The organism is Streptosporangium fragile (assembly GCF_039534445.1).
GTDB lineage: Bacteria > Actinomycetota > Actinomycetes > Streptosporangiales > Streptosporangiaceae > Streptosporangium > Streptosporangium fragile.
Window position 1 is genome coordinate 1 of the sequence record NZ_BAAAVI010000041.1, and the last position, 57671, is coordinate 57671.

Below are 57671 nucleotides of genomic sequence, written 5' to 3' on the forward strand. Positions count from 1 at the left end.
AGCTCTTCCTGCCCGGCGAGCCTGCGGCCGGTGCCCGGCGCCCCGCGGTGGGGGATCCCGGGGGCGTTCCGGGCGTCGGTCCGCTCCCCCGGGTCGCAGCCGGAGTCCACGCGCGAGGTGGTGTCGCCGATCCGCAGCAGGGGGCCTTCGACGGTGGTTCCCTCGAAGGCCACGAACGCGGACGCGCCGTCGCGCTTCTGCGGCGGGCCGGCCGCGGTCAGCGCAGGAAGGCGGCGGCCACGCCGGCGTCGACCGGGATGTGCAGCCCCGTGGTCTGGGTCAGCTGGGTCAGCTGGAAGACCGCGCCGGCGATGTGCTCGGGCAGCACCTCCCGCTTCAGCAGCGTGCGCTGCGCGTAGTACTCGCCCAGCTTCTCCTCCTCGACCCCGTACACCGCCGCCCGGTTGGCTCCCCACCCGGAGGCGAAGATCCCCGAGCCGCGCACCACCCCGTCGGGGTTGATGCCGTTGACCCGGATCCCGTACTGGCCCAGTTCCGCGGCGAGCAGGCGCACCTGGTGCGCCTGGTCGGCCTTGGCGGCGCCGTAGGCGACGTTGTTCGGCCCGGCGAACACCGCGTTCTTGGAGGCGATGTAGACGATCTCCCCGCCCATGCTCTGGTCGATCATGACCCGGGCGCTCTCCCGGGAGACCAGGAAGGAGCCGCGGGCCATCACGTCGTGCTGCAGGTCCCAGTCGGCGACGGAGGTCTCCAGCAGCGAGCGCGACAGCGAGAGCCCGGCGTTGTTGACCACCAGGTCCACGCCGCCGAAGGCCAGCACCGCCGCCCTGACGGCCGCGATCACCTGGGCCTCGTCGGTGACGTCCACCGCCACCGCGACCGCGACGTCCTCGACCCGGTAGGCCTTGGCTCCGATCTCGGCGGCGACCTTCTCCGCGGCGGCGAGGTCACGGTCGGCGACCACCACGCACGCCCCTTCCGCGGCGAGCTTGCGGGCGGTGGCCGCGCCGATGCCCGAGCCGCCGCCGGTGATCAGGGCGACGCGGGTGGCCAGCGGCTTGGGCGCCGGCATCCGGCGCAGCTTGGCCTCCTCCAGCTCCCAGTACTCGATGCGGAACTTCTCGGACTCCTCGATCGGCGCGTACGTCGACAGCGCCTCGGCCCCGCGCATCACGTTGATGGCGTTGACGTAGAACTCCCCGGCCACCCGGGCGGTCTGCTTGTCCTTGCCGAAGGAGAACATGCCCACGCCGGGGACGAGCACGATCGCCGGGTCCGCGCCGCGCATCGCGGGCGACTCGGGCGTGGCGTGCCGGTTGTAGTAGGCCGCGTACTCCTCGCGGTAGGCGGCGTGCAGCTCGCCCAGCCGGGTGACGACGTCGTCGAGCGGCGCGTCGGCGGGCAGGTCCAGCACCAGCGGGGCGACCTTGGTGCGCAGGAAGTGGTCGGGGCACGAGGTGCCCAGCGCCGCGAGCCGCGGGTGCTCGGCCCGGGAGAGGAACTCCAGCACCTCGTCCGTGGCGGTGTAGTGCCCCACCTGCGGCGCGTCGGTGGAGGCCAGGCCGCGGATCACCGGGAACAGCGCGGCGGCGCGGGCCAGCCGCTCGTCCTCCGGCAGCGGCTCGTAGCCGGGCTTGACCGGCCCGAACGGGTCGGCCTTGCCGTGCTCGGCGATGTAGGCCTCGGCGGTGCGGATGATCCACAGCGAGTTGGCCTCGCACTCCTCCGAGGTGTCGCCCCAGGCGGTGATGCCGTGCCCGCCCAGGATGCACCCGATCGCCTGCGGGTTGGCCTTCTTGATCGCGGCGATGTCGAGGCCCAGCTGGAAGCCTGGGCGCCGCCACGGCACCCACACCACCCGCTCGCCGAAGATCCGCGTGGTGAGCTCCTCGCCGTCGGCGGCGGTGGCGATCGCGATGCCCGCGTCCGGGTGCAGGTGGTCCACGTGCGCGGCCTCGACGAGGCCGTGCATGGCGGTGTCGATCGACGGCGCCGCCCCGCCCTTGCCGAAGGCGCAGAAGTCGAACGCGGCGACCATCTCGTCCTCGCGCTCCACGCCCGGGTAGACGCCGGTCAGCGCGCGCAGCCGGTCCAGGCGCAGCACCGCCAGCCCGGCCTCGGTCAGCGTGCCCAGGTCCCCTCCGGAGCCCTTGACCCACATCAGCTCCACGTCGGAGCCGGTGACCGGGTCCTTGGCCGTGCCCTTGGCCGAGGCGTTTCCTCCCGCGAAGTTCGTGTTACGCGGATCGGCGCCCAGCGCGTGCGAGCGTCCCAGCAGCTTCTCAACCGGCGAAGTCATGAAATATCCCCCAACGAATCAACCGTGATCTCGGAATGCGAGGCGCAGGTCTCAGGCGCCCCAGCCGGCCTGGGTACCGCCGACCCGCTCGGCGGCGATCTTCTCGAAGTAGCCCGAACGCGCGTAGGCGGCCATCGGGTCGGGGTCCAGCCCCTGCTCGGCGCGCACCTCCGCCAGGAGGGGGCGCACATCGGTGTTGTAGGCGTCCATGAAGACCGCGTTGGCGCCGAGCACGTCACCGGCGGCCTGCGCGGCCGACAGCGCCTCCCGGTCGACCAGCAGCGCCTTGGCCGTGGCCTCCTGGATGTTCATCACCGACCGGATCTGGCCGGGGATCTTCGCCTCGATGTTGTGGCACTGGTCCAGCATGAACGCCACATCCTCGGTGTACCCGCCGCCGCGGATCACCTCGAACATGATGCGGAAGAGCTGGAACGGGTCGGCCGCCCCGGCCATCAGGTCGTCGTCGGCGTAGAAGCGGGAGTTGAAGTCGAACCCGCCGAGCTTCCCCTCACGCAGCAGGAACGCCACGATGAACTCGATGTTGGTGCCCGGCGCGTGGTGCCCGGTGTCCACCACCACCTGCGCCTTCGGGCCCAGCTTGACGCAGTGGGCGTAGGCGGTCCCCCAGTCGGGCACGTCGGTGGTGTAGAAGGCCGGCTCGAAGAGCTTGTACTCCAGCAGGAACCGCTGGTCGTCGCCCAGCCGGTCGTAGACCTCGGCCAGCGCCTCGGCCAGCCGGTCCTGCCGGGCGCGGATGTCGTCCTGACCGGGGTAGTTCGTGCCGTCGGAGAACCACAGCTTGAGCGTGTCCGAGCCGGTGGCGTCCATGATGTCGACGCACTCCAGCAGGTGGTCGGTCGCCTTGCGGCGCACCCGCGGGTCCGGGTTGGTCACGCTGCCCAGCATGTAGTCGTCGTCCTGGAAAACGTTGGAGTTGATCGCGCCGATCCGCACGCCCAGGTTCGACGCGTGCGCGGCCAGGTCGGCGTAGTCGTCGACCTTGTCCCACGGGATGTGCAGCGCCACACTCGGCGCGGCCCCCGTGAAGGCGTGCACCTGGGCGGCGTCGGCCAGCTTCTCGTACGGGTCCCGCGGCACACCCCGCTGGGCGAACACCTTGAACCTGGTGCCGCTGTTGCCGTACGCCCAGGACGGGGTCTCGATGGCCTGCGCCCTCAGGGCGGCCTTGATGTCGCTCATCGAAGCTCCGGGGCGGCCACCGGCGTCAGCCGTGGCGGCCCCTCCTCCTATTCTTCCTGATCCGGTAAGGATGCGCGTGGTCACGATGACCGGGAGCTCCCGACGTGCGGGTCGGCAGGTCCCGCCGGGTGGCGCGGCGCGCGGTTCACGCGCGCCGCGCCCGGGGCGTCCGTCAGAAGTCGAACTGGTCGATGTTGCTCTTGTCGAAGACGAAGGGCGGGCCGAGGATGATCTCGCCGTCCTTGCCGATGGTCCGCTCGCCGAGCTTGCCGGCCTTGAGCACCTCGCCCTCGGCGCCGGTGATCTGGCCCGAGGCCAGCGCGGCGGCCGCGTAGGAGGCCAGGTAGCCCAGGTCCTTGGGGTTCCACAGGGCGAACTTCTCGACCGTGCCGTCCTTGACGAACTGGCGCATCTGGTTCGGGGTGCCCAGGCCGGTCAGCACGACCTTGCCCTTGTACTTGGAGCCGGAGATGTAGCGGGCCGCGGCCGAGATGCCGACCGTGGTGGGCGAGATGATGCCCTTCAGGTCCGGGTAGGCCTGCAGCAGACCCTGGGTCTCCTGGAAGGACTTCTGGTCGTCGTCGTCACCGTAGGCGACCTTGACGAGCTTCATGTCCTTGTACTCGGGCTTGGTGAGCTCGTCCTTCATGAACTCGATCCAGGTGTTCTGGTTCGTCGCGTTCGCCGTCGCCGACAGGATCGCGATCTCACCCTTGCCGTCGATCATCTCGGACAGGAGCTTGACCTGGCTGCGGCCGATCTCCTCGGAGTTGGCCTGGTTGATGAAGAGGTCGCGGCAGTCCTTGGAGGCGTCCGAGTCATACGAGACGATCTTGACACCCTTGCTGCGGGCCTGCTGGAGCGGGCCGCACACCGCGTTGGCGTCGTTGGCCGCGATCAGGATCGCGTCGTGCCCCTGCTGGGTCAGCGTGTTGATGTACGACACCTGCGAGGAGGCCGAGGCGTCCGACGGGCCGACCTCCTTGGCCTCACCCTTGAACTCGGCCGCCGCCTCGATGCCCGCCTTGTCGACGATGGTCTCGTACGGGTTGTTGATCTGCTTGGGCAGGAAGGCGATCTTCAGGCCCTCCTTGATCGGCGCGTTCGGGTTGGCCGTGGCCGGGGCCGAGGAGGCGGGGGCGGCCGGGGCGGCCGAGCTCGCCGAGTCCTTGGTGGTGCCGCCGCCGCAGGCGACGAGTCCGAGCGAGAGCAGGCCGGCCATGACCGCGGTCGAGGCGGACCTCCGCGAAATAGTGAACATCTGTGCTTCCTCAGGATGCGGGGGGTGTGGGCGATGGAACGGGCGACGGACGGCGCCGTCGTTGCCCTATGACGGCGACGAGGCGCGGGGTGATCACGGAGATGATCAGCAGGAGTCCGGTGACGATCGACTGGATCTCAGTGGACACGTCGTTGAGCATGAGCAGGTTGCGGAGAAGGCCGATGAGCAGCACTCCGGCGATCACGCCGCCGAGGGTGCCCCGGCCGCCGTCGAAGTCGACACCGCCCAGCAGGACGGCCGCGATGACGGCCAGCTCCAGGCCCATGCCGTTGTCGGCGCGGGCGCTGCCGTAGCGGAGCGTGAAGATCACGCCCGCGAAGGCCGCGATCGTGCCGGAGAGCACGAACAGGATGAGCTTGATGCGCTTGACCCGGATGCCGGCGAACAGCGCGGCCTGCTCCTGGGCGCCGATGGCGAACAGCGAGCGGCCGAAGCCGGTGGCGTGCAGCACGATGCCGGTGATGATCGCCAGCAGGATGAACAGCGCGACCGGGTACGGGATCGGGGTGCCGGGGATGTCGTCCACGGCGAGGGAGGTGTACTGCTGCGGGAACTCGGCGATGGCCCGGTCACCGAGCACGACGTAGGCCAGGCCCCGGTAGAGCGCCAGGGTGCCGATCGTCACCGCCAGCGAGGGCAGCCCGAGCCGGGTGACCAGCAGGCCGTTGACGAGGCCGCACACCGCACCGATCACGACCACCAGCGGGATGATGGTCTCGATGGCCCAGCCGGCGTCCCACAGGGCCCCGACCAGGGCGCTCGACAGGCCGAGCACCGAGGCCACCGAGAGGTCCACCTCCGCGGCGACGACCAGCATGGTCATCGCCAGCGCGATCAGCGCGATCTCGCCGAGGTCGCCGAGGGCGAAGGACAGGTTGTCGACGCTGGCGAAGCCGGGCGACCCCGCCGAGCCGCCGATGAAGACGAGCACCAGCAGCAGGCCGACCAGCGTGTCCCAGCGGAGGAACCGGCCGAGCGAGCCGCGGTCCGCCGCCCCGGCGGGAAGCGGGACGACCGTGGCGCCCGCGGGCTTCGCGGTCTTCACGTCAGGAGCCATGTCGGGAGTTCCTCCTCCGCAGTACCCTCGCGACCCGCAGGGCGAGCAGCCGGTCGACGCTGATCGCCAGGAGCAGCAGCGCGCCGGTGATGGCCTGCTGCCAGAACGGGCTGACCTTGAGCACGACGAGCGCGCTGGTGATCGTGGTGAGCAGCAGCGCGCCGAGGGCCGCGCCGTACACGGTGCCGACACCACCGGTGATCGCCACGCCGCCGACGACGACGGCGCTGACCACCTGGAGCTCCCAGCCGTTGGCGGCGTCGGCGACGACGGTGCCGAACCGGGAGAGCCAGAGCACCCCGGCCAGGCCCGCGAGCGCGCCGCTGAAGAGATAAGCCGCCATGACCCGGCGCCGCACGGACACCCCGGCCAGCGACGCGGCCTCCGGGCTTGAGCCGATGGCGTAGAAGTCGCGGCCCGAGGCGTAGGAGCGCAGGTAGTAGCCGACGGCGAACATCACCACGACGGCGATCATCGGCAGGTACGGGATGCCGAAGACCGCGCCGTTGCCCAGCGAGAGCAGCGCCGGGGGCAGGTCGACGGCGTTGATCTGCCGGCCGTGGGCGATGTAGTGGTCGATGCCCTGGATCACGTACAGCGTGCCGAGCGTGACCACCAGGGCCGGGACCCGGCCGAAGCTGACCAGCAGGCCGTTGACCATGCCGCAGAGCGCGCCGAGCGCGACCCCCAGGACGACGGCGAAGACGATGCCCCGGCTGTGGTCCGCGGCGAGGAAGTCGCCGACGGTGAAGGCCACCAGGCCGACGACCGAGCCGACGGACAGGTCGATGTTGCGGGTGATGACCACGACGGACTGGCCGACGGCGAGCAGCACCAGGATGGAGGCGTTCAGGAAGATGTCCGTGACGCCCTGCCCGGACAGGAAGTTGCCGTTGACGCCCGCGGTGACCACGACCAGGGCCGCCAGGGCCACCACGATGCTCAGCTCTCGGGCCCGGAAGACGAGGTCCACCATGTTCCGGGGACTCCGCCCCGCGGTAACCGTGGTCATGCGGCCTCCTCCGTCGCCCGCATGACCAGGGTGCTGTGCCCATTGGTGCCCGTTCCGGACACGGGGGCCTCCACCATGGCCCGCATGACCAGGGTGCTGTGCCCATTGGTGCCCGTCCCGGACACGGGGGCCTCCACCATGGCCCGCATGACCAGGGTGCTGTGCCCATTGGTGCCCGTTCCGGACACGGGGGCCTCCACCATGATCGGCATGACCAGGGTGCTGCGCTCGCCAGGGGCCTCGTATGTGTCGATCACGAGGCCCTCCCGGTCGCTGCGGTCATCACACTCTCCTCGGTGGCCCGCTCGCGCGGGATCTCGGCGACGAGCCGTCCCTCCTGCATGACGAGCACCCGGTCGGCCATGCCCAGCACCTCGGGCAGGTCGGAGGAGATCATCAGCACGGCGAGGCCGTCGGCGGCCAGCTGGGACAGCAGGCGGTGCACCTCGGCCTTGGTGCCCACGTCGATACCCCGGGTGGGCTCGTCGATGATGAGCACGTCGGGTTCGGTGGACAGCCACTTGCCCAGCACGACCTTCTGCTGGTTGCCGCCGGAAAGCACGTTCACCGCGTCCGACAGCCGGTTGAACTTGAGCTGGAGCCGGATGGCCCAGTCGCGGGCGCGGTCCCGCTCCGCGGCTCGGGAGATCACCGGGCCGCGGCGCAGCGCCTTCAGGCCGGTGATGCCGATGTTGCGCTCGATGGAGTGGTCCATCACCAGGCCCTGCTGACGCCTGTCCTCGGGGACGAGGGCCAGGCCCGCGGACATCGCGGCGGTCGGGGACGCGGCCGGCAGCCGCTTGCCGTTGACCTCCACGGTTCCGGCGTCCCAGCGGTCCACACCGAAGATCGCCCGGGCGACCTCGCTGCGCCCGGCGCCGACCAGCCCGGCCAGCGCCACGATCTCGCCGCGCCGTACCTCGAAGGAGACGTCGGTGAACACGCCCTCACGGGTGAGGCGGGAGACCTTGAGCGCGACCTCGCCGACCTCGGTCTCCTGCTTGGGATAGAGGTTGTCGAGATCCCGGCCGACCATCCGCCGGATCAGGTCGTCGTGGGTCAGGCCCTCGACCAGCTCGCTGGCGATCCAGGTGCCGTCACGCAAGGTGGTGACCCGCTGGCAGAGCTCGAAGATCTCGTCCAGGCGGTGCGAGATGAACAGCAGCGCGCACCCCTGCTCGCGCAGCGCCTTGACCACGTTGAACAGCCGGGCCACCTCGTTGCCGGACAGCGCCGCGGTGGGCTCGTCCATGATGAGCACCCGGGCGTCCCGGGAGAGCGCCTTGGCGATCTCCACGAGCTGCTGGTCGGCGATGGACAGGCCGCGGGCCGGCTGCTCCGGGTCGAGCGCCACGCCGAGCCGCTTGAACAGCTCGGCGGCCCGGTCGTGCATGGTCCTGCGGTCGATACGGCCGAGCGCGAGCTTGGGCTGGCGGCCGATGAAGATGTTCTCCGCGACCGACAGGTCGGGGAACATCGTGGGCTCCTGGTAGATGACGGCCACGCCCGCCTGCTGGGCGTCGGCGGGGCTGTTGAACTCCACCGGCTTGCCGTCCAGCAGGACCTGCCCGGTGTCCGGGCGGTGCACCCCGGCCAGGGTCTTCACCAGAGTGGACTTCCCCGCGCCGTTCTCCCCGGCGAGGGCGTGCGCCTCTCCGGCGTACAGGCTCAGGGAGACACCCCGCAACGCCTGCACGGCGCCGAACGCCTTGCTGACCCCGGTCAGCGCCAGGACCGGAGGGGTCTCGTCGGGGGGCGGCCCGAGGGGCGTCTCCCCTTCGACCGGTGCAGTCACCGCGCCACACCCTTCCTTGATCTAAAAACGTTTTAGAGATTGAGCGGACGCTAATCCGCGAGGTCAGGCCTTGTCAATGGGGGGTGAAGCTCTCGTTTCCAACGCGTTACGACAATCCTGCAGGCAGGGGGGACCTGGGCGGATGTCATCCTTGTGTAAGGTCTTGCCCGCATCGGATAACACGTTTTAATCTGTGCCGGGTCAAGGGGGGCAGCAGTTGGGCGGCGTCAGCATCAAAGAGGTCGCTCGGGCCGCCCGGGTGTCCCCGGGCACGGTGTCCAACGTGCTCAACCGGCCGGAGCGGGTCGCCCCCGCGACCCGGGATCGCGTCACGCGCGTGATCCGCGAGCTGGGCTTCGTCCGGCACGGCTCGGCCTCGACGCTGCGCGCCGGGCACAGCCGCACCATCGGGCTCTCGCTCATGGACATCGGCAACCCGTTCTTCACCGACGTGGCCGCCGGGGCCGAGGACGTCGCCAGCGAACTCGGCTACGCGGTGATCCTCGGCAACTCGGGCGGCTCCCGGGCCAAGGAGGAGCACAACCTGCGCGTGTTCGCCGAGCACCGGGTGCGCGGCGTGCTCATCACGCCCTCGGACGGGGATCCGCGGCGGCTCGACGGGCTGCGCGAGCATGGCATCAGCGTGGTGCTCGTCGACCACCCGGCGCACCGGCCCGACCTGTGCTCGGTGACGGTCGACGACGTGGCGGGCGGCCTGCTGGCCGCCGGCCACCTGCTCGATCGCGGGGCGCGGCGGATCTGCCACGTCACCGGCCCGCTGACCATCCGGCAGTGCCGGGACCGCAGGGAGGGCGCGCGGCGGGCCCTGGCCGCCGCCGGCCTCGATCCGGAGAGCGCGCTGGAGACCGTGGAGGCGCCCGCGATGACCGCGCGGGCCGGTCAGGAGGCGGCCGAACGGCTGGTCGCCTCCGGGCGGCTGCCCGAGGCGATCTTCTGCGCCAACGACATGCTCGCCCTCGGCGTGCTGCGCGGCCTGCACCAGGCCGGGGTCGGCGTGCCGGGCGACGTGGCCCTGATCGGCTACGACGACATCGACTTCGCGGTGGCTTCGGCGGTGTCGCTCAGCTCGATCCGGCAACCCACCTACAAACTCGGGCGGATCGCCACCGAGCTGCTGCTGGACGAGTGCGGCAACCCGGGTGAGCACGCCCACCGGCAGATCATGTTCCAGCCCGAGCTGGTCGCCCGCGAGTCCACCGGCCGATGACCGGCCGGGACGGCGGCGGCCACCCGACCACGAGTGGTGAGTGACGAATGAGCGTTTACGCGGCGGTCGATCTGGGAGCGTCCAGCGGCCGGGTGATGACCGCGCGGATCGACGGCGAGCGGATCGACCTGACCGAGGTGCACCGCTTCGCCAACCGCCCGGTCCGGGTCGGCGGGACCCTGCACTGGGACATCCTCGCCCTGCACCGGGGGGTGCTCGACGGGCTGCGCGCGGCCGGGCCGGTCGACTCGATCGGCATCGACTCCTGGGCGGTCGACTACGGCCTGCTGGACGGCGCGGGACGGCTCATCGGCAACCCGGTGCACTACCGCGACGGGCGGACCGCCGGGGTCATGGAGCGGGTCGTCGCCGAGCTGGGGGCCGACACGCTCTACCAGGTCGGCGGGCTGCAGTTCCTGCCGTTCAACACCGTCTACCAGCTCCTCGCCGAACCGGGCCTCGACCGGGCCGAGACGCTGCTGATGATCCCGGACCTGCTGACCCACTGGCTGACCGGGTCCGTCGGCGCCGAGGTCACCAACGCCTCCACCACGGGCCTGTACGACGTGCGGACCGGTGACTGGGCCCGGGACCTGGCGGAGCGGCTGGGCCTGCCGGCCGGGATCCTGCCCGAGCTGCGCCGTCCCGGATCGCCCGCCGGGACGCTTCTGGCCGACGTCGCCGAGGAGACCGGGCTGCCGGGTACCACCCCGGTCACCGCGGTCGCCTCGCACGACACCGCCTCCGCGGTGGTGGCCGTGCCCGCGAGCACCGGACGGTTCGCCTACATCTCCTCCGGCACCTGGTCCCTCGTCGGGCTCGAACTCCCCAAGCCGGTCCTGACGGAGGAGAGCCGCCTGGCCAACTTCACCAACGAGGGCGGCCTCGACGGCACCATCCGCTACCTGCGCAACGTGATGGGCCTGTGGATCCTCCAGGAGTGCATGCGTACCTGGGGTGAGACCGACGTGGCCGGGTTGCTCGACGCCGCCGCCCAGGTCCCTCCGTTCGAGGCGGTGATCGACCCCGACGACCCGGCCTTCCTGCCGCCCGGTGACATGCCGGCCCGGATCGCCGCGTACTGCGAGCGCACCGGCCAGCGGCCCCCGCAGGGCCGCGCGCAGACCGTGCGGTGCGTGCTGGAGAGCCTGGCCCTGGCCTACCGGCGCACGCTGCGCGACGCGGTGCGCCTGAGCGGCCAGGACGTGGAGGTCGTGCACGTGGTGGGCGGAGGGGCCCGCAACGCGCTGCTGTGCCGGATGACCGCCGAGGCGACCGGCCTGCCGGTGGTCGCCGGGCCGGTGGAGGCCGCCGCCCTCGGCAACGCCCTGGTCCAGGCCCGCGCGCAGGGCGTGGTCTCCGACATCCGCGCCCTGGTGCGGCAGAGCGAGCACCTGGTCACCTATATGCCCGAAGGCGGCCAGGAGCCGTGGGCCCGGGCGGAGGAGCGGCTGCCCGTCCGCTGACGGTCACAGACCGGCGAGGCCGGGCAGCGCAGCGGGCGGGCCCGGCGCTCATCCTCCCGCGGTGGAGCGCCTGACGCGGTAGAGCACGTGCCTCCGGAGCGGGCTGCCCTCGGCGACCTGCGGGTGGTCGAAGTCGTCGGCCGGGTCCCTGGTCATGCCCAGGCGCTCCATCACCGCCCGGGAACGCAGGTTCCCCACCGCCGTCATGGAGATGATCTCCTCCTGCCCCGCGGGGCCGAAGCCGTACTCGAGGGCGGCGCGGGCGGCCTCGGTCGCGTAGCCGTGACCCCAGGCGGAGCGTGGCAGGCGCCAGCCGACCTCCAGCGCCGGGGTGAAGCGCGCCTCGAAGGTCTTCCACGCGAGACCGGTGAAGCCGGCGAACTCCCCCGTCGCCCGCACCTCCAGTGCCCACCGTCCGTAACCGTACCGCTCGAACTCCGATTCGAGCTGGTCCACCAGCGCGTCGGACTCGGCGCGGGTGAGCGGCGCGGGGAAGTACTCCATGACCTCGGGGTCGGCGTTCATCGCCGCGAAGGGCTCCCGATCGGCCTCCCGCCATCTGCGCATGACGAGCCGGTCGGTCAGTATGGGTTCCACGAGGTCCTCTCTCCGCTGTGTCAGCTCAGGTGACGTCCGCCCGTCGCGGCCGCGCCCCGAGAGCATAGTCCCGCCCCCCGGGCTCCGGTCCCCGCGCGGCGGACGAGGCACCCGGCCCCGAGGGGTGCCCGGCCCGGCGGCGGGACACCCCACGGCGCCGGCGTGACGGTTCCCGGACGGGACACCCCACGGCGCCGGCGTGCCGGTTCCCACCGGGGAACCCGGGCCCCGGGAGGGAGGGCGGGATGTGACGTCCGCCGCGGCGTCCCCGCCTGCCCGGGCGTTTCGGAGGCCGTCCGGCCGGGCGTTTCGGAGACCGCCCGGCCCCGCCTGACACGCCGGGGACAGGAGAAGCGGAATAAGCATGCGTGGACGTCCGTTAGAGTGAGCGTGCCGATGTGGTTTGTGTCCCCCGGGCCGCAAATTACCGCCTTCACGGAATACCGTTCGGCTGGAGCCGTGTTGTGCCTCTCGCCGAGGAGGCGACCGCCACATCGGCACCACAACGTCATGACGCCCCGCGAGCGCCCCGGCCTCGCGGGGCGTCTGCTTTTCCCGCCTCCCCCCGGGGGCTTCCACCGGCCTGCCCGGACAGCACAGCGCGCCACGCCCGGAAGACCCTGATTTTTGGAGGAGGGCTACAAAGCCACAGATCGCGCTTGTGCGGGTGCCCACAACCGTGAGCCCTCGGGCCACCACCTAATGTGGTGATCCCGTCTCATGAGGAGAGCCTGTGCTCTATCGCCTGGCCAAGATCGTCAGCGCTCCAGTCCTGCACCTGCTCTGGCCGACCACGGTCACCGGGCACGAGCACGTCCCGACGACGGGCCCGGCCATCATGGCCTCCAACCACCTGTCGGTGCTCGACTCGACCTTCCTGCCGCTGGTGCTCAGCCGCCAGGTCCGTTTCGTCGCCAAGGCCGAGTACTTCACCGGCAACCCCGTCATCGCGATGTGGATGCGGGCCACCGGCCAGATCGCGATCGACCGGCAGAGCCCCACTGCCGCCCAGGACATGCTCGACACCGCCGCCCAGGTGCTGCGCGACGGCGGGCTGTTCGGCATCTACCCCGAGGGCACCCGCTCCCCCGACGGCCGCCTCTACCGAGGGAAGGTCGGCGTCGCCTGGCTGGCCCTGGCCACCGGCGCGCCGGTGCTGCCGGTGGGGATGATCGGCACCGGCAAGGTGCTGCCGCCCGGTGTCTCGGTGCCCCGCCTGGGCCGGGTGGAGGTCCGCATCGGCAAGCCGATGACCTTCACCGGTTCCGAGGCCAGCGCGCGCGACCGGCGCCGGGTGACGGACGAGATCATGACGGCGATCCGGGAACTGTCCGGGCAGGAGTACGTGGGCAGCTACGCGCCCAGCCGCGTCCAGGACAAGTGAGCCCTTATCCGGATATGTCGCTCCAGTCACGCTAGGCTGCGGCCTTTGGGGCACGGAGAGCTGGGGGTGGTCTGGTGCCGCGGGGCAGAACGATCGCGATCGGGACGGTGGCCGTCGTGCTGGTGGCGGGGGCCGCCGGCGGCGGGGCCTGGTGGTACCTGCACACCAGGGGCACCCCGCAGGAGACGGCCGAGCGGTTCGTCCGGGCGTGGCAGCGCGACGACCTGACCGCCATGCGCGCCGAACTCGGCGCCCCCGACCCGGCGTTCGCCACGGCGTACGAGGCCATGCGCAAGGCTCTGGCGGTCGAGGACACCAGCGTGCGGCTCGACCGGGTGCGCGAGACCGGGGACGGCACCGGGCAGGCTTCCTACACCGCCACGCTGAAGCTCAAGAACATCGGCGAGTGGAGCTACTCCGGCACCATCGACCTGTCGGTCGTCGACCGGCACTGGCGGGTCAGGTGGTCGCCCGCCGCCGTCCATCCCGACCTGACCGGCACCACGTCGTTCGCGCTGAAGACCAGCTGGCCGCAGCGGGCCGCGATCACCGCGGCGGACGGCGAGCGCATCGACGGCGGCGACGTGGGCGGCTCGGTGCAGCAGATCGCCGGCTATGTGGGCAAGGCGACGAAGAAGGAGGCCAAAGAGCTCGGCCCGTCCTACGAGGCCGGTGACCCGATCGGCAAGAGCGGGCTCCAGGCCACCTTCCAGGAGCGCCTGGCCGGCACGCCCACCACCGAGATCCAGCTGGTCGGCCCCGACAAGAAGAAGGTCGTCAAGACCCTCGGCAAGATCGAGGGCAAGGAGGGCGAGGAGGTGCGGACCACCCTGGACCTGAAGGTCCAGCAGGCCGGCGTCTCGGCGATCCGCGACCTGAAGAAGGCCGCCGCGCTGGTGGCGATCCGGCCCTCGACGGGCGAGATCCTCGCGGTGGTCAACAACCGGGGCGGTTTCGACCGGGCGCTGAACGGCAACTATCCGCCGGGCTCGACTCTCAAGGCGGTCACCGCCGTGGGACTGCTCGCCGAGGGCATGACCCCCGGCGAGCGGGTCACCTGCCCCAAGAACGTCACGGTCGGCGGCCTGCCGATCCGCAACTCCGAGCACGCCGCCTACGGGGCGGTGTCGTTCTCCGACTCCTTCGCCTACTCCTGCAACACCACCTTCGCCCCGCTGGCCCAGCAGCGGCTGGGGGCCGGCAAACTGCTGCGCACCGCGGAGCTGTTCGGCTTCAACCAGCCGCTCGACATCGGCGTCCCGGCCGCCAAGGGCAGTTTCCCCCGGGCCCAGAGCGACGCGGAGCTGGCCGCGGAGTCGTTCGGCCAGGGCCGGATCACCGCCAGCCCCCTGGTGGTGGCCTCGGCCGCCGCCGCCCTGGCCGACGGCACCTGGCGCCCGCCCACGCTGGTCACCTCGATCAAGCAGAAGGCCGAACCTCAGCCGCTCCCCGAGGGCGTCACGTCGAAGATGCACCAGATGATGTCCGCGGTGGTCACCAAGGGCACGGCCAAGGGCGCGGGCCTGCCGGCGGGCACCCGGGGCAAGACAGGCACCGCCGAGTTCGGCCCGCAGGACGACCTGAAGACCCACGCCTGGTTCATGGGTTTCCGCGGCGATGTGGCCTTCGCGGTGATCGTCGAGGAGGGTTCCGGCGGTGGCGCGGTCGCCGCCCCGGTGGCCGCCGACTTCCTCCGCGCCCTCGGCTGACGGCGAGGGCGCGGCGAACTCCCCGGGGAAGGCCCGGCCCCGGCCGGAGAGGCGCGCGTCCGCAGGACGAGGACCGTACGGGGGCCTGAGCCTGTTTTACCCGGGAGGTATTCGCCCCGGTGGAGAGGCATGTGAAATCATTCACAAACTATCCCCCTGACGCCGGGACCGCCGATGACGATCCTGATCACCTCTCCCTTTCCCCCCGCGATCGCCTCCTCCCCCTCCCCCGAGTTCGAGGCTCCCGGACTCGAGCTGTTCGACTTCCCCCCGCTGTGGGCGGACGCCCCGTACTGGCTGACCAAACCGGTCGTGATGGCCCTCCTGGCCGCCGCGCTGGTCTGCGGCGTGTGCTGGGCGGCCTTCGCCAGCCCGAAGCTGGTCCCCCGCGGCCTGCAGAATGTGGTCGAGCTGGGCTACGTGTTCGTCCGCGACCAGGTGGCCCGCCCGTTCCTGGGCCGGGACGCCGATCGGTGGATGGGCCTGCTGCTGAGCGTCTTCCTCCTGGTCTGGGTCTGGAACCTGATGGGGGTGATCCCCCTGGTCCAGCTCCCCGTCTCCGCCTACCTGGCCTTCCCCGCGGTGCTCGCGGTGACGGCCTACGTGCTGAAGATCTACGTCGGCATCCGGCGGCACGGCCTCCTCGGCTACCTGCGCGGCCTGATCACCCCCGGGCTGCCCCGGGCCTCGTACGTGCTGGTCGTGCCGCTCGAGCTCGTCTACAACTTCGTGACGTCGCTGTTCGCCCACATGCTGCGGCTGGCCGCGAACATGTTCGCCGGGCACCTGATCCTGGCGTTCTTCAGCATGGTCGGCTACTGGTTCCTGATCGAGCACCCCACGCCCCTGGGCGTGCCGGTCGGCGTCGCCGGGGTCGTGATGACGATCGGGATGACGGCACTGGAGATGTTCATCCAGTTCCTGCAGGCGTTCCTGTTCACGCTGCTGACCGCCATGTTCATCGGGACGGCGATCGACCCCGGCCACTGATCCCCGGAGCCGGCGCCCGGCTCCGGGGATCAGAGCGAGAACGCGACCGCCGCCTCGTGGCGCAGGACCAGGATGAAGAGCGTGGCGATCAGCGTCGCGATCAGCAGCCAGCTGAACACGATGATGACCGTGGAGCGGCGGAGGTGCCCGAAGGACCTGCCCCGATCCTTCCTGACCTCGCGCCTGCGGCGGCCGTTCTCCTTGCGCTGGACGCGCTCGTTGAACGACTCCAGCCGCGCGGCGAGTCGCGGATCCTCGTCGATGAGGTGGCGCTCGATCTGGAGCAGCATCCGCTCCTCGTCTTGCGACCAGGCCATGCAACACCTCCCCGGAACGCAAGCCGTGTGCCGACGTTCTGCCCAATCGTGAAGATCATTATCCGTTCCGAGGGCTCCGATTTACTTCTTCTTTTCATCGCCGCAATCGACATCCGCGATCATGCGCTTTCCCCGCCGACGGAAGGGCTGCGCCGTGCCGGGCGCTGGGTTTCGGCCTTTCGAGACGATCTCGACATTCCCGGCTCTTCACCTTCGTCACACCCGCCACGACGGCTTACGGCCGGCGGCATGCCCCGGCTCCGGCCCCGCCCCGCCGGGCAGGGCCGGACCGCGCCCGGCGGTGCCCTCCGGCCGCCCCGCGGGCCCGCGGGCGAAACGTGGGTGACTAATGCTCTTAAGGGTATTAATCGGCTCAATATGCCTATTTTGGGGCATCATCTACAAGACACCGGGGGAAACCATGGCGGACGCCAAGAAGGCTGCGAAGGCCTCGGGCAAGCAGAAGAAGGCCGCGATCAAGGCGACGCGCTCGGCCAAGCAGGCGAAGAAGCAGGCTAAACAGTCCGATGCCAGGGTGGCGGAGGGTGAGTAGGGCGCCCGCCGCGGACGGGATCACCCGGCTGCCGCGGGCGTGACATCATGACGGGCGGCCGGAGCGAACCCGGCCGCCCGATCATGGAGTGAGACGATGCCCGCCTACCTGCGATTCCCGACGATCTTCGGTGACGACGTCGTCTTCGCCGCCGAGGACGACCTGTGGACGGTTCCCGCCACCGGCGGACGGGCCTTCCGGCTGACCGCCGGGGTGGCCGAGGCGGGCTACCCGCGTTTCTCCCCCCGCGGCGACCTGCTCGCCTTCGTCGGCGGCGAGGAGGGCCCGGAGGAGGTCTACGTGATGCCCGCCGACGGCGGCGCGGCCCGGCGGGTCACCTACCACGGGGCCCGCTCCAGCGTCACCGGCTGGGATCCCGCCGGCGCCGTCGTCTACGCCAGCGACGAGGGGCAGCCCTTCACCGGGCAGAAGTGGCTGCACCGGGTGGAGCCGGACGGCGTGCCCGAGCGCCTGCCGTACGGCCCGGCCAACTCTATCTCGTACGGCCCCCGCATCGTGCTGGGCCGCAACACCGCCGACCCCGCGCGGTGGAAGCGCTACCGGGGCGGCACCGTGGGCGACCTGTGGATCCAGGACGACGACGGCGAGCGGTTCCAGCGGCTCATCTCCCTGCCCGGCAACCTGGCCTCGCCCTGCTGGGCCGGGGACCGGGTCTACTTCATCTCCGACCACGAGGGCATCGGCAACGTCTACTCCTGCACCGCCGACGGCGGCGGCCTGCGCAGGCACTCCGACCACGCCGACTTCTACGCCCGCAACCTGTCCGGCGACGGCCGCAGGCTGGTCTACCACGCCGGCGCCGACCTGTATCTGGTGGAGGACGGCGAGTCGCACCGGATCGACGTGCGGCTGCGCAGTTCCCGCACCCAGCGCAACCGCCGCTTCGCCCCGGCCGAGGACTTCCTGGACAGCGCCACGCTCAGCCCCGACGGCAGCGGGCTGGCCGTCACCACCCACGGCAAGGCGTTCTCCTTCGCCGCCTGGGAGGGGCCCGTACGCCAGCACGGAGCCCCGTACGGCGTGCGGTACCGGCTGCTGACCTGGCTCAACGACGGAGCGCGGCTCGTCGCGGCGGCCAGCGACGACGGTGACCGCGAGGTGCTGGTGGTGCTCACCGCCGACGGGAGCGCCGAGCCGGTCCGCCTCGATCACGTCGACACCGGGCGCGTCACCGCGTTGGAGGTCTCCCCCACGGCCGACCGGATCGCGGTGGCCAACCACCGCAACGAGCTGATCCTGGTCGACCTGGGCACGGACGGCCCGGCGGGCGGGGGCGGCACCCCGGCCGGCGACGGATCGTCAGGGGACGACGGTTCCCCGGCGGCCGGCGACCCGGCGGGCGAGGGCACCGCCGGGGATGAGGGGACGACCGCCGACGCGGTCGCGGGTGACGACGCGACGGGGAACGACGGGGGCGACGCCGCCGCGGTGGGGGACGGCGGGCCGGAGGACGGGGCCGCCGCGCGGGGCACGGTGGTCGACGCCAGCCGGTTCGGCGGGATCGAGGACCTCGCCTGGTCCCCCGACGGCCGCTGGCTCGCCTACGCCTGTCCCGACACCGCGCAGACGACGGCGATCAAGCTGTGCCGGGTGGAGACCGGCGAGACCTTCCCGGCCACCCGGCCGGTGCTGTGGGACGCCCGCCCCGCGTTCGACCCCGCCGGCGACTACCTGTACTTCATCGGCCGGCGCGTGTTCAACCCCGTCTACGACGAGCTCCAGTTCGACCTGGGCTTCCCCCTCGGCTCCCGGCCCTACGCGATCGCGCTCCGCGCCGACGTCGGCTCTCCCTTCGTCCCCGAGCCCAGGCCGCTCGGGGACGACGAGGACGACGACGGCGACGGGGAGGGGGACGGCGGGGACGGCGGCGAACGCGAGGTGGTCATCGACCTCGACGGCATCCAGGACCGGATCGTCGTCTTCCCCGTCCCCGAGGGCCGTTACGACGGCATCGCCGGGATCAAGGGCAAGGCCGTCTACCTGTCCTTCCCCGTCGAGGGCGGCATGGGCGACGACTACGCCGAGTCCTCCGACGGCACGCTGCACGTCTACGACTTCGCCAAGCAGAAGCAGGAGACCCTGGTCGGCGACGTCTCGGAGTTCCGGCTCGGCCGTGACGGGACGACGCTGCTCTACCGGGCGGACCGGCGGCTGCGGGTGGTCAAAGCGGGCGAGGCGCCCGAGGACGACGATTCTCCGGGCCGCGCGAGCGGGTGGGTGGACCTGTCCCGGGTGAAGGTGTCGATCCGGCCCGAGGCCGAGTGGCGGCAGATGTTCCGGGAGGCCTGGCGGCTGCAGCGGGAGCACTTCTGGACCGAGGACATGGCCGGGATCGACTGGGAGGGCGTCTACCGGCGCTACCTGCCGCTGGTGGACCGGGTGACCACCCGCGGGGAGTTCTCCGACCTGCTGTGGGAGCTCCTCGGCGAGCTCGGCACCTCCCACGCGTACGAGAGCGGCGGCGCCTACCGGCCCCGGCCCGACTACCGGCAGGGCAAGCTCGGCGTCGACTGGGAGTACGGGAACGGCGTCTACCGGATCGCGCGGATCGTCGGCGGCGACCGGTGGGACCCCGAGGCGACCTCGCCGCTCAACCGTCTCGGGCTGGACGTGCGGCCCGGCGACGCGGTGCTGGCCGTCAACGGGCAGCCGGTCGGGCGGGACGCGAGCCCGGACGAGTGGCTGGTCAACCAGGCCGACCAGGAGGTCGAGCTCACGATCATGCGGGGTGACGCCAAGCGGACCGTCACCGTCCGGGCCATCGGCGACGAGCAGCCGGGCCGCTACCGCGACTGGGTGGAGGCCAACCGGGCCCGCTGCCACGAGCGCAGCGGCGGCCGGGTCGGCTACCTGCACATCCCCGACATGGGCCCGGAGGGCTACGCCGAGTTCCACCGGGGCTTCCTGACCGAGTACGACCGCGAGGCCCTCGTGGTCGACGTCCGCTTCAACGGCGGCGGCCACGTCTCGGCACTGCTGCTCCAGAAGCTCTCCCGGCGCCGCCTGGGCTACGACTTCCCCCGGTGGGGCGTGCCCGAGCCCTACCCCGACGAGTCGCCGCGCGGCCCCATGGTGGCGATCACCAACGAGTGGGCGGGTTCCGACGGTGACATCTTCAGCCACACCTTCAAGCTTCTCGGCCTGGGCCCGCTGATCGGCAAGCGCACCTGGGGCGGCGTGATCGGCATCTGGCCCCGGCACCGGCTGGCGGACGGCACGGTCACCACGCAGCCGGAGTTCTCCTTCGCCTTCGACGACGTGGGCTGGCGGGTGGAGAACTACGGCACCGACCCCGACATCGAGGTCGACATCACCCCGCAGGACTACGCCAAGGGCGTGGACACGCAGTTGGAGAGGGCGATCGAGATCGCCCTGGGGCGGCTGGCCACGCACCCGCCCCACACGCCCAACCCGGCCGCCCGCCCCCGGCTCACGGTGCCGCGCCTGCCACCCCGCTGACGTCCGCCCCGCGGCGCGGGACCGCGCGGGGACTCAACGGCCGCTCCACTTGATCTCGTAGGGCTGGAGGGTGACCTTCTTGCCGTCCACGGTCGCGGTGACGGGCTTGTCGGCGGTGTTGACCATCACCAGCCGCTGAGGCTGGGCCAGCACGCGGACCAGGGGGTCGGAGGAGGTGACGGGTTCCAGTTCGGCCCCGGCCGGGAACCAGCGGGTGAACTCGCTCACCAGCGTGCCGGCCGGGCGCAGCGCGCCGGTCCGCGGGTCCCACATACAGCCCTGGCAGGCACCTTCCTTGGTCTGCGGGTTCCAGTACAGGGCGGTGGCGGCGCCGCTGCGGGCGAACTCCATCATCGAGACGGCCTGCACCGCCATCTGCTTGGGCTCGGTCCACGTGGTGCCGTCCTCGGGCACGAAGTACCACTCCGCCCACCAGATCGGCAGGTCACCGCTTTGCTCGCGCAACCAGGAGGTGACCGCGCTGAACTTGCCCAGCGCCCCGAACTCGTCGGGCCGCAGCTCGTGGCTCTCGGTGGGGGAGGCGCCGTCCACCACGACGAAGTCGGCGCCCTTCTTGTTCTTGAACCAGTACTTGAAGGCGTCCAGGGCGTGCTGGCTGACGGTGCCCCACGGGCCGTTCAGCTCGGTCCGGCCCTCGCTCAGGCTGTCGAATCCCAGGTACGGGCCGCCGATCCGGGCGTCCGGGCGGACCGCCTTCACCGCGTCGTACACCTTGTTGTACAGGTCGGTGTAGCCCTTGATGTCCGCGGGTTTGGAGTGGTCCTTCCAGAAGCCCTTGAGCTCGTTCCAGACCATGAAGTACTTGACGTCGCGGTAGCGGGCGGCGACGGCGGCCGACAGCTTGGCGAAGTTGTCGAAGTGCTCCGGGTACGGGGCGTCCTCCAGGTGCTCGGCCCAGGCCGACTCCTGGGTCGGGCCCTCGGGGCCGCCCTTCATCCAGTCGGGGGCGCAGCACAGCGTGATGACCGGGGTGGCGCCCGACTCCTTCATGAGGCTCAGGCGGCTGTCGAGGTCCTCCCAGTGGAACTCGTTGGGGCGGGGCTGGGGGTTGAGCGCGCCGAAGCCCATGATGTGCTGGTTCTGCAGCATCGGGGTGCGGGTGAGCACCCCGGCCACGTCCTGCTCGAACTGCGGGGTGACGTTGTTCGCGCTGACGGCGGTGTGGGTGAAGCCCCAGCGCGGCCAGGCGGCGTCCACCGGCGGCGGCTTGCGGATTCCGGTCTCCGCGGTGGCCGGTGAGGCGGTGGACGGCCCCGAGGCCGACGGCTTCGAGGCGGACGGCTTCGTGCCGGGCTCCGCGCGGTCCGTGGCGCCGCCCGTGGAACAGCTCGCCAGCGCCAGCGCCAGCGCCGTGATCGCCGCGGCCGAGACCGGCCTCCACCCGGAACGCCCCCGCCCTGCTGATGCAGGGATATCCGATGACACCTGTTTCCTACCTAATCCTTGATATTTGACAGGGTTGTAGCCTTCCGTGAGGGGTGTAAGGCCGACGTAACGTGAGCCCCGTTCACAGCCAATCGTTACACCGGCCGCACCGTCCCCGGGCGGGCCGACCGGATCGCCGACCGCGGCGGTCGGCGGCGGGCGCCCGCCGCCGACCGTGATGTCCACAAGCGCCGCGGCATCGTCGGGCGCCGCCCCGACCGGCTCAAGCGGTTCCACGCCCCGGCCACCCGCCATGACGGAACCACCGGTTCCCGCACCGCCGTGGTCGCCGTCGCGTCCGCGCCGCTCCGGCTGTGACCCGCGGCTGCCGAAGGCAGCCCCTGGGGACGCCCGCCCGTTACTGGCGTTTTACATGCGCTCATTACTGACGAATTACATGCCGAGTTTGGCAAGTTGAGGGTGAACCGCCCGAGTTCCACGGAGACCCATGATTGTTCCATCCGAGGGAGGCGCCGGGCCGGCGGCGGACGTCCCCGTCCCGCGCCCGCCCCACCCGCTGACAGACCTGGTCCATGCTCACGGCCACGCTGATCGCAGGTGACGGAAGACCCGGTGAGCGACCTTCGGACGAGTACGTTTCCCCTCCCGGAACCACCGGCGGCACCGGAAATCGCCTTTCCAGAACCACCGGCACGGTACCGGTCACCTGACCGGGACGCCACCCCTACCTGAGGTGTCTTATGGCAAAGAACCGCCCCGCTGATTTCCAGAACCCCTATCCGGCGTACAGTCTCCGCCTGCCCGAGGAACTGCCGGGTGTCACCGTGCGGCAGTTGGCGGTCCAGCACCGGGCGGCGGAGGAGGCCACCGCCGTGGTCGCGGGAATCACCGACAGGCTTCACGGCGCGCACGCCCCCGTGACGTACGAGCGCGCCACCCACGTTGACGGCCTCGGCTACACCAATGAGATCATCCTCGCGTACTGGCTCGACGCCGAGGCCGAGAAGTCCTGGGGCGCGGAGCATCCGCTCGACTCGTGGGCCGGACCGGAGCTGACCGCGGAGGGCGGGCCGATCGGCCTGTGGTCCGAGACCCTGCGGGCGCCGGTGGACCATTTCGAGACGTCGTACTCCTACGATTCCCCGTCCTGGGGTCTCGCGTCGCGGTTCCCGGCGGCGCCGAACATCTACCACTCCTACAACGGAGCGATGCGGGACCGCATCGCCGCCGCCGAGGACGGCGGCCTCGCCGGCGAGGCCGAGCACCTGCCGCAGGCGGGGCCGGTGGAGCCGGCGGGCCGCCATCTGGTCGTGACCACCCCGGGGAACGTCTGTTTCATCCGCAGCCCGCAGGGCTGGAGGCAGTGCCCGGACGACGAGCGCGCCTGGTTCGAACAGCGCGTGCTGCCCGTCTACCGGGAAGGCGTCGAGTATCTCGCCGGCAACCCCCACGAGACCGGATGCCTGTCCGCCCGCCTCGTGGACCTGACCGTGTCGAACGACGACCGGATGCAGACCGCTACGCTGGCGTGGTTCCTGAGCCTGTCCCACCTGGAACGATGGGCGCACAGCCACCCGACGCACATCGCGATCTACCGCAGCTTCGGCGAGTTCGCGGCCCGCTTCGCCCCCGACATTCACATGACGCTCGGTCACGAGGTCTACGTGGTGCCGGAAGGCGCCCTCATGGAGTATCTCAACTGTCACGGGCAGACCGGTCTCCTGCCCCACTTCCCGGCGGCGGAGCGGGCGGGAGACCTCCGGTAGACGCGCCCCGTCGACGGCGCCGGGAAGTGAGGCCCCGGCGCCGTCACCCCGCCCGTCGTCACCCCGCCTGGCCGCGTGGCCGAAGGCCGTCGCCGAGGGGATCCGGCCACGGGCCCGCGCCCGGGGTGTCGTGGGTGCGCGACCTCAGCGCCTGCTCCCAGAACGCGGCCGTCTCCCGGCGGGCATAGCGGCGCTCGACCCGTTCGGCAGCCGGGGCGCCGGGGCGGGCGGCCTTCCCCGGCACGGCACCGGACGTGAGATGCCGGGCCGGCGCGGCCACCTCGGTGGGCCGCAGACGCATCATCGCCTCCCCCACCCGGACGTGGGTGCGCGACCGGCGCAGACGGGACATGCCCTCATAGAGGAGATCGCGGATCAGGGGGTAGGCGAAGCGCAGGCGGCCGGCCCCCGGCTCCACCACCAGCCCGGCCGCGAGGGCCGCCTCGACCGCGTCGACCACGGCTTCCGCGCCGCCGTCGTGCATCTCCGCCAGAACGTCCACGTCGATCTCCCCGCCGATCACCGCCGCCTCACGGAGGACGGTCCGGACGTTCTCCGGGAGGCGGGCCAGGCGGTGGCGCAGCACGTCACGGACCCCTTCGGGAACCCCCGACCGGGCCGCGGTCTCACCCGCCGCGCCGATCAGCCTGGCGGTCTCGCGGATGAAGAACGGGTTGCCGCCGGTGCGCTCGGACACGATGGCGGCGGTCTCCGGGGAGACCTGGTGACCGCATACGGCCTCGAGCAGTTCACCGGTCATGGCGGCGTCCAGGCCGGGCAGCGGGAGGCGCAACGGCTCCAGCCTGGCCAGAGCCGCGAAAGGGCCGGAAAGGTCCTTCTCCCCGTCGTCGCGGTAGGTGACCAGGAACGAGGTGCGCGTCCCGCGCAGCTCGGCGGTCAGGTGCAACAGGGTGACGACGGTCTCGTCGTCGGCCCGGTGGAGGTCCTCCAGCACGATGACAAGCGGTGCGATCCGCGAAACCTCGGCCAGGTACGAGGCGATGGCGCGGCGCAGCCGGAACCACCCGGCGGCGAGGTCCTCACCGGTGCCGGGGCCGCGGTCCTCGAGCAGAGCCACCAGCCGTCCGGTCACCACCTCGTCGGGAGCGACCCGCTCGCCGAGAGAGCGGCAGATCTCCACCCACGGCCAACCGGCCGGCGCTCCCCCGGTCTCCGGGCAGCGGCCGACGGCGACCTGCCGCCCCTGCGCGGTCAGGCGTACGCCGGCCTCCTCGACGAGTGCGGACTTGCCCATGCCCGCTCCTCCGCCGATCAGCGCGAGCCGTACCCGGTCATCCAGCAGCGCGGCGATCTGCTCCTCCCTGCCGTACAGCCGGCTGCCGGGCGGCCCGCTTCCCTCGGAGGGCCGGGCGGCGTCCGCCCGCCCGGTCAGCGCGACACCGTGTTCGGCCGGGTCGTGCTCGAAGGCGTGGGCCATGGCGCCGTCGAGCACCGGCGACTGGGCCAGCATGTCGGCTTCGAGCCGGCGCAACGCCTGACCGGGGTCCACGCCGAGTTCCTCGGCGAGGGTGTGACGCGCCTCGCGGAGCGAGGTCAGGGCGTCACCCTGACGACCGGCGCGGTAGAGCGCCAGCGCGAGCAGCCGCCACCCCTCCTCCCTGAGCGGGTGCGCGGCGACGTGCGCCCGCAGGTCGGCCACCACGGCGGCGGCCATCCCCTGCCGCATGATCGAGGCCGCGCGCTGCTCGATCGCCGTGGCGTGCAGCTCGTCGAGGCGTGTTATCTCGGCCGTCGCCCAGTCCGCGAAGGCGAACTCCTGGTAGGCCGGGCCACGCCACAGGGCGAGCGCCTCGTCGAGTTTCCCCGTCGCCGCGACCGCGTCGTCCGCGCCGAGCAGCATGGCACCCTGCTGCACCAGCTCCTCGAAACGCCAGGCGTCCACCTCCACGGCCCGCAGCGCGTAACCGGGAGACACCCGCACCAGCAACCCGGCGGACATCCGCGTGTCCCGCCTGGCCTCCAGCGCCCGGCGTAGGTTGGAGACGTAGGCCTGGGTCGTCGCGAGCGCGCTCGGCGGCGGCTGCCCGTGCCACAGATCGTCAATGATCTGTTCCACGGGAACGACCTGGCCGCGAGCCAGCATGAGCCGAGCCAGCACGGAACGCTGCCGCGGGCCTCCCAGCGCTATCCGCGTCCCCTCCGCCACCGCCTCGAACGAGCCGAGTACGCGGAACGCGACCGTGGCCGGCGGCGATGCATGGTGAACTGCCAAAGATCTGTTCCCCCTGGGTTCACGGTCCCCTCAGCAGGCCGGTGGCGCGCTGACGGTCGTGTCTTGAACGTGTCGAGAGGAGACGGGAGACGGACGGAGACCGTACGTCCGCGGCGCGACCGGTCCCCGGGCGTGCCGCGGCATCCGGGTGCCCGGAGGCCGGCCGGTGTGCCGCTCGTGCCGCCCCGTCCCGCGGGAGACGGCATGCCGATCGGGCCGTCGGGGAAGCTCCGCCGGGCCGCCGGCCGGGAGATGCGGAGAAAAGGTGCGGGCGGCCGGCGGAGCGGCGGCTCGCGTGGTTCGACGACCACCGCCCGAGAGCCTCGGTGAGGGGCGGGCATGGGCGGGGTGGTGGGTTCCTGGAGGCTGGACGTGGGGTGGATCGGACACGGGCCGGCGCTCTCCGGGTGGTTTTCCAGTGCCCGCCGAGAATAGCAATCCTCCCGGGAGAAGTGATCAACCCGGAAGATGACCGACATCGTCCGCGGAGGGGAGTTATGAGAACTGTTTTTCTCGTAAGCTGAAGTTTTCGCCCCGCATTCCGGCGAGCCTGATCGTTCGCAGCGAAAAGCCTGTCCCGGGGCGAGCAGCGGATTCTTTCGACGATCGGCCGTTCTCGTCCATCGTATGTTTCCCGAGCGTTTCCCGCGCGTTTCCCGCGTGAAGGCCGTCGCCTTCCGGACCGGGCCCGTCCCGCCCGCCGGCGTCCGCGCGGGCGGCTCCCGGACGGGCGGCCTGCCGGGCGGGTCGTTCCGGTGGGCGGCTCCCGGGCGGGCGGTTCGGCCGGCGAAGCCGTACGGGCGGCGGTAAGCCCCCGGAAAGCGTAAGGACCTCGCTCGGATTTCCCGGCGGAACACGTGCCGTTAACCGTCTTTCCTGACGGGTCGTCCGCCGTTAACCGTCCGGGATGAAACGAATGGCGGGACCAGGGCGTCCGGCGCCGGTCGCCGCGCTCAGGGCGGGGCGGCGGAGGCGAAGGCGGCGAGCCGGGCGGCCAGCGCCCTGACCTCGTCGCGCAGCCCGTCCGGGGTGATCACGGTGAACGGCCAGCCGAGCCCGGCGAGCATCTGCGCCATCCCGTCCAGCCGCTCGGCCCGGGCGGCCAGCAGCACCCCGCCGGACGTCTCGGTCAGCGTCGCCGTCGCGGCGGGAATCCGGGCGGCCGCCTCCGGCAGGCTCGTCTCCAGCAGCACCCTGACCTCGTGCCGGTACGGCACCGCCGAGAGCGACCCCACCACGTGCGCCACCGGGTCGAAGCCCGCCGGCGTCTCGAATCCCCGCCCGGTGCGCGCGGCGCCCGCCACCCGGTCGACCCGGAAGGTCCGCACCTCCCCGCTGCCGTGGTCGAACCCCGCGACGTACCAGCGCCCCGCGTGGAAGACGATCCCGTAGGGGTCCAGGTCACGCTCGGACTCCTCGCCCCGCCAGGAACGGTAGGCCAGCCGCACCGTCACCCGGTGCCGCGCGGCGTCGGCGAGGGCCAGGAGCGGAGCCGCCTTCGGGGTACCGGCCCGGGCCGCGGCGGCGGTGTGGCTCAGTGTCTCCGGCACCGCGTCGACGCGCTCGCGCAGCGGGCGCGGGAGCACCCGCTGGATCTTGGCCAGCGCGCTCTCGGTGGCCGCCTCCCCCACCGCCAGCCCGATCCGCCGCCCGGCCAGCAACCCGAGCACCACGGCCGTGGCCTCGTCGTCGGTGAGCATGAGGGGCGGCAGCCGGTAGCCGGGCAGCAGCCGGTAGCCGCCGTAGCGGCCCCGCTCCGCCCGCACCGGCACCCCGAGTTCGGAGAGCCGCGCGGCGTAGCGCCGGATCGTGCGCTCGTCCACCTCCAGCCTCGCGGCGAGTTCCGGGCCGGTCAGCCCGGGGCTGGCCTGCAGCACCTCCAGCAGGGCGAGCACGCGAGAGACCGTCATGAAAAATCCTTGGAAATCAGGACTGAAGCTGTCCGGATGCGATCCTACGGTGAGATCAGGCACTCAAGGGAGAGAACATGAGCACTTACGTCCTGGTCCCCGGTTTCTGGCTCGGCGCGTGGGCCTGGGAGAAGGTCACCCGGCCGCTGCGCGCGGCGGGGCACGACGTCCACCCGGTCACGCTCACCGGCCTGGGCGACCGGGTGCACCTGGCCGGCCCGGGGGTCGACCTGGAGACCCACATCCAGGACATCGTCCACGTCATCACCTACGCGGACCTGCACGACGTGATCCTCGTGGCGCACAGCGGGGCCGGCGGCCCGGTCACCGGCGCGGCCGACCGGATCCCCGAACGCGTCGCCAGGATCGTCTACCTCGACAGCGGCCCGCTGGCCGACGGCATGGCCTGGATGGACGTCAACGAACCCGAGTGGCGGGCGTTCGTCGAGAAGCGGGTCGCCGAGCGGGGCGGCGGGGTGGGCTACCCGCTGATCTCCTGGGAGGAGCAGGAGCGGAGCGGGGCCGGCCTGGAGGGGCTGGGCGAGGCCGAGCGCGCGTGGTTCGCCTCCCGCGCCACGCCCCAGCCGTACGGGGCGATGACCCAGCCGCTGGCGCTCAAAGGCGGCGCGGACGCGCTGCCCAAGACGCTGGTCGCGTGCTCGTTCCCGCTGGAGCAGGTGCACGCGATGATCGACGCGGGCCACCCGTCCTTCGCCGCGCTCGCCGGCCCCGAGTGGAGCTTCGCCGCGCTGCCGACCGGCCACTGGCCGATGTTTTCCAAGCCCGAGGAGACCGCCGCCGTCCTCGCCGCCCTGGCGGGCTGAGCTCCAGGCTGCTTTACGGTGTAGATTCAGCATCGGCGCGGTACCCGGACGGCGGGCACCGCGCGGAGACCGGGGACGGCGGGCCCGGCGTCAGAGAGCGGGCGCGGGCTGCCGGTCCTCCTCGAACCAGTCGCGAACCGCCGCGAAGGTGCGCTGCGCGATCAGCCGCTGGCCCGCGGCGTTGGGGTGGAAGTAGTCCCACTTGCTGATGTGGTCCAGCGTGAACTCCTGACGGAACAGGGCGTTGCCGTCGAACCTGCAGGCCGGGCCGTAGGCCGCGCAGACCCTGGCGAGGGCGGCGTTGTAGCCGGCCACCCGGGCGCGCACCCGGTCGCGCCGGGCCCGGTCGGCCGCGGACGTCGAGGTCGGCCGCGAGAGCATGGTGGGGCAGATGCGGCCGATCGCCCAGAAACCACGCGCCACCAGGCTGTCCTTGCCGACCTGCCAGAGCCGCTTGATGTCGGGGATGCTCGCGACGAACACCCTGCCCTCCGGCCTCCCGGCCCGGAACAGCTGAAGGGCGTCGGCGATCCGCCTCTGGTAGACGGACACGGGGGTCATCCGGCGCTCGTCGGACACGCAGGCGTCCTGGGCGCCGATCAGGAGCGTGACGTAGTCGGCCCGCCGGGCCACCGCCTTCTCCATCTGCCCGGCGAGGTCGGCGCTGGTCGCCCCGGGCACCGCGAGGTTCACGTTGTTCCGGTAGAGGGTGTCGTCGGCGTCGAGCAGCCTCATGTAATGGCTCTGCACGGACGGGTCGTCGCCCGCCGACCAGGAATGCGAGACACATCGGACGTACCAGCCACAGGCGTTGAACCCGGCGCTGATGGAGTCGCCGACCGCGGCCATCACCACCGGCCGCCAGGGCTCCGCGGCCGTGGCCCCCGCGACCCCCGCGGGGACGGCCGGGAGGGTGGCGAGCACCACCCCTGTGAATGCGGTCACAGTCCTGCGCAGCATGGCACCTCCGGTGAGAGATCACGTCTGCTTCGGATGTATCACCGCAGGACAGCGGGGCGTCCTCTCTTGACCGAGTGCCTTGGTTTTCTTGACGGACCGTGGCGTCGGTGCCGGCCGGGGAGTCACTGTCGAACACGTTCAGTTTCCGGCATAGAGTGGCGGGGGTGAGTGTAACGCTCGGATTGACCCGTCCCCTTGTGGTGAGAACCACCCTCGTCGACGATCCCGGCGACCTGTTCGGCCGGCTTCCCGAGGCCGCCCCTTACGCCTGGATAAGGCACGGGGAGGGCCTCGTCGCCTGGGGTGAGGCCGCGCGTGTGGCCGTCCCGCCGGGCCCCCGGCGTTTCGACTGGGCCCGCGACCGGTTGTCGGCCATGTTCGCCGAGGCCCTCGTCGACGACGACGTGGCGGCCCCCGGCTCCGGCCCGCTGGCCTTCGGCTCGTTCACCTTCGACCCCGAATCACCGGGATCGGTGCTCGTCATCCCCCGGACGGTCCTCGTCCGGCGTGACGGCCGCGCCTGGCTGACCACCGTCGGCGAGCAGCGGCTCGACGCCGTCACCCCGCTGCGCGACCCGGGCCGGATCCGGTACGGGGACGGCAGCCTGACCGCCCCCGAGTGGGAGCACGCCGTGGCGCGCGCCGTACGCCGGATCAGGTCGGGCCTGCTGGAGAAGACCGTGCTCGCCCGCGACCTGACCGCCACCGCGGAGCGGCCGATCGACGTCCGCCTGCTCCTGGCCCGCCTGGCCCGGCGCTACCCGGAGTGCTACACCTTCTCCTGCGCGGGGCTGGTCGGCGCCACCCCGGAGCTGCTGGTGCGGCGCACCGGGGAGACCATCGAGTCGCTGGTGCTGGCCGGCACGATCCCCCGGGGCACCGACCGGGTCGACGACATGGCGCGCGGCGCCGCCCTGTTCGCCTCGGAGAAGGACCGCTACGAGCACACCTGCGCGGTGGAGTCGGTCCGGGAGGCGCTGAGCCCGCTCTGCGCCGAGCTGAAGATCCCCGAGGCGCCCGAGCTCCTGGTCCTCTCCAACGTCCAGCACCTGGCCAGCCCGGTGACCGGGCGGCTCGCGGCCGGGACCTCCGTCCTGGACGTGGTGGCGGCCATGCACCCCACCGCCGCCGTCGGCGGCACGCCCACCGAGGCGGCGCTCGGCGTCATCCGCGAGCTGGAAGGCATGGACCGGGCCGGGTACGCCGGACCGGTCGGCTGGATCGACGCGCGGGGGGACGGCGAGTGGGGCATCGCGCTGCGCTGCGCCCAGATCGAGGGCCGCAACGCCCGGTTGTTCGCCGGCTGCGGCATCATGGGCGACTCCGACCCCGGCTCCGAACTCGCCGAGGCCCAGGCCAAGCTGCGTGTGATGCAGTACGCCCTGGAGGGCTGACCCGCGCCCGGCCCGCCGCCCGGGTACCGCGCGTGACCGGACATGCCGGACCGGCCGCGTGACCGGCACGGCGGACCGGCACGGGGGCGGCACGGGGGTGGCACGCGAGCACGGAGGGTGACTGAATGTTCGCCCAACCGCGTCTGTTCCCCGCCGGACGCATGGGCGTACGCTCGCAGTGGCAACACTTCGGACATTTCCGACACAAATCCGTCGGTTTCTTCTGCTCGACGTTCTCTCACCGCCCCACCGCGCGGCCGGCCCGCTCGTCAGGGAGAGGAAGACCATGGCGCTACTGACCACAGACCGTCTCACGGTCCGCGACTGGAGTCCCGACGACGCCCATGAAGCCCTGGCGGTCTACGGCGCGCCCGAGGTCATCCGAGGGCTCTCCCCGGCCGTGAAGCGGATCGAGAACGAGGAGGGGATGCGGTCCCTGCTGGAGTCGTGGGTGCGCGACCGTGACACGCTGGCGCCCCCGCTGGGCCGCTGGGCGATCGTCCGCACATCCGACCAGCGGGTGATCGGCGGGCTCTCGCTGCGATACCTGCCGCCGGACGAGGAGGACATCGAGATCGGCTGGCAGCTCGCCCCGGACGTCTGGGGACACGGCTACGCCACCGAGGCGGGCCGGGAACTGGCCAGGTGGGCGTTCTCCATCGGCGCCCACGAGCTGGTCGCGGTCGTCCGGGTCGACAACGAGCGCGGCGCCGCCACGGCCAAGCGCCTCGGCATGCAGTGGGTGGGCGAGACGGACAAGTACTACGAGACGCGTCTCAACGTCTACCGGCTCTGGCCCAGCGACCTGACCGAGGCCTCGGAGGGCGACGCCTTCGGACGCTGAGCGCCGCGCCGTCCCGCATCCCGCGGGGCGGGATGCGGTGCCGCACCGCCCCGCCGGGATCCCGTCAGGACCCGAGGTAACGCAGCACGGCGAGGACCCGGCGGCTGTAACCGGTGACGTGCAACAGGCCGAGCTTGTCGAAGATGGCGTTGACGTGCTTCTCCACGGCGCTCTGCGAGACGTTGAGCCGCTCGGCGACGGAGGCGTTGGTGCAGCCCTGCGCCATCTGGTCGAGCACCTCGCGCTCGCGCGCGGTGAGGCGGCCGAGCGGGTCCGCGTGGGTGGTGCGGGCCAGGAGCTGGCGCACCACCTCGGGGTCGAAGGCCGCTCCCCCGGCCCCGACACGGTCGAGCGCGTCGAGGAAGTCGGCGACCTGGGCCACCCGGTCCTTGAGAAGGTAGCCCACCCCGTCGATGTCGCCGCTCATCAGTTCGGTGGCGTACCGCTTCTCGACGTACTGCGACAGGACCAGCACGCGCGTGCCCGGCCAGCGGCGCCGGATCTCCAGCGCCGCCCGCAGTCCCTCGTCGGTGTGGGCCGGCGGCATCCGCACGTCGGCGACCACGATGTCGGGCCGGTGCTCGGCCACGGCGGCGAGGAGCGCCTCGCCGTCGCCGACCGCGGCCGGGACCTCGTGCCCCTCCTCGACCAGCAACCGGACCAGCCCTTCACGCAGCAGCGTGGAGTCTTCGGCGAGGATCACGCGCACGGCAGCTCCGCGACGACCTCGGTGGGCCCGCCGGGCGGGCTGTCGACACGGAACCGGCCGTCCAGCGCGGCCACCCTGCGGGCCAGGCCGGACAGCCCGCCGCCCGCGGGGTCGGCGCCGCCGCGCCCGTCGTCGCGGACGCGCACGACGATCATCGTTCCCTCCCTGAGGATCTCGACGGTGACCGAACCGGCCGCCGCGTGCTTGGCCGCGTTCGTGACCGCCTCGCAGACCACGAAGTAGGCCGCCGTCTCCACCTGCGGGGCGGGACGCCCGTCGAGACCGTAGCGCACGGCCACGGGCAGCCCGGCCCGCTCGGCCACCGTGGCGACGGCGTCCCCGAGCCCGAGGGAGTCCAGGCCGGTCGGGTAGACCCGCCAGGCCACGTCCCGCAGGTCCGCCAGCGCCTGACCGGCCTGGTCGTGGGCCTGGCGGAGCAGGTCGTCGAGCAGCTCGGGCGAGCGTCCCCTGCGCGCGCGGCCGAGCAGCACGGCCAGCGCGACCAGGCGCTGCTGGACCCCGTCGTGTAGATCACGCTCGATACGCCTGCGCTCCTGGTCGACGGCGGCCACGATGCCCGAGCGGGTCTCGGCCAGCTGCGCGATGCGGCGTTCGAGGAGCTCGGTGGGGCTCGGCCCCAGCACCTGCCGGGCGACCCGCCGCTCCAGGCCGACGAGCCCGGCCAGGCCCATCACCTCCAGGAAGAGCAGGACGGACCCGGCGACCAGGAAGTAGAGGGCGAGCGGCGGAGAGGCGACCATGCCGTCGAACGGCTCACCGCGGGCCCAGCGCCAGGCGATGAGCACGACGCTGCCGGCCCCGACCCCCAGCAGGATCAGCAACAGGCAGCCGAGCACCCCGAGCGGCCAGCGCCAGGCCAGGTAGCGCACCGCCCGGCGCCCGTCGTACCCGGACACCTCCCGCTCGCCGAGGAGCCTCAGCCGCAGGACCTCGGCGCCGGCCAGCCGGACGGCGCCCGCCAGCACGCGCGGGCGGGCCCGCGGCAGGAGCAGGAAGGGACCGGCCAGGAGGAGGAAGGCCAGCTCGGCCAGGGCCGAGGGCACCCCGAGCGCGAGCCCGGCCAGCGCCCGGCCGGCCCCGGCGACCGCGGTCACGACTGGGCGTGGTGCTTGCCCTTGCGCCTGTCGGAGATCCGGACCACCACGAAGACCACCGCGGCGAGCACGACCACGGCGAGCACGCCCTTGGAGACGATCCCCATGTAGTCCTCGACCAGGGTCCAGCTCTCACCGAGCAGGTACCCGGCCATCACGAACGCCGTGTTCCAGATCAGGCTGCCCAACGTGGTGAGGAGGGTGAAAATGCTGATCGGCATGCGCTCGATCCCGGCCGGGATCGAAATGAGGCTCCGGAAGATCGGGATCATCCGGCCGAAGAAGACGCTCTTCTTGCCGTGCCGGGCGAACCACGCCTCGGTCTTCTCGATGTCGGCGACGCTCACCAGCGGCAGCTTCGAGGCGATGGCGATCACTCGCTCCCGGCCGAGCAGTGCCCCGACCCCGTAGAGCGCCAGCGCGCCGACCACCGACCCGAGTGTCGTCCAGAGCACGGCGTCGAACAGCCCCATGTTCCCCTTGCTCGCGGTGAATCCGGCCAGCGGCAGGATCACCTCGCTCGGCAGCGGCGGGAACAGATTCTCCAGCGCAATGGCCAGCCCCGCTCCGGGCGCGCCCAGGGTCTCCATGAGGTTGATCGCCCATCCGGCGATTCCGTCGACATTCGGTGAACTCATAGGGACAAGGCTACGGAGAGCTGGATACGGCGTGCATGAGGAACGCCGTCGACCTTCGCCCGGACGCACCCCAGCGGCGGGCTGCGGAAAACCCCAGGCGCCCGCGGCGCGGCCCGGCGTGGACCGGCGTCCGGCGCGCACTTTCGGCGGTTCGCCATCGTTTCAGCACGTCACCGGGCATATCCGGCGTCCCGCCGAGGACGCGGCGCGCGTTCCGAGAGCCCGTGCCGGTCGCCGGCGGGCCGGCGCGCGGGCCGGCGCGCGGCGACGAGTGATACAGAAGTGTGACCTATCCCACGTTTCCCTCGCCCGGCGGCGCGGCCCGTCCGCGCCGCCGTCCCCGGCCGGGCTCCGCGGAGACCGGGGTCAGGCCTTCCTGAGGTGGACCGTCTCGCCCTCCTCGACCGCCGCCCGCCCGGCGGTCAGCGTGGCGATCCAGCCGGGGAAGGCCGGCAGGTCCGACTCGCGCACCGCGACGCGGAAGGCGACCTCGGCGCCGTAGCCGACCTCCCTGACCTCGTACGGCGAGGCGTGCAGGTCGTTCTCCAGCCGTCCGGCCCGGACGTGGTCGACCGTCACCGTCACGACCCGGGCGGGCACCATCTCGACCAGCGGGGTGAGGTCCAGCGTCTTGCCGACGGCCGAGCCGTAGGCACGGACCAGGCCGCCCGCGCCGAGCTTCACCCCGCCGAAGTAGCGGGTGACCACCGTCACCGCGTCGGAGATCCCCCGGCGCAGCAGCGTCTCCAGCATCGGGGTGCCCGCCGTGCCGCCCGGCTCGCCGTCGTCGTCGGCCCGCTGGATCCGGCGGTCGCCGCCGATCACGTAGGCCGAGCAGTTGTGCGTGGCGTCGCCGTACAGGCGCCTGCGGCCGGCCACGAACTCCCTGGCCGCCTCCTCGGAGGACGCCGGAGCGACCGCGCACAGGAACCGCGACCGCTTGATCTCGAACTCGTGCTCGGTGAGGTGTTCCGGGGTCAGGTACGGCTCGTGCACCCGGACAGGCTACCGGCGCGGGGTCAGCCGGCCGGATCGGGACGGCCCAGCTCGTGGGCGAGTTGCTCCAGCTCCGCCCCGCCGGCCATCAGGGAGGTGAGCTCGTCCCGGGTGATGTCGCCCTTGCCGTACTCGCCGAGGCTGGTCCCCCGGTTGAGCACCAGGAAGCGGTCACCGATCGGGTAGGCGTGCTGGGGGTTGTGGGTGATGAAGACGACGCCCAGTCCCCGGTCGCGGGCCTGGGCGATGTAGCGCAGGACGACGCCGGCCTGCTTGACGCCCAGCGCGGAGGTGGGCTCGTCCAGGATGAGCACGCGGGCCCCGAAGTACACCGCGCGGGCGATCGCCACGGACTGGCGCTCGCCGCCGGACAGGGTGCCCACCGGCTGGTCGACGTCGCGGATGTCGATGCCCATGGAGCGCAGTTCCTCGCGGACCACGCGCCTGGCCCGGACCACGTCGAAGCGGCGCAGCGGGCCCCAGCCGCGCGAGAGCTCGGAGCCGAGGAAGAAGTTCCGCCAGACCGACATCAACGGGATCATCGCCAGGTCCTGGTAGACCGTGGCGATGCCGCGGTCGAGGGCGTCGCGGGGGCTGCCGAAGGCGGCGGGGGCGCCGTCCACCAGGTACTCCCCGGAGTCGGGGACGTACACGCCCGACAGGATCTTGATGAGTGTGGACTTGCCGGCGCCGTTGTCGCCGAGGACGCAGGTCACCTCGCCCGCGCGCACCCGCGTGGAGACGTCGCGCAACGCGATCACCCCGCCGAACGTCTTGCCCGCGCGCCTGACCTCCAGCAGGGGGACGGCCGTTCCCGGCCCGCCCGTCCCGGGGACGGCGTCCGGCCGAATCTCCTCCGGTCCGGTCAACGCTTCACCTCCTCGGCGTAGCGGCGTACGAAGCGGTTGGCGAGGGTGGCCAGCAGCAGCATGGCGCCCAGGAAGAACGTGAACCAGTCGGCGTCCCAGCCCGCGAAGACGATGCCCTTGTCGGCCATGCCGAAGATCATCGCGCCGACGGAGGCGCCGATCGCGGAGCCGTACCCGCCGGTGAGCAGGCAGCCGCCGATCACCGCCGCGATGATGTAGACGAACTCCTGACCGATGCCGGAGTTGGCCTGGACCGAGGTGAAGCGCAGCGCCATGATCGAGCCGACCAGCCAGGCGGCGACGGCGGTGGTCATGAACAGCGCGATCTTCGTCCGCTCGGCGGGGACGCCGACCGCGCGGGCGGCCTGCTCGTCGCCGCCCACCGCGAAGATCCAGTTCCCGGGCCGGGTCCGGGTCAGCACCCAGGTGGCCAGGGCGGTGACGGCGACCCACCAGGCGATCGCCACCCGGAAGTCGGTCCCGCCGAGCGGGACGGTCCCGGCGAGCAGGGCCCGCGCCTCCTCGTACCCCTCGGCCCGGCGCAGGCCGCCGACCTGGACGGTACCGGTCAGCGCCTTGGTGACGCCGAGGTTGACCCCCTGGAGCATCAGGAAGGTGGCAAGGGTGACGATGAAGCTCGGCAGGCGGGTGCGGACCACGATCAGCCCGTTGAGGAAGCCGATCAGCAGCGCCGCGGCCAGGGCGGCGAGCATCGCGGTCCACACCGACAGGCCGTACCGGGTGGCGAGGATCACCATGATCAGGCCGGTGGTGCCGGTGAGCACCCCGGCGGACAGGTCGAACTCGCCGCCGATCATCAGCAGCGCGATCGCCACCGCCATGATGCCGAGCGTGGCGGCCGGGTCCAGCCAGTTGGCCAGGCCGTCGACCGAGCGGAACGTGGCCGACTGGCCGGCGAAGAACGCGAAGACCACGAACGCGCCGACCACGGCGCCCAGCTCCGGCCGGATGAGCAGGCGCCGGGTCAGCCCGGTCCGGGCCAGCCGCTCGTCCGCGACGGTCACCGGGTGCCGTTCTCGGCCAGCTTGGCCACCTGCTCGGCGTTGTCCTTGGTGACGAAGCCCGGGCCGGTGTTGACCGGGAGGCCGCCGCCGACGGTGTTGAGGTTCTCCTTGTAGAGGACCAGGAACGTGATCGGCAGCCAGCCCTGGAGGTACTGCTGCTGGTCGACCGCGAACAGCACCTCGCCGTCCCGGATCGCGGCGACCACGTCGGCCGACAGGTCGAAGGTGCCGAGCTTGGCCGCCGAGCCGGCGTCGGCGATCGCGTCACGGGCGGCCACGGCCACGGCCGGGTTCAGGGTGAGCACGCCGTTGAGCGAGGGGTCGGACTGGAGCCTGGCCTTGATCTTGGAGGTGGCGTCGGCCAGGTTGCCCACGTCGACCTGGAGTCGCTCGACCGTGCCGCCCAGCCCCTTGGTCGCGCCGTTGCAGCGCTGGTCGAGACCGACGTTCCCGGCCTCGTGGATGACGCAGAGCAGCTTGGTGACCCCTTCGGCCTTGAGCTTCTCGCCCGCGCCGCGGCCCGCCACGTCCTCGGACTGGCCGACGTGGGTGATCGCGCCGAACTCCCGGGAGAAATCGCCGCCGGAGTTGATGGTGATCACCGGGATCCGCGCGGCCACGGCCTTGCCGACGGCCTCCTTCAGCGCGTCGGGGTTGGCCATGGAGACCACGATGCCGTCGACCTTCTGGCTGACGGCCTGGTCGATGAGCTGGGACTGCCGGGCGGGGTCCCCGTCGCCCTGGTAGGTCACCGTGACGCCGTACCGCTTGCCCGCCGCCTCGGCGCCGTTCTTGACCACGTCCCAGAAGGCGTCGCCCGCGCTGGCGTGGGTGATGACGGCGAAGGTGCCCTCCGCCGCCGGCGCGGCGGCGTTCGCGGCGCCCGCGGGCACCGTGGCGCCCTGGTCACCGCCCCGCCCGCTCGAGCAGCCGGCCAGGGTGGACAAGCCCAGCACGGCCGCCACGACCAGTCCTGTCGTCCTTTTCATCGGTAACCTCCGTGCGCTGTCTCGCCGGATCCGCCCCGTCCCTGGTTTGTAACCAACGCATTACCTACGTGTCAATGATTTGTCGTGACATTAGGACTTACGCACTTAGGGCGGATGCCTCTTCATCCCCAGACTCGTCTCTATGTCATGACATTCATACATCCTGTTACCTGACTTTTGACTTATCGTCGCCATCTCATGACAGAACGTGAACATCGCCGCCCAGGTCTAACCACCCGGAAAGAGGGCATAGACATTCTGGCTCCCCATAAAGCGACAAATCATCGCTTTCGCTGACAAAGAGGAGAAAGAGCACTCCACTCACCGAAAGGGACGAGATGCCGGCGCCCGGGATGCGGGCGCCGCCACCGACAGCCACATCCCCGCAACCGAGGAGTCCCTCGGTCTCCGTTTCCGGGGCCTTGCCTTTGCCCGGAAAGGGATTATATTTGCGATAATATCAGTAGGGATTAAGGGTAATAACGATGCCCCTGCCGGATTTCCTCACGATCGGTGCCCCCAAGGCGGGAACCACCGCCCTGCACGCCGCACTGGCCCGGCACCCGGGCCTCTTCCTGTCCGCGGTCAAGGAGCCGAAGTTCTTCCTCAGCGACGGCCCGCCGCCGACCCGGGGAGGTCCGGGCGACGCCCAGACCTACCGCGAGCACATCTGGCGGCGCGAGGACTACGAGGCCCTGTTCTCGGCGGCCCCCGCGGGCACGCTACGGGGCGAGTCCACCCCGTTCTACCTGTACGACCTCCGGGCGCAGGAGCGCGTCAGGAAGCTGATCCCGGATGCCAGGCTCATCGTCGTGCTGCGCGACCCGGTGGAGCGCGCCCACTCCAACTGGACCCACCTGTGGTCGGCCGGACTGGAACCGATCGGCGACGTGGTGCGGGCCTGCGCCGAGGAGGAGCGGCGCGTCAGGGCGGGCTGGGCGCCCTTCTGGCACTACGTCTCCCTGGGCAGGTACGGCGAGCAGCTGAGCCACCTGTACACCCTGTTCCCCCGCGAGCAGGTGCTGGTCTTCCGCTACCGCGACCTGGTCGACCGTCCCGTCGACACCCTCGACCGGATCTGCCGCTTCCTCGGCGTCGAGACCGGCGTCATCACCGAGGTTCCCCGGGAGAACGTGACCGCCCATCCCGAACCCACCCGCGGCCACCGGGTGCTGTCGCGGGCGCTGCGGGTGGGGGCGGCGATCGAGCGGTTCCTGCCGCCGCGGGCGAGCGGGGCGCTGACCGACCCGCTGGAGCGCCGGCTCCAGCAGCGGGCCCGCTCCCGCCAGCCGCTGACCTGGGAGCAGCGGGCCAGGCTGCTCGGCTACTTCACCGAGGACGTGGCGCTGCTGCAACGGGTGACCGGCGAGGACTTCAGCGACTGGCTGCTCCCCCGGGAGCGCTCCGGCGGGCTGGTGGGCACCCGCCCCGACGGTCAGCGGCAGGCCCGCAACGGCCGCCCCCACCCCTAGCGGCACCCTGCCCGCGAACCTCGCCGGCCGCCGCGGACCGCGGCCGGGGTGCCCCGAAGGCGGTCCGCGGCGGCCCGCCGACGCCCGGTGCGGGCACGTCAGCGCAGCTCGGTGCGGAGCTCGTGGGCGCCGTCCGCGCGGGTGTACTCGTAGTAGAGCCGCCGCCCGCCGCCGGGCAGGTCCACGATGTCCAGGTAGCGCAGCCCGCCGCCCGCGTGCGGCGAGGCCGCGGCGGGCACGGTGCCGACCTGGGTGAGCAGGGCCGGGTCGGCGCCGACCGCCACGCCGGTCTTCTCCTCGTAGTTCTCCGCGGCGGTGGCCCGCCCGTCGTAGAAGGCCACGACCTCGTCGCCCAGGAAGCGGACGGCGGCCACCCGGGTACCCCGGGCGTCCCAGCTGCCGGGCCGGCCGCTGAGCGCCGTGCCCTGCCAGGTCCACTCGACGCCGTCGACGCTGGTGGCGTAGTCGGTCACCATCTGGTCGGCCTCGTCCGGCTCGGCCAGCGGGTGGCAGGAGGCCCACAGGTGCCACAGGCCGTCATGCCAGACGATCACCGTGTCCTTGACGCCCGTCTTGGGGTCGCCGGGGAGGACGACCTGGCTCCGCTCGGCGCGGAACCCGGACGGATCGTCGGCCTCCAGCATCTCCACCCGCCAGTGCTTGCTGCCGTAGGTGGCGCAGCTGAGGTAGAGCCGCCAGCGTCCCTCGGGGGTGCGGACCAGGGTGGGCCGCTCCAGCGACTCGGTGTCCATCTCCTCCCTGCTGATCGTGAGCAGGGTCTCGAACCGCTCACCGTCGGAGGACCGGGCGACGACGACGGCGTAGCCGCGCCCCTCGCCGACCGGGCGGCGCAGCCGGTAGGCGAGGTAGATCTTTCCGTCGCTCTCCACCGCGCTCGGCGCGCCGGCCCAGTGGCCCTCGCCCGGACGGGCGGGCTCGATCGCCACGGTCGACTGGTCGGGGTCGGGCAGGAAGTCCTCGATGGTCAGCACGACACCGAGGGTAGGCAGGGCTTCCGCTGCGCTCATGGAGAATCACCAATCGTGGTCACGTGCCTGGCCGTCCCTTGACGACCAGGGGACGACATCGTTCTTCAGGGCCTTCCGCACGGGGGGATGCCGGCGTCCGCCGCCTCCCCCCGTCGGGAACGGCACGGTCGAAAGTGCCGGAATGCGCGTGAAAGGGCAGGTGAGGGGCACCGGGCGCGGTGAGAGCCTTGATGCTTGACGGTACACGCTGCCGGAGGATGCGCAGGATTGGACGCGCGGGTGTCTCCCACGTGCGTGCCGGCCGACCCCGTACGCCGGCGTGCGCCCGTGACCGTCATGAGCGGCGGAGCGTGGCGCCCGGCACGGGGATGGCCGGAAACGGGTTGTCCGGCGGCAGGATGAGCCGCCCGGCCCGCTCCGGGTGCGCGGTGGCGTCCAGGTGGAGCAGGGCGGCACCGATGCCGGCGGCGCCGACCATGTAGCCGGTGTCGGCGGTGACCTCCCAGGGGCGCAGGCGCCGGTAGACCTGGTACCACCGCGCGCCCCGCCCGTCGTGGCGGGTGACCCGGCCGGTCAGGCTCTCCCCCAGGGTGCGGGCGAACTCCAGGTGGTCGGGGCGGCCGGTCACCGCCCAGAGCCCGACGAACAGTTCCAGCAGGCCCGCGGTGCCGCAGCACTGACAGGCCGAGTCCCAGTAGCCGCCGGTCCGCCGGGCCGGGGCGCCGCTGCGGACGACGCCCCTGGCCAGCCGTTCGACCCAGTCGAGGTCGGCGGCGTCGCCCGCCACCCGGTACAGCTCGTAGAACATCCGCGCCACCCCGGCGGACCCCGAGCAGAACCCCAGGTAGTGCAGGTCGCGGCCCTGCGGAAGATGGTGCGGGACCAGGGCGCACCGTTCGGTCACGGTGCTGACCGCGCGGACGAAGTCGGCCCCGCGGCGGGCGGCGCCCAGGAAGGCGCCCTCACCGGTCAGGCCGTACAGGCGGGCGAGCAGGAAGGCGGTGCCGGCGGTGCCGGATAGGAAGCCCGGGGTGACCGCGTCGAGCGGCAGATCGGCGCAGGCTCCCTCGCCGAAGCGGTGCCCGGGGACGACGAGGGCGGCGATGCGGGCGCCGGCCTCGACGGCGACCTCCTGGTAGGCGGGCACCCCCAGGATGCCCGCCGCGTGCAGCAACCCCAGGACGATCCCGCCGTCACCGCGCTGGGCGGGGTCACCGGTCCAGCCCGGCGCGCCGTCGATCGACCGGGCCGCGCGCACGATGTGGTCGCCGATCTCCCCGGCCTCGGTCTCGAAGGCGTGCTCGCCGGTGGCCCACCCGGTCTCCGCGAGCGCGAACATCACCCCGGCCAGCCCGTGGTGGAGGGAGAGGTCGGCCTGCTCCCGCCAGGTGGCGGCGAGGTAGCGGGCCCCGGCCACGGCGTCGTCGAGGTAGCTCTCGTCACCGGTGGCGGCGGCGAGTTCCAGGAAGAACACCACGATCCCGGCCGCCCCCGAGTACAGCGACAGCGGATGGTCGGGCATGGCGGCCCGGCCCCGGGGGTCGGGGTTGGCCCGCCAGTGCCGCCCCCGCGCGTCGTCCACGGCCGCGGAGCGGATCCAGCGCGCGGCCTCGACGGCGGTGGCCGGCGGCCCCTCGCCCTCCTGCTCCCGGCTCGTGCCCGGCTCCCGGCTCATGGCGGCTCCTTCGTGCGACGGGACGACAAGTTTACCCCTATTTCCTATAGGATCAATAGGTAATACCGGTGTGGACGGTTCGGCCGCCCGGCGTGGCGCCCACCTCCCCGGCCGGGCCACCGGGGACTCCCCCGGACGGGACCGCCGGGGACTCCCCCGGACGGGACCGCCGGGAACGCCCTCAGGTGGTACCGCCGGGAAAGGCGAGGCCGCCCACGGCCGATCCTGCCAGGTCGAACCCCGCGACGTGGGCGACATAGCCACCCGGCTCGAAAAGCGATCCGTCCAACGGGATGAAGACCCCGCCCGCCTGCCGGATCAGCAGCGCCCCCGCCGCCACGTCCCACGGGCTGACCCTGCTCCCGTAGGCCACGTCCGCCCAGCCGCCCGCGACGTGGGCCAGCTTGAGCGCGGTGCTGCCGGGACGGCGCGTGGAGGCGAAGGACACCACGCACCGCCCGAAGCGGCGCAGCGCCTCCTCCCCTCCCTCGGCCAGGTCTCCCGGGGTGGGGTAGCTGGTCAGCAGCATCGCCTCCCGGTCCCGCACGGCCCCGGCGCTGCGCAGCCGCACCCCGTTGCACCAGGACCCGCCCAGGTCGCCCCGGAACTCGTCGTCGCGCAGCGGGTCGTACACCACCCCCGCGACCAGCTCGTCCCCCACGGCGGCGGCGATCGACACGCAGAAGAACGGGACTCCCGCGGCGAAGTTCGCGGTCCCGTCGATCGGGTCGACGTACCAGCGGATCTCACCGGACCCGGCCGCACCGCCCTCCTCGCCGATGACCGTGCTGCCCGGGACGCGCTTGCCGAGGATCTCGCGGATGGCCTCCTCCGCGGCGCGGTCGTGCTCGGTCACCGGGTCGTGGAAGTCGCTCTTGGTCTGCACCGCGGGGCGCGACCTGAACGCCTCGCGAAGCCGGGGGCCCACCGAGCGCGCGGCCTCGGCCGCGATCGCGGAGAGCTCGTTCGAGGTGCTCAGGTCCATGCTTCCTCCTGCTGCGCGGGCCGCCTCTCACGGACCGCCCGGCGGCGCGGGCTCCGCCGGGCGGCGAGAAATCCGTCCGGGCCGCGGAGGCGGCGGGCCGGGCCCCTCCCGGTTCCGGCCCCGGCCCGCGCTCCGGTGGCCCGCTCTCCATCCTGTACGAGAAACGCCGGGTGTCTCGACGGACCTCGATCGGTTTTTGTCATGACATTCTGATGTCCGCTACCCTGGCCGCGGTGCGCATCAACCAGGAGGGCGAATGAGCGCGAGGCTCACCATAGATCTGGACCGGTCCAGCCCGGTGCCGCTCTACTTCCAGGTGGCCGAGCAGATCTCCGAGGCCATCCGCCGCGGCGAACTGACCCCCGGCGCCCGGCTCGACAACGAGATCCTGCTGGCCGACCAGCTGGGCCTGTCGCGCCCGACGGTCCGCCAGGCAATCCAGTACCTGGTCGACAAGGGCCTGCTGGTGCGCAAGCGCGGCGTGGGCACCCAGGTGGTGCACGGCCAGGTCAAGCGCTCGGTCGAGCTGACGAGCCTCTACGACGACCTGCGCCGGGCCGGCCAGGAGCCGGCCACCCGGGTGCTGGCCCTGGAGTCCGTCCCGGTGGAGGAGGAGATCGCCGTGATCCTCGGCCTGGCACCCGGCACCGAGGTGCTGCGCATCGAGCGGATCCGCTACGCCGCCGGGGAGCCGCTGGCGCTGCTGCACAACTGGCTGCCCTCCGGCCTGGCCCCGCTGACCGCCGACAGCCTGCAGGAACGCGGGCTGTACGAGCTGCTGCGCTCGGCCGGGGTGCGCATGCGCGTGGCGAACCAGCGCATGGGGGCGCGGGCGGCCACCGCGGCCGAGGCGAGACTGCTGGACGAGCGGCGCGGTGCCCCGCTGCTCACGATGCTCCGCACGACCTACGACGACCAGGGCAGGGCCGTCGAGCACGGCTCCCACGTCTACCGCGCCTCCCACTACTCCCTGGAGGTCACGCTCATCGAGCGCTGAGCGGCGCCGGGATGCCCGCGGCGGCGGGCCCTCGCGAGGTGTCCCGGCGCCCGGCTCCGGGTGACGGAGGCGCCGGGCCGGCGGAGGCGGCCCGGGCCGGCCAGGTCGCGGCCGGAGATCCTTCTCTCCGGACGGTCCCGCCCGAACATGGTGGCGGGGAACCACCGGGGGGAAAACTCTCCCGTATGAGATCACATCGGGGACCGAGCCGTGCGCGGCCGCCGGGATGAGTGGGCCACGGCCCTCACCGTCCTGGGGAACGTGGCCGGCACGACCGCGAACGTGCTGCTCGTCGAGGGCGAGCCCGGCATAGGGAAGACGCTGCTGCTGGACGAGGCCGCGAGCGTCGCGGCCGCGCGGGGGACGGCCGTCGCGCGCGGGCGGGCCGACGAACTGGGACGGCCTGCCCCGTTCGGACCGCTGCTGTGGGCGCTGCGGGAGGGCCCGGCGCTGCCGGCCGTCGCCAGGAGCGCCTGCGTCGAAGGGCCGGGGCTGGTGCTGTGGCTGGCCGAGCAGGTGCGGCTCTCGCTGGAGAGGAGGTCGGCCGCGGGACCGCTGCTGGTGACCCTGGACGACCTCCAGTGGGCCGACCCGGCCACGCTCATGGCCCTGCGGACGCTGCCGTCGTGGCTGGCGGCCCGGCCCGTGGCGTGGCTGCTGGCCCGCCGCAACACGGCCGCGCACGACGCGGGCCGGCTGTTCGACCTGCTGGAGGAGGAGGGAGCCGGGCGGATCGTGCTGCGCCCGCTGGACGGCGACGCGATGGCCGAGCTCGCCGCCGACACGCTGGGCGCGCCCCCCGAGGGGAGACTGGCCGAGCTGGCCACCCAGGCGGGTGGCAACCCGCTCCTGCTCCTCGCGCTCCTGACCGGGCTGCGCGAGGAGGGCGCCGTCGTGGTCGGGGCGGACGCCGCGTGCCTGTCCCGTACGGCGGCCCCCGGGGCGGGGCTGCCGCGGCGGGTGCACACCGCCGTGCGGCGACGCCTGGAGGAGCTGGACGCCAAGACCCGGCACGTCCTGGAGGCCACGGCGGTGCTCGGGCGCTCGTTCTCCCCGTCGTACGCGGCCGAGATGCTGGGTGAGACCCCGGCGGCGCTGCTCCCCCCGCTGCAGGAGGCGCTGGACGCGGGCGTGCTCGACGCCACCCCCGACGAGCTGGCCTTCCGGCACGAACTGCTGTGGCGGTCGGTCGTCGAGCGGGTTCCCGCGCCGGTGCGGCGGGCGCTGCAGGAGCAGATCGGCCGTCGCCCGCGCGGCCGGGCGGGCCCCGGGTTCCGGCACGCCGACGGGGCCACGGCGGAGCCGCTGACGAACCTGGCCCTGCTCGCCTGGGACGAGGGCCGGCTCTCGCGGGGGCTGGACCTGGCGCGCGAGGCCGCGGACCTGCCGTCCGAAGGGCTCCACCGGCACCCGCGGGCCGTGCTGGCGGCGATGCTGACCGACCTCTGGCTGCTCGACGAGGCGGAGGCGGTGATCGCGGACGCCGCGGAGAAGGCGGGGGACGATCCCGTGTGGGCCGCCGAGATCCCCGTGCTGCGCGCCCGCCTGGACCTGGCCGCGGGCCGGTTGGGCAGTGCGATCGAGCACGCCGAGACCGGGCTGACCGCCGCGGGGACGTTGGCGGCCCCGGCCCTGGCGTCCTCGGCGGTGTCGGTGCTCGGCACCGCGTCGCTGCGCGCGGGGGACGTCCCCGGCGCGGTGCGGTACCTGGAGCACGACCCGGCCAGGTCGGCGCGGGGCGTGCCGCCGTACACGCGGCTGCGCTCGGAGCTGACGGCCGGGCGGATCAGCGAGGCCTGCGGCGGCGCGGCGCGCGGGATGAGCTCCCTCGGCGGAGTCTACGACGCCCTGCCCCGGCACACCGGGGCGCTGACCAGCGAGCCGACCGCCGCCGCGTGGCTGGTGCGGGTGGCGATGGCGGTGGACGACCGGCACCGCGCCGACGCCGTCGTGGACGCGGCCGAGGGCATCGCCTGGCGCAACCCGGGCCTGCCCAACCCGTCGGTGGCCGCGGGGCACGCGCGTGCCCTGCGCGAGGGCGACCCCGAGGCGCTGCGCCGGGTGGTGGCCGACCACACCGAGATGTGGGCCAGGGGCTCCGCCGCGGAGGACCTCGGCGTGCTGCTCGGCGCCGACCCCGGCTGCCGCGCGCAGGCGGTCGAGAGCCTCGACACCGCGCTCACCTGCTACGAGGCCGCGGCGGCGGTCCGCGACGCGGCGCGGGTGCGGGGCAGGCTCCGCCGGCTGGGCGAGCGGCGCCGTCACTGGGTCAGGACCGAGCATCCGGTGTCGGGCTGGACCAGCCTGACCGCGACCGAGCGGGCCGTCTGCGGCCTGGTCGCCCAGGGGCTGACGAACCGGCAGGCCGCCGAGCAGATGTTCATCAGCGAGCACACCGTCGCCTTCCACCTGCGGCAGGTCTTCCGCAAGCTGGGCATCCACTCGCGGGTCGAACTGGCCGGGCTCGCGACCCGGGCCGACGCTGGGGCGGACATCCGCCGCCGCTGACGGACCCCGCCCGGGGGCCGCGCGCCGGGACGAACACGGACCGCGCCGGCCTGCGGCGCCCGGACTGCCCTCCTCCGGCAGGGTGATCGGCAGGTGCTCGACCGGGACGTACTCGTCCCTGAGCCGGTCGGCCTCCCGCTCGGCCGCGTCCAGCAGGCGGGGGAGCCGCTGCGTCACGTAGACCTGGCCGGGCGCGGCACCATGATCCGCACCTCGGCGTACAGGTCGCCGGGGGCGGCCCCGCCCGCGTCTCCGTCCCGCGCAGGTCCTTCGCGGTACCTGCCACGGGAGACGCCGGGTCAGATCTGCTGACGGACCTGCTGGGGCAGTTCGATGTTGAGCAGCCTGCGCGCCTCGGCGGCGTGCGGGGCCGCGACGAGCAGGTTGTAGCGCTCGGCGACCAGGGCGTCGGCGGACAGGAAGTCGCGCTTCCCGCCGGACATGGCGTGGGCGATCAGGCCGAAGACCGCTCCGGCCACGGCGCCCCAGAGCAGGCCCCACAGGGCCAGGGTGAGGAAGAGCCTGCCGGGCGTGAAGATCCCGAGGAACAGGCCGATCAGCAGACCGAACCAGGCACCGGAGGCGGCGCCCATGCCGGCCGCCCGGAGGTAGGTCAGCCGCCCGAGCACCCGCTCGACGAGCCGGAGGTCGACCCCGACGATCATGGTGTGCTCGACCGGGAACCGCTGGTCCGACAGCCGGTCCACGGCCCGCTGGGCTTCGGCGTAGGTGCCGAAGGTGGCCACCGTCTCGTGGGCGGACAGGTTGATGTCAGGTCGCATGGTGCTTCCCTTCACGCTGGGTCTTACCACCCACCGTGACCGGGCGGCCACGCCCGCACATCCCCAGACCTGACAGTCACCACCGACGCGGGAGGAGGCGGGCGGGGGTCACAGGACGTCGCGGACGGCGGCGTGGGCCGCGTCGCGCATCATGGCGTGCAGCACCGCGTTGGACTCCCGCTCGGTGCGGACCTCCACGACCCGCACCCCCTCCCCCTGCAGCGCCTTGGCCAGCTGGCCCGGCTCGTCGACGAAGGTGTACGGCGTGCCGGTGGCGGCCGCCACATAGGCCAGGTCGACCCCGTGCGCGGTGCCGAAGACCCGCTCGAAGGGGTCGCGCAGCGCGGCCTGGGGCAGCAGCGAGAAGATCCCCCCGCCGTCGTTGTTGACCACGACCAGGCACAGGTCGGGGCGGGGCTCGCGGGGGCTGAGGATCAGCCCGTTCTGGTCGTGCAGGAAGGTCAGGTCGCCCATCAGGGCGTAGGCGGGGCCGTTGTGGGCCAGCGCGGCGCCCATGGCGGCCGAGACCACGCCGTCGATGCCCGCGGCGCCCCGGTTGGCGAGGATCCGCAGGCCCCGCCTCGGGCGCATGGCCTGGTCCAGGTCGCGGATCGGCATCGAGGAGCCGGAGAACAGCAGCGACCCGTTGGGCAGCGCCTCGGCCAGGTCGCGGGCCAGGCGGGGCTCACTGAGCCCGCCCCCGTCCAGCACCTCGTCGATCGCGGCCCGGGCCGCGGCGTCGGCGCGGCGCCAGGAGTGCAGCCAGGCGTCGTCGCCCGCGGCGAACGGGATCTCCACCGCCTGCGCCACCTGGGTGGCCGAGCGGGTCGGGTCGGGCCAACGGGTCATGTCGGGGGCGACCACGATGTGCTCGCCGGCCTGTCTGATCCAGCCGAGCAGCGGCCGGGACAGCCCGGGACGGCCCAGGGTGACCACCACGTCCGGCCGGTGCCGGTCGGCGAACTCCGGGGTGCCGAGCAGGAAGTGGTAGGTGGACATCGCGTGGTCACCGTAGCGGGCGCCGCCGTTGGGCTCCGACAGGACCGGCCACCCGGCCATGCCCGCCGCGGCCACGTACCGGCGCGTGTTGGTCGCGCCGTCGCCGACGACCAGCACGCCGCGCCGGGTCGGCGGCAGGTGCAGCGCGACCGGTGGGGAGGTCACCCTGGCCCGGACCCACGGCCCGGCGGCGTCCCCCTCCAGCGACTCGCACCAGGAGGCGTCGCCGTCCGGGATGAGCGGCTCGCGGAAGGCCAGGTTCAGGTGGACGGGGCCGGGGTCGTACGGGCCCAGCGAGCGCTGGTAGGCCCGGCAGGCCAGGGAGCGCCAGTAGGCGACCTGGCCGGGACGCTCCTCGGGCACGCCGACCTCACTGAACCAGCGGACGGACGTGCCGTACAGCTTGACCTGGTCGACGGTCTGGCTGGCGCCGGTGTCGCGCAGCTCCGGGGGCCGGTCGGCGGTGAGCACGAGCAGCGGCACGCCCGACTCGTGCGCCTCGATGACCGCCGGGTGGAAGTTGGCCGCCGCGGTGCCCGAGGTGCAGATCAGCGCCACGGGGCGTTCGCTGCGCCGGGCGAGGCCCACGGCCAGGAAGGAGGCCGAGCGCTCGTCCACCCGCACGTGCAGCCGGATGCGGCTGTCGGCGTGCACGGCCAGGGCGAGCGGGGCCGAACGGGAGCCGGGTGCGAGCACCACGTCCGTGAGCCCGCAGCGGGCGAGCTCGTCGACCAGGACGGTCGCGAGCGCGGTCGCGGGGTTCACCGCACCGCCTCCTTAGCTTCGCACCCGGGGGGGTGAATCCGTTTCGAGGCCCGCGGGGGCGGCCTCGTCCACGGCGGGACCATGGGGGCCGGGCCGCCCGCACCACGTTATGGGATCTCACGATAGCCGCGCGACGCGCCGCCCGGCCGGTCGCGGCCGCGCGGGGCCGGTGGGACGGGGCGCGGCGGGAGCGGCCGGGACGGGGCGGCGCGGGAGTGGACCCTAGGGGCGGCGCGGGAGTGGACCCTAGGGGCGGCGCGGGAACCGGCTGAAGTCGGGGGCGCGCTTCTCCTTGAAGGCGTCGCGGCCCTCCTGCGCCTCCTCGCTCATGTAGTACAGCAGGGTGGCGTCACCGGCGAACTGCTGCATGCCGGCGGCCCCGTCGGTCACGGCGTTCAGCGCGCCCTTGAGCATGCGCAACGCCAGCGGGGACTTCTCCAGCAGCTCTCTGGCCCACCTGACCGTCTCGGCCTCCAGCTCGGCGAGCGGGACGACCGCGTTGACCAGGCCCCAGTCGAGCGCGGTCTGCGCGTCGTACTGGCGGCACAGGTACCAGATCTCGCGGGCCCGCTTCAGGCCGACGGTCTCGGCCAGCAGCCAGGAGCCGTAGCCGCCGTCGAAGGAGCCGACCTTGGGGCCGGTCTGGCCGAAGACGGCGTTGTCGGCGGCGATGGACAGGTCGCAGCAGACGTGCAGCACGTGGCCGCCGCCGATGGCGTAGCCCGCGATCATCGCGATGACCGGCTTGGGGCAGCGGCGGATCTGGACCTGCAGGTCGAGCACGTTGAGGCGGCCCACGTGCGGGGTGGACTTGTCGACGTAGCCGTCGTCGCCGCGGATCTTCTGGTCACCGCCGGAGCAGAAGGCCCGGTCGCCGGCGCCGGTGAAGATGATCACACCGATCTCGGAGTCTTCCTGGGCCACGTTGAAGGCGTCCCTGAGCTCGAAGAGCGTCGTCGGGCGGAAGGCGTTGTGCCGCTCCGGCCGGTTGATCGTGATCTTCGCGATGCCCTCGGCCGTCTCGTAGATGATGTCCTCGTACTGACCGGACCGCTTCCAGTCGACCGCTCCGCCCCGCTCCGGAACCGCCCCGTCCGCCACCTGCTCCGCCGCGCCCGGCTCGACCCGCTCCGTGCCCACGATCGCTCCGCCCCCTCCGCTGTGCCGGGGGCCGTCCCCGGCTGTTGTCCGGCTTCCGGCACTAACCTTACGACCATGGTGACCGTTCCTGTACACGAGGAGTGGCCTTCCGCTCCCCGGGAGCTGCACGCCGTCGTGTCCGCGCCCGGCCCCGCGCTGTTCCGCCTGGTCGGCGCGGCGCTCGGCGGCGACGGCCCCGCCATCCTGCCCCTCTCCCCCGCGCTGCCCGCCCCGGCGTTGCGGGCGACGCTCGACGCGCTGCGTCCCACCCACGTCGACGGGGAGCGGCGCGAGGGCGGCGTGGGCGTCCCCGCCGAGGTGGCCGTGGTCATCGCCACCAGCGGGTCGACCGGCGTCCCGAAGGGGGTGCAGCTGTCGGCCGCGGCGCTGCGCGCCTCCGCGGCGGCCTCGCTGCGCCGGCTGGGCGCCCGGCCGGGCGAGCGCTGGCTGTGCTGCCTGCCGCCCTCGCACGTGTCGGGACTGCAGGTGCTGGTGCGATCGCTGCTGGGCGGGACCGAGCCGATCGTGCACGACGGGTTCTCTCCCGAGGCGGTGCTCGCCAGCGGTGCCGACCACGTCTCGCTGGTGCCGACGCAGCTGCGCCGGCTGCTCCACGCGGACCTGTCGGTCTTCCGGACGATCCTGCTCGGCGGGGCCGCCGCCCCGGCGGACCTGCTGGCGGCGGCGCGGGCCGCCGGTGCCCGGGTGGTCACCACGTACGGCATGAGCGAGACCTGCGGCGGGTGTGTCTACGACGGGGAACCGCTGGACGGCGTACGGGTCGGCATCGGCGACGACGGCCGGATCCGCCTTTCGGGGCCGATGCTGTTCTCCGGCTACCGGCTCCGTCCCGACCTCACCGGGGCGGCGCTCGACGGCGGCTGGTTGCGCACCTCCGATCTCGGCGCCCTGGAGGACGGGCGGCTGCGCGTGCTGGGGCGGGCCGACGACGTGATCAACACCGGTGGGGAGAAGGTGGTCGCCGCGGCGGTGGCCGCCGTCGTGGCCGACCATCCCGCCGTCACCGACGCCGTGGTGGTCGGGCAGCCCGATCCCGAGTGGGGCGAGCGGGTGGTGGCCGTCGTCGTGTCGCCGGATCCCCCGTCCCTGGCCGAGCTGCGCGCCTTCGTCAAGGAGCGGCTGCCCTCCTACGCGGCCCCCGCCAGGCTTGTCGTCCTGCCCGAAATACCACTTTTGGTCAATGGCAAGCCAGACCTCGAAGCGCTCCGTTATGGTCGTGTCGGGGAACCGTGAGGGCGTCACCGCGCGTCCAACGGACAGCCGAACAGGAGGGACGAGCTCGATGAAGGTGACCCGCAAGACCTTGGTCTCCGCCGGGGTCGTCGGCGTGGTCCTCGCCGGCGGCGTCTCCGTCACGGCGGCCGCCTCGGAGGCGGGCGTCCGGGGGGCCGAGGTCGGGAGATCCACGGGCGCGAAGGTGAGCACGACCCCGCACGACACCGAGCCTTCCGTGGCCCCGCACGACGCCGAGCCCCCCGGGAGCACGCCCGGCGAGGAGCCGTCGCCCTCGACGCCGGAGACTCCGCCCGCGGAGGATTACATCGTGTCCGAGGAGGTCAACCCGGATTCGGGGGCGGTCCTCGACTACTGGACCGAAGACCGCCTGGAGGAGGCGGAGCCATTCCCCCTGCCCGCGGGGGAGGGCCAGCTGGAAGTGCACCGATAGCCGCGTTTCCCGGCGCTCTGTAGGGGTGGATCGCCTTCGCGGCGATCCACCCATCATATTTTCCGCGTCAAGTCGGGAACAGAAAGTTCTTGCAAGGGGTTATTGGTACTGGTGCGCTGAGCGGCCCCCAGACCGCCCCACCCCGACAATCTGTAAGAAGACGACTCCGTGATGGAGGAGGTGTCCTCATGCCCCAAACCGCCGTGGCGACCTCGTCAGAGGCCCCGACGACCCTCGAGCAGCTTCTTGACCGAGGGCGAGTCCAGGGCCACCTTTCACTCGCGGAGCTGCGTCACGCCTTCGCTGAGGCGGGTGTCAGCCCCACCGAGGGCAGGGCGATCCTGCGCGAGCTGACCGAGGCCGGCGTCAGCCTGGCGGCCGACAACGAGCCCCCGCTCGGCGCGACCGCCGGCAGGTCCGCGGCCAGGACCGCCACCCGCAAGACCGCCACCCGCAGGGCCAAGGCCGCGCCCGCCAGGAAGGCCGCGCCCGCGAAGACGGCGGCCCCGGAGGCGGAGGCCACCGAGACCGCCACCGCGCCCGGGACCCGGAGGACCGCCCAGGCCAAGGCGCAGGCCGAGCCCGCGCCCAAGGACCTCGACGAGTTCAAGGACGCCGCGGTCGACCTCGACGACGAGGAGTGGGCTGCCGCCGAGGAGGACCTGGAGGCCGAGCCCGCGCTCGACCTGGACGACCAGTCCTCGGTGATGGGCGACTCGGTCCACACCTACCTGAAGTCGATCGGCCGCCGCACCCTGCTCACCGCCGCCCAGGAGGTGGAGCTGGCCAAGCGCATCGAGGCCGGCCTGTACGCCGAGGCCAAGCTCGAGTCGGAGCCCGGCCTGTCCGCGGCCATGCGTGACGACCTGGAGTGGATCGCCGAGGACGGCCGCCGGGCCAAGGACCACATGCTGGAGGCCAACCTCCGCCTGGTCGTCTCCGTCGCCAAGAAGTACACCGACCGGGGCATGGCCCTGCTCGACGTGGTCCAGGAGGGCAACCTGGGCCTGATCCGGGCGGTGGAGAAGTTCGACTACACCAAGGGCTACAAGTTCTCCACCTACGCCATGTGGTGGATCCGCCAGGCCATCCAGCGGGGTTTCGCCGACTCCGCGCGCACCATCCGCCTGCCCGTGCACGTCCTGGAGATGCTCTCCAAGCTGTCGCGCGTCGAGCGCGACATGCACCAGCGGCTGGGCCGGGAGCCCACCCCGGAGGAGCTCGCGGTCGAGCTGGACAAGACCCCCGACCAGATCGAGGAGCTGCTGCGCACCAGCCGCCAGCCGATCAGCCTCAACGCCACCATCGGCGAGGACGGCGAGACCACCATCGGCGACCTCATCGAGGACGTCGACTCGCCCGAGGCGTCGGAGGTCGTCGACCGCCAGCTTCTCGGCGAGCAGCTGCGCGGCGTGCTCGGCAACCTCTCGCCCCGGGAGGCCAAGATCATGGCCCTGCGCTTCGGCCTCGTCGACGGCAAGCCGCACACCCTCGACGAGATCGGCAAGCACCTGGGCCTGACGCGCGAGCGCATCCGCCAGCTCGAGAAGGAGTCGCTCTCCAAGCTCCGCCACCCCAGCAACACCCGGCCGCTGCTCGACTGGGCCAGCTGAGCCGCCCGTCCGGCCCGGACGGATCACCGGGCCCCGCTTCGAAGGGCGCCGTCGCGAGACCTTCCGGTCCGCGGCGGCGCCCTTCGCCGCGTCCGCCGTCCGGTGGACGCGCCGTCCCGGCGGGCGGCCTTCAGGCCCCTCAGTCCTCGGCGAGGTCCGGATCCCGCAGGGGGCGCAGCGCGACAGCCAGGCGGGCGAGCTCGTCGAGCATGGCGGCCGAGGCCGCCGTCATGACCTCGTTGGGCCGCAGGCGCTGCTCGTCGTCGAGGAACGTCCGCACGAAGGGGATGTTCACCGCCTCCACCACCGGGACCATCTTCAGCGACGCCACGACCGGCTTGAGCATCTGCAGCGCCCGGGTGCCCGCGGCCACGCCGCCGTAGCTGACGAAGCCGACAGGCTTGTGCTGCCACTCCTGGTGCAGGTAGTCCAGCGCGTTCTTGATGGCCGCGTTGAACCCGTGGTTGTACTCGGGAATCACGAAGACGAACGCGTCGGCGCGGTCGACGGCGGCGCTCCACTCCCTGGTGTGCCGGTGCTCGTAGCGCCGCAGCCGGGGGTGGTGCGGCTCGTCGAACAGGGGCAGGCCGACCTCGGCCAGATCGACGAGCTCGGGCTCGAAGCCTTTGTGCGCGACGGCCTCGTCGAGGATCCACTCGCCCACCGGCAGACCGACCCGGCCGGGCCTGGTGCTGCCGATGACGATCTGGAGAACGGGTTTGCTCATGGGAGATCTTCTTTCACGGGTCGCGGTGGCCGTTCCGCGGAGGGCGGCTGTGGCGGGCCGCTCGGGACGGGGCCGCCCGCGACATTTTGCTGATGCATCAACATACATATCGAACATACGTTGATGCGTCAACATTCCGGGCTACGATGGGGGGATGACCGACCCGCGGTGGCTGAACGAGCGCGAGCAGCGCATGTGGCGTGCCTTCCGGGACATGAATCGGCGGCTGGAGGCCGTCATGGGCAGGCAGCTCGACGAGGCCGGACTGTCCCCCGCGGACTACAGCCTGCTGGTGCCGCTGTCGGAGGCTCCCGGGCGGCGGCTGCGCGCCCGCGAGCTGCGACGGGGAATCGGCTGGGACCGGAGCCGGCTGGCGCACCAGATGCGCCGGATGGAACAGCGCGGGCTGATCGCCCGGGAGGAGTGCCCGGGCGACGCCCGGGGCACCGTGATCAGGCTCACCGGCGAGGGTCTGCGGGCGATCGAGGAGGCCGCTCCCGGCCACGCCGAGACCGTCCGGCGCCACTTCGTCGACCTGCTGACGGACGAGGAGATCGACACCCTTACCGCGATCGCCGACCGCGTGCTGCGCCGCATCGCCGCCGACGGCCGGCCGCCCGGCTAGCGCGGCCGGTCCACGCCCCGGCGGGGCCGGATGTTCGCCATCCGCGAGATCACGTCAATGAATTTCATTTCCACATTAGGATGAGCGGCCACTCCCGGACGACAGACAGGAGAAGCCGTTGAAACCCGCCGACGTGGGAACCGTCTTCGACAGCACGGACGCCGAGTTCGCCGAGCTCGGTCCGGTGCTCTGGAACCCGATCGGTGCGGCCACCGTCGCCGCGGCGCGGATCCACCCCGGCGAACGTGTCCTCGACGCCTGCTGCGGCGCCGGCTCCTCGGCGATCCCCGCCGCGGCCGCCGCCGGGCCCGAGGGCCGGGTGGACGCCGTGGACCTGGCCGGATCGCTGCTGGAGCACGGCCGCCGCCGGGCCGCCGCCGCCGGAATCGGCAACCTCGTGTTCACCAGGGCCGACGTGACCTCGTGGGCGCCCGCCGGGAACGAGCCGTACGACCTGGTGCAGTGCGTCCACGGGGTCTTCTTCCTCCCCGACATGGACGCCGCGGTCTCCCGCCTGATCGGGCTGCTCCGGCCCGGCGGCCGGCTGGTGGTGACAACCTGGGCCAGAGGGGCGATGGAGGACTTCGGCCGGGCCTTCTCCACCGCGGTCGAGAAGGTCCGGGGAACGCCCGGCCAGGCGCCGAACAACCGTGACTCGGTGACGCGCATCGACTCCGAGGAGAGCCTCGGCGGGTGGATGACCGGCCTCGGCCTGGAGCGGGTCACGGTCACCCGGTCACCGCTGTCCCTGCCGCTGGACGACTCCCTGGCCTGGACCCTGATCCTCGGCAGCGGGTTCCGGGGCCTGCTGAACGGCCTGGACGACACCGCGGTCGAGCGCGTCCGGACCATCCTGTCCGGACTGCTCCGGGAGCGAGGGCTGCGCACCCTGGACGCCACCTCGCTGATCGGCGTGGGCGTCAGACCGGCGGAGTGACGCGGGGCGGGGCCCACGCCGCCCCGCCGCACGACCCGTCAGGGGCGGAACGCGCCCGGGGGCGTCGCCGGCCCGGCCGGACGGGAGACACCTCGCCGCCCGCCACGGCGGCACGCGGTGGCCGGACAGGGGGAAGGCCGCCCCGCCCGGGCCGTGCGGGGTCAGCGGGCGGTGGCGGTGACCGGGCGCGGAACGCGGGCGATGCCGGTCAGGCGGTTCTGCTCGCGGAGGGTGCGCAGCCGATCGACCTCGGCGCTCCACTCGGCGCCCTTCGGGGTGGCCTTGCCCTTGCGGCGGCGGAGGCGGTCGTCGTACGCCTTGATCCCGAAGGTGGCGCGCTGGTTGGCCTCGGCGGCGCGGAGAGCCTCGGTCAGCGCCCGGTCGAAGGCCAGCCCGGCGGCCCGCAGCTCCTCGACGGGAGCGGCGGCGGCCTGTACGCGGCGCAGCTCCGCCTCGGCGGCGCGCGCCTTCTCCAGGAGCTCGGGGAAGCTCTTCCCGACCTCCTGGTCGGCGTGGTGGCGAACCTCCGCCTCCCGGCTCACACGCGGTCGGAAAAACGCCATCGTCTGCCCTTTCTCGCCTGTTGCCGGGCCTGCTCCGGCAGATCACCGCTCGTAGCCTACGCCGTCCGCCCCCGCCGCAGGTACTCGGGGACCGGCGCGACCGGCGTGGCATCCTTTACGCAGTAAGGTTACCGGTGACAGGATGGGGGCCATGCCTGCCAAGCGACCGCCCATCCCCCTGTCCCGAGAGCGCATCATCGACGCGGCACTGCACATCGCCGACAGCCAGGGGCTGCGGCGGCTGACGATGCGCCGGCTGGGCGACGCGCTCCAGGTCGAGGCGATGGCCATCTACCACCACCTGCCCCGCGGCAAGGACGCCCTCATGGACGCGCTGGCCGAGCACGTCACCGCCGTCCACGTCGAACCGGGCGGGAGCTGGCAGGAGAGCGCGCGAGCATGGTGCCGGGCGAGCCGGGCCGCGCTCAGGGAGCACCCGGGGGTGCTGGCGCTCGCGCTGACCAAACCGCCGAAGGGGCGGGCGGCGAGCGCGATCAGAGAACAGACCGAGCAGCTGGCCGAGGCGGGGCTCGCCGACCCGGCGGGCGCGGTGCGGGCACTGCGCGCCTACGTCTTCGGCGCGGTGGCGGTGGAGGTCCAGCGGTCGGGGTGGGCCGAACCGTCGGGCGACGGGGACGAGCCCTGGCGCCCCCCGTCCCGAGGCGGCGGCAGCCCGGAGGCGGACGCCGACTTCGAGCTGGGGCTGGAGGCGCTCCTGGCCGGCCTGACGGGGCGTTGACGCACGTCAGCAAGTTGTGACCGATCATTTATCCGCAGGTCGGCGTGTCGCGCTTGGCCGGATATCGTGACATGAGGCATGCTGTGTAATAGGTCACACCCCCGGCAGAATCCCAACGGACTGACCCTCCCGCAGTTCGCAAACAGTCCTAACGGGCTATGTCGCCGGAGTGGGATCGGTCACACACTTGATGTGCGGCCTCACTCCGTTCGGGGCACGCACAGTCATATGTCAACATCCACCTGCTCGTCCCCCGTCATGCGTGGGAACGGAGTCCCATGGGTGACGGTGCTCGCCGGACATCCGATGCCGACCCCTGTCCCGACGCCGACTCCGGCGAGCCGACACGAGAGATCCGGAGGCACGCCGATGTGCCCGCATGAGCCGGCCTGTCCGCCAGCTGACGCACTCGACCGCGAAGCCGCCCGCACCCTGGCGGCCCACCCAGAGCAGGGC

General features: G+C 72.6%; 49 protein-coding genes (1 of these 49 running past the window's edge). 21 read left to right on the plus strand and 28 right to left on the minus strand.

Going from position 1 to position 57671, the window contains the following annotated elements:
* Positions 1-217 precede the first annotated feature (217 nt).
* The 7 genes from ABD841_RS25000 to ABD841_RS25030 form a co-directional block, all read right to left on the minus strand.
* Positions 218-2260 (minus strand): bifunctional aldolase/short-chain dehydrogenase, encoded by a 2043-nt coding sequence (locus tag ABD841_RS25000; protein WP_344976522.1) that lies wholly within the window; start codon positions 2258-2260, stop codon positions 218-220.
* 51 nt (positions 2261-2311) lie between these two features.
* The gene (gene rhaI, locus ABD841_RS25005; protein WP_344976525.1) at positions 2312-3463 is read right to left on the minus strand and encodes an L-rhamnose isomerase; all 1152 of its coding nucleotides are present in this window, start codon (positions 3461-3463) and stop codon (positions 2312-2314) included.
* A 172-nt stretch (positions 3464-3635) separates the two neighbouring features.
* Complete coding sequence (rhaS, locus tag ABD841_RS25010; protein WP_344976528.1) at positions 3636-4724, minus strand: rhamnose ABC transporter substrate-binding protein; 1089 nt, start codon at positions 4722-4724, stop codon at positions 3636-3638.
* A gap of 10 nt (positions 4725-4734) precedes the next feature.
* Positions 4735-5802 carry an ABC transporter permease gene (locus ABD841_RS25015; RefSeq protein ID WP_344976531.1) on the minus strand — a complete coding sequence of 356 codons (1068 nt, stop codon included), beginning with the start codon at positions 5800-5802 and terminating at the stop codon, positions 4735-4737.
* Positions 5792-6814, minus strand: coding sequence for an ABC transporter permease (locus ABD841_RS25020; RefSeq protein WP_344976534.1), 1023 nt, complete (start codon positions 6812-6814; stop codon positions 5792-5794). Before ABD841_RS25020 ends, ABD841_RS25015 begins: the two co-directional genes overlap by 11 nt.
* On the minus strand, positions 6811-7071 hold the full coding sequence (locus ABD841_RS25025; RefSeq protein ID WP_344976536.1) for a hypothetical protein: 261 nt from the start codon (positions 7069-7071) through the stop codon (positions 6811-6813). The genes ABD841_RS25020 and ABD841_RS25025 overlap by 4 nt, the downstream gene beginning before the upstream one ends.
* Positions 7068-8609, minus strand: coding sequence for a sugar ABC transporter ATP-binding protein (locus ABD841_RS25030; RefSeq protein WP_344976539.1), 1542 nt, complete (start codon positions 8607-8609; stop codon positions 7068-7070). Before ABD841_RS25030 ends, ABD841_RS25025 begins: the two co-directional genes overlap by 4 nt.
* Positions 8610-8826: 217 nt before the next feature.
* Here ABD841_RS25030 and ABD841_RS25035 point away from each other — a divergent pair, with 217 nt between their 5' ends.
* Together ABD841_RS25035 and ABD841_RS25040 are read left to right on the plus strand one after the other, a co-directional pair.
* Entirely contained in the window at positions 8827-9837 is a 1011-nt protein-coding gene (locus ABD841_RS25035) for a LacI family DNA-binding transcriptional regulator (protein WP_344976542.1), read from the plus strand.
* A 47-nt stretch (positions 9838-9884) separates the two neighbouring features.
* Positions 9885-11303 (plus strand): rhamnulokinase, encoded by a 1419-nt coding sequence (locus ABD841_RS25040; protein WP_344976545.1) that lies wholly within the window; start codon positions 9885-9887, stop codon positions 11301-11303.
* A gap of 48 nt (positions 11304-11351) precedes the next feature.
* Here the strand turns inward: ABD841_RS25040 and ABD841_RS25045 are convergent, their stop codons facing one another.
* Positions 11352-11900 carry a GNAT family N-acetyltransferase gene (locus ABD841_RS25045; protein WP_344976548.1) on the minus strand — a complete coding sequence of 183 codons (549 nt, stop codon included), beginning with the start codon at positions 11898-11900 and terminating at the stop codon, positions 11352-11354.
* A 733-nt stretch (positions 11901-12633) separates the two neighbouring features.
* Here ABD841_RS25045 and ABD841_RS25050 point away from each other — a divergent pair.
* The 3 genes from ABD841_RS25050 to ABD841_RS25060 all read left to right on the plus strand — a co-directional run bounded on the left by ABD841_RS25050 (position 12634) and on the right by ABD841_RS25060 (position 15983).
* Positions 12634-13284 carry a lysophospholipid acyltransferase family protein gene (locus tag ABD841_RS25050; RefSeq protein WP_344976551.1) on the plus strand — a complete coding sequence of 217 codons (651 nt, stop codon included), beginning with the start codon at positions 12634-12636 and terminating at the stop codon, positions 13282-13284.
* Positions 13285-13358: 74 nt separating this feature from the next.
* Positions 13359-14993, plus strand: coding sequence for a penicillin-binding transpeptidase domain-containing protein (locus ABD841_RS25055; protein ID WP_344976554.1), 1635 nt, complete (start codon positions 13359-13361; stop codon positions 14991-14993).
* Between the two features lie 174 nt (positions 14994-15167).
* Positions 15168-15983: a F0F1 ATP synthase subunit A gene (locus ABD841_RS25060; protein ID WP_344976557.1), complete on the plus strand. Its 816-nt coding sequence runs from the start codon at positions 15168-15170 to the stop codon at positions 15981-15983.
* A gap of 29 nt (positions 15984-16012) precedes the next feature.
* Here ABD841_RS25060 and ABD841_RS25065 read toward each other — a convergent pair whose 3' ends face one another.
* On the minus strand, positions 16013-16300 hold the full coding sequence (locus ABD841_RS25065) for a DUF3040 domain-containing protein (protein ID WP_344976560.1): 288 nt from the start codon (positions 16298-16300) through the stop codon (positions 16013-16015).
* A gap of 421 nt (positions 16301-16721) precedes the next feature.
* Between ABD841_RS25065 and ABD841_RS25070 the strand changes: the two genes are divergently transcribed.
* A complete protein-coding gene (locus ABD841_RS25070; protein WP_344976564.1) occupies positions 16722-16853 on the plus strand; it encodes a hypothetical protein in 132 nt (43 codons plus the stop codon).
* A gap of 96 nt (positions 16854-16949) precedes the next feature.
* The gene (locus ABD841_RS25075; RefSeq protein WP_344976566.1) at positions 16950-20333 is read left to right on the plus strand and encodes a S41 family peptidase; all 3384 of its coding nucleotides are present in this window, start codon (positions 16950-16952) and stop codon (positions 20331-20333) included.
* A 33-nt stretch (positions 20334-20366) separates the two neighbouring features.
* On the opposite strand, the gene ABD841_RS25080 is transcribed toward ABD841_RS25075, so the two are convergent.
* Positions 20367-21779 carry a GH39 family glycosyl hydrolase gene (locus ABD841_RS25080; protein ID WP_344976568.1) on the minus strand — a complete coding sequence of 471 codons (1413 nt, stop codon included), beginning with the start codon at positions 21777-21779 and terminating at the stop codon, positions 20367-20369.
* Between the two features lie 701 nt (positions 21780-22480).
* Here ABD841_RS25080 and ABD841_RS25085 point away from each other — a divergent pair.
* A complete protein-coding gene (locus ABD841_RS25085) occupies positions 22481-23506 on the plus strand; it encodes a phenylacetaldoxime dehydratase family protein (protein ID WP_344976570.1) in 1026 nt (341 codons plus the stop codon).
* Positions 23507-23564: 58 nt separating this feature from the next.
* On the opposite strand, the gene ABD841_RS25090 is transcribed toward ABD841_RS25085, so the two are convergent.
* Positions 23565-25739 (minus strand): ATP-binding protein, encoded by a 2175-nt coding sequence (locus ABD841_RS25090; RefSeq protein WP_344976573.1) that lies wholly within the window; start codon positions 25737-25739, stop codon positions 23565-23567.
* 953 nt (positions 25740-26692) lie between these two features.
* Positions 26693-27649 carry a helix-turn-helix transcriptional regulator gene (locus tag ABD841_RS25095; protein ID WP_344976576.1) on the minus strand — a complete coding sequence of 319 codons (957 nt, stop codon included), beginning with the start codon at positions 27647-27649 and terminating at the stop codon, positions 26693-26695.
* A gap of 77 nt (positions 27650-27726) precedes the next feature.
* Here ABD841_RS25095 and ABD841_RS25100 point away from each other — a divergent pair, with 77 nt between their 5' ends.
* Positions 27727-28473 carry an alpha/beta fold hydrolase gene (locus ABD841_RS25100; RefSeq protein ID WP_344976579.1) on the plus strand — a complete coding sequence of 249 codons (747 nt, stop codon included), beginning with the start codon at positions 27727-27729 and terminating at the stop codon, positions 28471-28473.
* A gap of 90 nt (positions 28474-28563) precedes the next feature.
* On the opposite strand, the gene ABD841_RS25105 is transcribed toward ABD841_RS25100, so the two are convergent.
* Positions 28564-29418, minus strand: coding sequence for an SGNH/GDSL hydrolase family protein (locus ABD841_RS25105; RefSeq protein ID WP_344976582.1), 855 nt, complete (start codon positions 29416-29418; stop codon positions 28564-28566).
* A gap of 179 nt (positions 29419-29597) precedes the next feature.
* Here ABD841_RS25105 and ABD841_RS25110 point away from each other — a divergent pair, with 179 nt between their 5' ends.
* Together ABD841_RS25110 and ABD841_RS25115 are read left to right on the plus strand one after the other, a co-directional pair.
* Entirely contained in the window at positions 29598-30827 is a 1230-nt protein-coding gene (locus ABD841_RS25110) for an isochorismate synthase (RefSeq protein ID WP_425582035.1), read from the plus strand.
* Positions 30828-31113: 286 nt separating this feature from the next.
* Complete coding sequence (locus tag ABD841_RS25115; protein WP_344976588.1) at positions 31114-31671, plus strand: GNAT family N-acetyltransferase; 558 nt, start codon at positions 31114-31116, stop codon at positions 31669-31671.
* Positions 31672-31735: 64 nt separating this feature from the next.
* On the opposite strand, the gene ABD841_RS25120 is transcribed toward ABD841_RS25115, so the two are convergent.
* The 7 genes from ABD841_RS25120 to ABD841_RS25150 all read right to left on the minus strand — a co-directional run bounded on the left by ABD841_RS25120 (position 31736) and on the right by ABD841_RS25150 (position 38012).
* Entirely contained in the window at positions 31736-32380 is a 645-nt protein-coding gene (locus tag ABD841_RS25120) for a response regulator transcription factor (protein WP_344976591.1), read from the minus strand.
* Positions 32371-33495, minus strand: coding sequence for a sensor histidine kinase (locus ABD841_RS25125; protein ID WP_344976594.1), 1125 nt, complete (start codon positions 33493-33495; stop codon positions 32371-32373). Before ABD841_RS25125 ends, ABD841_RS25120 begins: the two co-directional genes overlap by 10 nt.
* Entirely contained in the window at positions 33492-34133 is a 642-nt protein-coding gene (locus tag ABD841_RS25130) for a DedA family protein (protein WP_344976597.1), read from the minus strand. The genes ABD841_RS25125 and ABD841_RS25130 overlap by 4 nt, the downstream gene beginning before the upstream one ends.
* A gap of 366 nt (positions 34134-34499) precedes the next feature.
* Positions 34500-35129 carry a YigZ family protein gene (locus tag ABD841_RS25135; protein WP_344976600.1) on the minus strand — a complete coding sequence of 210 codons (630 nt, stop codon included), beginning with the start codon at positions 35127-35129 and terminating at the stop codon, positions 34500-34502.
* A 23-nt stretch (positions 35130-35152) separates the two neighbouring features.
* The gene (locus ABD841_RS25140; protein WP_425582036.1) at positions 35153-35998 is read right to left on the minus strand and encodes an ATP-binding cassette domain-containing protein; all 846 of its coding nucleotides are present in this window, start codon (positions 35996-35998) and stop codon (positions 35153-35155) included.
* Positions 35995-37023: an ABC transporter permease gene (locus ABD841_RS25145; protein WP_344976603.1), complete on the minus strand. Its 1029-nt coding sequence runs from the start codon at positions 37021-37023 to the stop codon at positions 35995-35997. The genes ABD841_RS25140 and ABD841_RS25145 overlap by 4 nt, the downstream gene beginning before the upstream one ends.
* Positions 37020-38012, minus strand: a complete 993-nt coding sequence (locus ABD841_RS25150) for a sugar ABC transporter substrate-binding protein (RefSeq protein WP_344976606.1) — start codon at positions 38010-38012, stop codon at positions 37020-37022. The genes ABD841_RS25145 and ABD841_RS25150 overlap by 4 nt, the downstream gene beginning before the upstream one ends.
* A gap of 485 nt (positions 38013-38497) precedes the next feature.
* Here ABD841_RS25150 and ABD841_RS25155 point away from each other — a divergent pair, with 485 nt between their 5' ends.
* Positions 38498-39484 (plus strand): sulfotransferase family protein, encoded by a 987-nt coding sequence (locus ABD841_RS25155; protein WP_344976609.1) that lies wholly within the window; start codon positions 38498-38500, stop codon positions 39482-39484.
* Positions 39485-39582: 98 nt separating this feature from the next.
* Here ABD841_RS25155 and ABD841_RS25160 read toward each other — a convergent pair whose 3' ends face one another.
* The 3 genes from ABD841_RS25160 to ABD841_RS25170 all read right to left on the minus strand — a co-directional run bounded on the left by ABD841_RS25160 (position 39583) and on the right by ABD841_RS25170 (position 43133).
* Positions 39583-40512 carry a glycoside hydrolase family protein gene (locus ABD841_RS25160; RefSeq protein WP_344976612.1) on the minus strand — a complete coding sequence of 310 codons (930 nt, stop codon included), beginning with the start codon at positions 40510-40512 and terminating at the stop codon, positions 39583-39585.
* Positions 40513-40807: 295 nt separating this feature from the next.
* On the minus strand, positions 40808-42148 hold the full coding sequence (locus ABD841_RS25165; protein WP_344976615.1) for a lanthionine synthetase LanC family protein: 1341 nt from the start codon (positions 42146-42148) through the stop codon (positions 40808-40810).
* 181 nt (positions 42149-42329) lie between these two features.
* The gene (locus ABD841_RS25170) at positions 42330-43133 is read right to left on the minus strand and encodes an inositol monophosphatase family protein (protein ID WP_344976618.1); all 804 of its coding nucleotides are present in this window, start codon (positions 43131-43133) and stop codon (positions 42330-42332) included.
* Positions 43134-43389: 256 nt separating this feature from the next.
* Here ABD841_RS25170 and ABD841_RS25175 point away from each other — a divergent pair, with 256 nt between their 5' ends.
* Together ABD841_RS25175 and ABD841_RS25180 are read left to right on the plus strand one after the other, a co-directional pair.
* A complete protein-coding gene (locus tag ABD841_RS25175; protein WP_344976622.1) occupies positions 43390-44130 on the plus strand; it encodes a GntR family transcriptional regulator in 741 nt (246 codons plus the stop codon).
* Positions 44131-44340: 210 nt separating this feature from the next.
* Positions 44341-46638 carry an ATP-binding protein gene (locus tag ABD841_RS25180; protein ID WP_344976625.1) on the plus strand — a complete coding sequence of 766 codons (2298 nt, stop codon included), beginning with the start codon at positions 44341-44343 and terminating at the stop codon, positions 46636-46638.
* A gap of 299 nt (positions 46639-46937) precedes the next feature.
* On the opposite strand, the gene ABD841_RS25185 is transcribed toward ABD841_RS25180, so the two are convergent.
* The 3 genes from ABD841_RS25185 to menB form a co-directional block, all read right to left on the minus strand.
* On the minus strand, positions 46938-47420 hold the full coding sequence (locus tag ABD841_RS25185) for a YflT domain-containing protein (protein ID WP_344976628.1): 483 nt from the start codon (positions 47418-47420) through the stop codon (positions 46938-46940).
* Between the two features lie 108 nt (positions 47421-47528).
* Complete coding sequence (menD, locus tag ABD841_RS25190; RefSeq protein WP_344976631.1) at positions 47529-49184, minus strand: 2-succinyl-5-enolpyruvyl-6-hydroxy-3-cyclohexene-1-carboxylic-acid synthase; 1656 nt, start codon at positions 49182-49184, stop codon at positions 47529-47531.
* A gap of 246 nt (positions 49185-49430) precedes the next feature.
* Positions 49431-50285 (minus strand): 1,4-dihydroxy-2-naphthoyl-CoA synthase, encoded by an 855-nt coding sequence (gene menB, locus ABD841_RS25195; protein ID WP_344976736.1) that lies wholly within the window; start codon positions 50283-50285, stop codon positions 49431-49433.
* A 114-nt stretch (positions 50286-50399) separates the two neighbouring features.
* Between menB and ABD841_RS25200 the strand changes: the two genes are divergently transcribed.
* The 3 genes from ABD841_RS25200 (at position 50400) to ABD841_RS25210 (ending at position 53624) form a co-directional block, all read left to right on the plus strand.
* A complete protein-coding gene (locus ABD841_RS25200) occupies positions 50400-51578 on the plus strand; it encodes an AMP-binding protein (RefSeq protein ID WP_344976635.1) in 1179 nt (392 codons plus the stop codon).
* A 49-nt stretch (positions 51579-51627) separates the two neighbouring features.
* Positions 51628-52011, plus strand: a complete 384-nt coding sequence (locus ABD841_RS25205; RefSeq protein ID WP_344976637.1) for a hypothetical protein — start codon at positions 51628-51630, stop codon at positions 52009-52011.
* 188 nt (positions 52012-52199) lie between these two features.
* Positions 52200-53624, plus strand: a complete 1425-nt coding sequence (locus ABD841_RS25210; RefSeq protein WP_344976640.1) for an RNA polymerase sigma factor — start codon at positions 52200-52202, stop codon at positions 53622-53624.
* A 139-nt stretch (positions 53625-53763) separates the two neighbouring features.
* On the opposite strand, the gene ABD841_RS25215 is transcribed toward ABD841_RS25210, so the two are convergent.
* Positions 53764-54351 carry an NADPH-dependent FMN reductase gene (locus tag ABD841_RS25215; protein WP_344976643.1) on the minus strand — a complete coding sequence of 196 codons (588 nt, stop codon included), beginning with the start codon at positions 54349-54351 and terminating at the stop codon, positions 53764-53766.
* Positions 54352-54505: 154 nt separating this feature from the next.
* Between ABD841_RS25215 and ABD841_RS25220 the strand changes: the two genes are divergently transcribed.
* Together ABD841_RS25220 and ABD841_RS25225 are read left to right on the plus strand one after the other, a co-directional pair.
* On the plus strand, positions 54506-54976 hold the full coding sequence (locus ABD841_RS25220) for a MarR family winged helix-turn-helix transcriptional regulator (protein ID WP_344976646.1): 471 nt from the start codon (positions 54506-54508) through the stop codon (positions 54974-54976).
* Between the two features lie 118 nt (positions 54977-55094).
* Positions 55095-55913, plus strand: a complete 819-nt coding sequence (locus ABD841_RS25225; protein ID WP_344976649.1) for a class I SAM-dependent methyltransferase — start codon at positions 55095-55097, stop codon at positions 55911-55913.
* Positions 55914-56074: 161 nt separating this feature from the next.
* Here ABD841_RS25225 and ABD841_RS25230 read toward each other — a convergent pair whose 3' ends face one another.
* Entirely contained in the window at positions 56075-56476 is a 402-nt protein-coding gene (locus ABD841_RS25230) for a hypothetical protein (protein WP_344976651.1), read from the minus strand.
* Positions 56477-56627: 151 nt separating this feature from the next.
* Here ABD841_RS25230 and ABD841_RS25235 point away from each other — a divergent pair, with 151 nt between their 5' ends.
* Both ABD841_RS25235 and ABD841_RS25240 read left to right on the plus strand, forming a co-directional pair.
* On the plus strand, positions 56628-57215 hold the full coding sequence (locus tag ABD841_RS25235) for a TetR/AcrR family transcriptional regulator C-terminal domain-containing protein (RefSeq protein WP_344976654.1): 588 nt from the start codon (positions 56628-56630) through the stop codon (positions 57213-57215).
* A gap of 369 nt (positions 57216-57584) precedes the next feature.
* Positions 57585-57671, plus strand: partial view of a DUF5999 family protein gene (locus ABD841_RS25240; RefSeq protein WP_344976657.1) — the beginning only. 105 nt of this gene lie beyond the right edge of the window; only the first 87 of its 192 coding nucleotides appear in the window; its start codon is at positions 57585-57587; its stop codon lies beyond the right edge, outside the window.

Bases quoted from the DNA above. Each gene is read 5' to 3' on its own strand.
- ABD841_RS25000 (WP_344976522.1), bottom strand. From the start codon at position 2,260: ATGACTTCGCCGGTTGAGAAGCTGCTGGGACGCTCGCACGCGCTGGGC.
- rhaI (WP_344976525.1), bottom strand. From the start codon at position 3,463: ATGAGCGACATCAAGGCCGCCCTGAGGGCGCAGGCCATCGAGACCCCG.
- rhaS (WP_344976528.1), bottom strand. From the start codon at position 4,724: ATGTTCACTATTTCGCGGAGGTCCGCCTCGACCGCGGTCATGGCCGGC.
- ABD841_RS25015 (WP_344976531.1), bottom strand. From the start codon at position 5,802: ATGGCTCCTGACGTGAAGACCGCGAAGCCCGCGGGCGCCACGGTCGTC.
- ABD841_RS25020 (WP_344976534.1), bottom strand. From the start codon at position 6,814: ATGACCACGGTTACCGCGGGGCGGAGTCCCCGGAACATGGTGGACCTC.
- ABD841_RS25040 (WP_344976545.1), top strand. From the start codon at position 9,885: ATGAGCGTTTACGCGGCGGTCGATCTGGGAGCGTCCAGCGGCCGGGTG.
- ABD841_RS25060 (WP_344976557.1), top strand. From the start codon at position 15,168: ATGACGATCCTGATCACCTCTCCCTTTCCCCCCGCGATCGCCTCCTCC.
- ABD841_RS25065 (WP_344976560.1), bottom strand. From the start codon at position 16,300: ATGGCCTGGTCGCAAGACGAGGAGCGGATGCTGCTCCAGATCGAGCGC.
- ABD841_RS25070 (WP_344976564.1), top strand. From the start codon at position 16,722: ATGGCGGACGCCAAGAAGGCTGCGAAGGCCTCGGGCAAGCAGAAGAAG.
- ABD841_RS25075 (WP_344976566.1), top strand. From the start codon at position 16,950: ATGCCCGCCTACCTGCGATTCCCGACGATCTTCGGTGACGACGTCGTC.
- ABD841_RS25085 (WP_344976570.1), top strand. From the start codon at position 22,481: ATGGCAAAGAACCGCCCCGCTGATTTCCAGAACCCCTATCCGGCGTAC.
- ABD841_RS25095 (WP_344976576.1), bottom strand. From the start codon at position 27,649: ATGACGGTCTCTCGCGTGCTCGCCCTGCTGGAGGTGCTGCAGGCCAGC.
- ABD841_RS25100 (WP_344976579.1), top strand. From the start codon at position 27,727: ATGAGCACTTACGTCCTGGTCCCCGGTTTCTGGCTCGGCGCGTGGGCC.
- ABD841_RS25115 (WP_344976588.1), top strand. From the start codon at position 31,114: ATGGCGCTACTGACCACAGACCGTCTCACGGTCCGCGACTGGAGTCCC.
- ABD841_RS25130 (WP_344976597.1), bottom strand. From the start codon at position 34,133: ATGAGTTCACCGAATGTCGACGGAATCGCCGGATGGGCGATCAACCTC.
- ABD841_RS25150 (WP_344976606.1), bottom strand. From the start codon at position 38,012: ATGAAAAGGACGACAGGACTGGTCGTGGCGGCCGTGCTGGGCTTGTCC.
- ABD841_RS25155 (WP_344976609.1), top strand. From the start codon at position 38,498: ATGCCCCTGCCGGATTTCCTCACGATCGGTGCCCCCAAGGCGGGAACC.
- ABD841_RS25160 (WP_344976612.1), bottom strand. From the start codon at position 40,512: ATGAGCGCAGCGGAAGCCCTGCCTACCCTCGGTGTCGTGCTGACCATC.
- ABD841_RS25165 (WP_344976615.1), bottom strand. From the start codon at position 42,148: ATGAGCCGGGAGCCGGGCACGAGCCGGGAGCAGGAGGGCGAGGGGCCG.
- ABD841_RS25170 (WP_344976618.1), bottom strand. From the start codon at position 43,133: ATGGACCTGAGCACCTCGAACGAGCTCTCCGCGATCGCGGCCGAGGCC.
- ABD841_RS25175 (WP_344976622.1), top strand. From the start codon at position 43,390: ATGAGCGCGAGGCTCACCATAGATCTGGACCGGTCCAGCCCGGTGCCG.
- ABD841_RS25185 (WP_344976628.1), bottom strand. From the start codon at position 47,420: ATGCGACCTGACATCAACCTGTCCGCCCACGAGACGGTGGCCACCTTC.
- ABD841_RS25200 (WP_344976635.1), top strand. From the start codon at position 50,400: ATGGTGACCGTTCCTGTACACGAGGAGTGGCCTTCCGCTCCCCGGGAG.
- ABD841_RS25205 (WP_344976637.1), top strand. From the start codon at position 51,628: ATGAAGGTGACCCGCAAGACCTTGGTCTCCGCCGGGGTCGTCGGCGTG.
- ABD841_RS25210 (WP_344976640.1), top strand. From the start codon at position 52,200: ATGCCCCAAACCGCCGTGGCGACCTCGTCAGAGGCCCCGACGACCCTC.
- ABD841_RS25215 (WP_344976643.1), bottom strand. From the start codon at position 54,351: ATGAGCAAACCCGTTCTCCAGATCGTCATCGGCAGCACCAGGCCCGGC.
- ABD841_RS25220 (WP_344976646.1), top strand. From the start codon at position 54,506: ATGACCGACCCGCGGTGGCTGAACGAGCGCGAGCAGCGCATGTGGCGT.
- ABD841_RS25230 (WP_344976651.1), bottom strand. From the start codon at position 56,476: ATGGCGTTTTTCCGACCGCGTGTGAGCCGGGAGGCGGAGGTTCGCCAC.
- ABD841_RS25235 (WP_344976654.1), top strand. From the start codon at position 56,628: ATGCCTGCCAAGCGACCGCCCATCCCCCTGTCCCGAGAGCGCATCATC.